The sequence below is a fragment of the Paracoccus sp. SCN 68-21 genome, from assembly GCF_001724535.1.
Taxonomy (GTDB): domain Bacteria; phylum Pseudomonadota; class Alphaproteobacteria; order Rhodobacterales; family Rhodobacteraceae; genus Paracoccus; species Paracoccus hibiscisoli.
On the sequence record NZ_MEES01000008.1, the window covers coordinates 1 to 54,081 of the forward strand.

Genomic DNA, 54,081 nt, shown 5'->3' on the forward strand with positions numbered 1-54,081 from the left:
GCGCGCGCTGCGCATCAGCCCATGCGCCAGCCCCGCCACGATCAGCCCGAAGAAGGCCACCGGCCCCACCAGCGCGGTCGAGACCGACACCAGCACCGCCACCAGCCCCAGCACGCCCAGCACCATGCCGCGATGGGCCAGCCCCAGGGACACCGCCGGATCGCGCCCCAGGGCCAGCACGTCCAGCCGCGCCGACAGCCGCCAAGCAGCCAGCACCGCACCCGCGGTGATCGCCGCCGCCCAGGGCAGCAGCGTGGCATCGACGCGGTTGAAGCTGGCAAAGCTGACCGATTGCACCACGGCGAATTCGTTGGGGTCCAGGATGCGGCCCAGAAACCCCGACAGCGACCGGAACAGCACCCCCAGGATCACTCCGGTCAGGATCATCCGCGGCACGTCGCGCGCGCCCCGCAGCAGCAGCGTGCCGAACAGCAGGCTGGCCAGAAGGGTCATGACCGCGATCTCGGCCAGGAATTTCGGGCCGGGCGGCAGGCCCGCCAGACCGGCGCCGCCCAAGGCGACCACCAGCCCCGTCTGCAGCAAGACATACAGCGCGTCGAACCCCATGATCGACGGTGTCAGCACGCGGTTGGACGCAACGGTCTGAAACAGGATCGTCGCGACGCCGATGGCGGTGGCCACGGTGACCAGTGCCGCCAGCTTGGTCCCGCGCAGGCCCAGGATAAAGGCGCGATTGCCGCCGCCGATGCCCTGCAGCATCCAGACCGCCGATAGCCCGGCCAGCAGCAGCGCCATCGCGCCCAGCATCAGCCCCGACCGCCTATCCATGGGCGGGCTTCGACCGCGGGGGCCGGCGATGCAGCAGCCACAGGAACAGCACCGCGCCCAGCACGCCCAGGATGGTGCCGGCGGGAACCTCATAGGGGTGGATGACCAGACGTCCGGCCAGATCGCAGGCCAGGACCAGCACCGCCCCTGCCAGCGCCACGACGGGCAGCGAGGCGCGCAGGTTGTCGCCCATGATCCGCGCGACCAGGTTCGGGACCACCAGCCCGACAAAGGGGATCATCCCCACCGTCGTCACCACCATCGCGGTCACGACCGACACCACCGCCAGCCCCAGCCGCATCACGGCGGCCGTGGACAGCCCCAGCCCCGTCGCCACCTGATCGCCCAGGCCCAGAATCGCAAAGCGGTCGGCCGAGAACCAGGCCAGCCCCGCCGCCACGCCCGCGATCCACAGCAGCTCATAGCGCCCCGAGATCACGCCCGAGAATTCGCCGCTCATCAGCCAGGTGCCGACATATTGCATCAGGTCGGTCTGCCAGCCGACAAAGGTCACGACCGATCCCAGCACCCCCGACAGGACCAGCCCCGCGATGGGGACCAGCATCACCTCGCGCACGGGCAGGCGGCGGATCACGGCCAGAAACAGCGCGGTGGTGACCATGGCCGACAGGCTGGCCGCGATCATGCGCAGCCACAGGGGGCTGGCGGGCCACAGGATGGTGATGGCCAACAGGCCAAGCGCCGCGCCCTCGGCCGTGCCGGACGTATCGGGGCCGACAAAGCGGTTGCGGACCAGCGCCTGGATCAGCACGCCCGCCACCGACAGCGCCGCCCCGGTCAGCACCACCGACAGCGTGCGCGGCAGGCGCGATTCCAGCAGGACCAGCATGGCCTGCGGATCTCTAAGGACCTGCGTCACGCGGATGTCGGCGGCGCCGACCGTCAGGCTGGCCAGCATCAGCGCGACCAGCGCGACTGCCAGGGCGGGCAGGGGGCGCATCAGTCCGCGAAGGCCTGCGTCAGCTGATCCAGCACCGCCATGGTCGAGGCATAGCCCCCGGCCGAGATATAGGCCGCCGCCGGGTCCAGCTGGATCACCTGGCCCTGGCTGAGGGCGGTCGTGCCCGCCACCAGGTCCGACCGCAGCGTCTCCATCGCGCCCTGGCCGTCCTCGCCGATGGCGGCGCCGCGATCGATGACCAGCAGCCAGTCGGGATTGGCCTGGGCGATGAATTCATGGCTGATCGCCTGCCCGTGGGTGGCGCTGTCCAGGCCGGGCACGGCCTCCTCCAGCCCGGTCGCGGCAAAGATCCAGCCAAAGCGCGAATCGCGGCCATAGGCGGACATCTTGGGGCCGTTCGTCATCACGATCAGGGCGGTGCCCTGGCCGTCGGCGGCGGCGCGCAGATCGTCCAGCCTGGCGTCCAGGGCGGCAATCAGCGTCGCGGCCTCGTCGGTCTTGTCGAACAGCGTGCCATAGGTCGCGATGCGCGCGCGGGCGTCGGCCAGCAGGTCGGTCCCAAAGGTCATGTCGATGGCCGGGGCCACCTGCGACACCGCCGCCAGCTGGGTCGAGGACCGTCCGCCCACCACCACCAGATCGGGGCCGAGGCCCGCCAGCGCCTCGAGGTCCGGCTCGAACAGGGTGCCGACGGGGGCGGCGTCAGGGGCCACGTCGCGCAGCGCAGGGACCAGGATGTTGTCGATGGTGCCCGCAGGCGTCACGCCCAGGGCGGTGATCGTGTCCAGCGCGGCCATGTCATAGACGGCGACGCGCTGGGGCGTGCCCTCCAGCGTGACGGGGCCTTGGGCGGTGTCGACGGTCACCTGCGCCAGGGCGGCCCAGGGGGCGGAACACAGGGTGGCGGCCAGCAGGCCGGACAGCGCGATGCGGCGCATGGCAGATCCTTTCACGGTTTGGTCCGCGTGGTGGCTGGGCTGTTGGCTGCACGCGGGGCGGGCTTAGCGTGGCTCCAAGGGCTGCGCAAGAATAGCAGGGTGTTTTTGTCGGAAACCTGCGCCGATTTGTTGACAGAAACACTTTGCCGTCCTAGCTGAGGGCCAGCACGAAAGGATACCCAATGCGCCTGACCGCCGATTTCCCCACCGCCCGCGCCGCGTCCCTGATGGGCACCATGGCCAAGCATTTCGGCCACAAGATCCCCGTGACCCAGGAAGGCGATCAGGCCGTGCTGCGGTTCGAGATGGGCGAGGCGCATCTGCAGGCCACGCCCGAGCGTCTGCACCTGGCGCTAGAGGCCGCCGATGACCAGGCCGCCGAACGCCTGCGCGGTGTGGTGGAAAGCCACCTGCTGCGCTTTGCCCAACGCGACGATCCGGCGCCGCTGGACTGGGCGCGCGCGGCCTGACCCTGCTGTCTGACGCGGCGGCCCTGCACGCGATTTTCACTGGATCGGACCGGCCGTTTCTGGTCGAAGGGGGCCAAAGCGGCCGGATGCCAGGCGTCCGGCCCCCGAACAGTCAGGACCGGTCATGAGCATCCATCTGTATCCCAACGATCTTCCCGACGATCTGGTGCTGGGCCAGGTCGTGGCCATCGACACCGAGACGATGGGCCTGGACCCGCGCCGCGACCGGCTGTGCCTGGTGCAGCTGTCGGATGGCGATGGCGAGGCGCATCTGGTCCAGATCGATCGCGGCCAGACCGAGGCGCCGAACCTGACCAAGCTGCTGACCGACCCCAAGGTGCTGAAGCTGTTCCATTTCGGCCGCTTTGACATCGCGGCGCTGGAGAACGCCTTTGGCGTGGTCACGTCGCCGGTCTGGTGCACCAAGATTGCCTCGCGGCTGGTGCGGACCTTCACCGACCGGCACGGGCTGAAGGTTCTGCTGAACGAACTGGTCGGCGTCGATGTCAGCAAGCAGCAGCAGACCAGCGACTGGGGTGCGACCGATCTGTCGGACGCGCAGCTGGAATATGCGGCATCCGACGTGCTGCACCTGCACAAGCTGAAGGAGGCGCTGGAGGAGCGGCTCAAGCGCGAGAACCGGCTGGGTCTGGCGCAGGCGTGCTTTGACTTTCTGCCGGCGCGGGCCCATCTGGACCTGCTGGGCTGGAGCGACGAGGGCGACATCTTTCGCCACTGAAGCACGGGCATGACGGAAAAGGGGTTGGGCGTGGCGGATTACATCGAAACGGCGCGGCGGGTGATCGGCGTCGAGATCACGGGCCTTGAGGCGCTGTCGGCGGGCCTGGGCGATGAGTTTTCGCGCGCGGTCGAGATGATCCTGGCCGTGCGCGGCCGGGTGATCGTGTCGGGCATGGGCAAGTCGGGCCATGTGGGGCGCAAGATCGCGGCGACCTTCGCCTCGACCGGGACGCCCGCGCAATTCGTGCACCCGGCCGAGGCCAGCCATGGCGATCTGGGCATGGTGACCGAGGCCGATCTGGCGCTGGTGCTGTCCAACAGCGGCGAGACGCCGGAACTGGCCGATCTGATCGCGCATACGCGGCGCTTTTCCATCCCGCTGATCGGGGTGGCGGCGCGGCCGCAATCAACGCTGATGCGGCAGGCCGACCTGGCGCTGGTGCTGCCCGCCGCCCCCGAGGCCTGCGGCAACGGCATCGTGCCCACGACCTCGACCACGATGACGCTGGCTTTGGGCGACGCGCTGGCCATCGCGCTGATGGAGCATCGCCAGTTCACGCCCGAACATTTCCGCACCTTTCATCCCGGCGGCAAGCTGGGCGCGCTGCTGGCCAAGGTGGGCGACCTGATGCATGTCGATCTGCCGCTGGTGGCGCAGGATGCGCCCATGTCCGAGGCGCTGCTGGTCATCAGCCAGAAGGGTTACGGCGTGACCGGCGTCGTCGATGACGCGGGGGCGCTGGTCGGCATCATCACCGATGGCGATTTGCGCCGCCACATGCAGGGCCTGCTGGATCTGGATGCGCGTGCCGTGATGACGCCTGCGCCCCGCACCATCGCGCCGGGCGCCCTGGCCGAGGCCGCCCTGGCGCAGATGCAGGACCGCAAGATCACCTGCCTGTTCGCGGTCGAGGACGGCATGCCGCGCGGCATCCTGCATATCCACGACTGTCTGCGCGCGGGGCTGGTCTAGGCCATGTCGCGCACCCGCATCGTCCGCTGGCTGAGGGTGCTGTTGCCGCTGCTGGCGTTGGCGATGCTGTCGACGATGTTCCTGTTCAGCCGCGAATCGGATGTCGAATCGCGCATCCCCTATGCCGAGGTCGATGCCCAGGCCGCCGCGCGCGAGAACCGCATCGTGGCCCCCGAATACAGCGGCGTGACCGGCGACGGCGCGCAGCTGACCCTGCGGGCGGCGCAGGCGGCGCCGGGTGCCGCGGGCGGCGTCGCGGGCGATCTGGCGCTGGACTGGCAGCGGCCCGACGGGCTTCGCGCCGATCTGACCGCGCCGCAGGGCGGGCTGACCGACGGCACGGTGCGACTGGAGGGCGGCGTGCGCATGACCACCAGCAGCGGCTGGCAACTGGACGCGCCGCGCATCGACGCCCAGACCGGCAGCGCCGTCATCGAGGCGCAGGAGGGGGTCGCGGCGGAGGCGCCCTTTGGGCGGATCACCGCCGGGCGGATGCGGCTGGCGCCCGGCCCGGACGGCGATGGCGCGGCGATCTTGAATTTCTCGGACGGCGTGCGTCTGATATACCAACCCTGACCCCCGAGGAGCCGATGATGATGCGCCCCCTGCTGATCGCCCTTGCGCTGTGTGCGCCCCTGCCCGCGCTGGCGCAGACCACCTTTGGGGGGATGCAGGCGGATACCTCGGCCCCGGTCGAGGTGGCGGCCGACAATCTGGACGTCAACCAGACCGATGGCAGCGCGCTGTTCACCGGCAATGTGGTGATCGGGCAGGGCGAGATGCGCCTGTCCGCCGACCGCGTGGCGGTGCAATACGCGCCGGGCGATCAGCAGCGGATCGACAGCCTGACCGCGACCGGCAACGTCACGCTGGTGTCCGGCCCCGACGCCGCCGAGGCGGCCGAGGCGGTCTATGACGTGGCGGCGGGCACCGTCCTGCTGACCGGCGACGTGCTGCTGAGCCAGGGCGGCAACGTGCTGTCGGGCGACCGCATGACCGTCGATCTGGCCACCGGCGCCGCGCAGGTGCAGGGCCGCGTGCGGTCCGTCCTGCAGCCGGGGGGCAACTGATGACGGACGGGACTGGGCTGGACGTGCGCGGCCTGCGCAAGTCCTATCGCAACCGGCCCGTGATCCGCGACGTCTCCGTCAACTTGCAGCGCGGAGAGGTCGTGGCCCTGCTGGGGCCGAACGGGTCGGGCAAGACGACATGTTTCTATTGCATTGCGGGGCTGGTCACGGCGGATGCGGGGCAGGTCCTGATCGACGGGCGCGACGTCACGCGCCTGCCGATGTTCCGCCGCGCGCGTCTGGGCATCGGCTATCTGCCGCAGGAGATGTCGATCTTTCGCGGGCTGACGGTCGAACAGAACATCATGGCCGTGCTGGAGGTCGCGCTGGACGATCCGCGCCACAGGCGGGACCGGCTGGAGGAATTGCTGGCCGATTTCTCGATCACGCATCTGCGCGGCGCCCCGGCGCTGGCGCTGTCGGGGGGCGAGCGCCGGCGGGCCGAGATCGCGCGCTGCCTGGCCTCCGACCCCGCCTTCCTGCTGCTGGACGAGCCCTTTGCCGGCGTCGATCCCATCGCCGTGGGCGAGATCCGCACCCTGGTCCACGCGCTGAAGTCGCGCGGCATCGGCGTGCTGATCACCGACCACAACGTCCGCGAAACATTGGGAATCGTCGATCGCGCCTATATCCTGCACGATGGCCATGTGCTGATGGCGGGCACGACCGAGCAGATCGTGGCCGATCCGCGCGTGCGCGAGGTCTATCTGGGCGACAGCTTCAGCCTGTTGTGAGCGCGCCGCCTGCATGATTCCCGGTCACGGCCCCGTGTGGGCCGTTGACAGTTGCCCCGCGCTGTCACCAAATCGAGATATGCGGGTGCGGAGATGCCGTCCCGCACATACCCGCCTTCGCCCTTGCCGGCCCCCCGGGCGGGCGTCGCGGCGGCGGGCAACCGGAGAGGAGTGACGATGCGCTACACCATCAGCGGAAAACACATCGATGTCGGGGATGCACTGACCACGCATGTCAAGACAGAGCTGGGCGAGACCCTGGAGAAGTATTCTCAGCGTCCGACCGATGCGTCCGTGACCTTTTCCAAGGATGCTCATCAGTTTCTGTGCGACACGGTGGTGCACCTGTCCACCGGCCTGACCGTGCAGGCGCGCGGCCACGCGAATGACAACATCTATGCCGCCTTCGAGGCCTGCCGCGAAAAGATGGACAAGCAGCTGCGCCGCTACAAGCGCCGCCTGAAGGATCACCACAAGGACCATGCCGAGCCTGTTGTCTTCGGTCAGGCCGACAGCTATGTGCTGGCCGCCGAGGATGATGACGCGGAATCGCAGGGCGGCAGCCTGGAGCCGATCATCATCGCCGAAATGGAAAGCCGCGTGCCCACCCTGTCGGTGGGCGATGCGGTGATGCATATGGAACTGTCCGGCAGCCCGCTGCTGGTGTTCCGCAACGAGAAACATGGTGGCGTGAACGTCGTTCACCGCCGCGACGACGGCAATGTGGGCTGGATCGACCCGCGCGGCAACGGCTGAGGCCCGCCGCAGGTCCGGTCCGCCGACGGGTCGTGATGCCGCCCCCGGACAGTCCTGTCCGGGGGCGGACAGCTTGGGAAAGACGAAACGCGATGCAGCTTGCTGAAATCCTCAAACCCGGCGCGGTGCGGTCTCTGGGGCAGGTCACCTCGAAAAAGCGCCTGTTCCAGGAGCTGGCCGATCTGGCGCATGCGGTCTATGGGCTGAACGCCTCGGAGGTGCTGGACGCGCTGCAGGAACGCGAAAGCCTGGGGCCGACCGGCGTGGGTCAGGGCGTGGCCCTGCCGCATGCGCGGCTGCACGGGCTGGACAAGGTCGCGGGGCTGTTCCTGCGCCTGGAGAAACCCCTGGATTTCGACGCGGTCGACCGCCAGCCGGTCGATCTGGTCTTTGCGCTGCTGGCCCCCGAAAGCAGTGGCGTCGATCACCTCAAGGCGTTGGCGCTGGTGTCGCGCACGCTGCGCGATCAGGACCTGCGCGCGAAACTGCGCGCCAATGACGACCCTGTGACGCTGCATGCGGTGCTGTCGGCGGCGCAGGGCATCAAGGCCGCCTGACGGCGCCCCCTGACCGGCATGTGAACACAGGGGTTCAAATCGGTCCGGATCGGTCCTATAGTGACCACTCCCAAAGGAGGGTCCCATGAGCCGTCATATCTCCGATCAGCCCCGCACCCGCGGCAATGCCCGCCTGACCGCATTCCTGCGCCAGGCCCGCGCCGCATTGCCCCATCCCGCCACGTTGCAGCTGCAATCGCGTCCCAAGACGCGCGATGCGGCTGTGAAACCGGCGCATTACCTGCGCATCGCACGCGGCCACCAGGCCTGAGCGGGGGGCGCGGACGCCCCCCGGCCGCGGTCAGGCGCGGACCAGCGCCTCATAGCTTTCGGCCACGTCGCGGGTGATCTGGCCGACCTGGAAATGCCAGTCGCCGATCTGGCCGACCGGGGTCACCTCGGCGGCGGTGCCGGTCAGCCAGCATTCCTGGAACGATTCCAGCTCATCGGGCAGGATGCGGCGTTCGTGGACGGTCAGGCCCTTGTCCTTCAGCATCTGGATAATGGTCTGGCGGGTGATGCCGTTCAGGAAACGGTCGGCCATCGGGGTGTGGATCTCGCCATCCTTCACGAAGAAAATGTTGGCGCCGGTGGCCTCGGCCACATAGCCCTCCCAGTCCATGAACAGCGCGTCGGAACAGCCCTTGGCCTCGGCCGCGTGCTTGGACATCGTGCAGATCATGTAGAGGCCGGCGGCCTTGGCGGCGGTGGGGATGGTTTCCGGGCTGGGGCGTTTCCACTTGGCCACGTCCAGCTTCGCGCCCTGCCATTTGGCATCGCCGTAATAGCTGCCCCATTCCCACGCGGCGACCGCCATGCAGACCGGGTTGCGCGCGGCGGAGACGCCCATGTCCAGCCCCGACCCCCGCCATGCCACGACGCGGACATAGGCGTTCTCGAAGCCGTTGGCCTTCAGCACGGCCTCCTTGGCGGCGTCGATCTCTTCGGCGGTATAGGGGATCGGCATGTCCAGCAGGCGGCCCGATTCCAGCAGCCGCAGCGAGTGTTCGTGACCCTTGAAGATCTTGCCGTCATAGCACCGCTCGCCCTCGAAGACCGAGCTGGCGTAATGCAGCGCGTGGCTCAGGACGTGCACCTTGGCGTCGCGCCAGTCGACCAGGTCGCCATTCATCCAGATCTTGCCGTCGCGGTCGTCGTAAGGCAGCATCATCACTCTCCATCCGTCGCCCGGTTTTTGCGATTCTTGCGTCTGTCAGGGCGGATTTGGCATGTTTGTTACGCAAGATGCTTGACGGCTAGCAATCACCGATTAGAAAGTCAACAACGCTGCCATATCCGGGGCAGCCAGCGGACGGGGACGACGATGCAGGAAAAAGCGCGCCTACAGGCCATGGTGGGCGAGGATCTGCTGTTCCTGACCGACGACCAGCTGCGCCGCGGGATCGAGGCGATGTTCTTTGCCTATCGCGCCTTCACCGCCGACCCGGACATGATCCTGGCCGACATGGATTACGGGCGCGCCCATCACCGGGCGCTGCATTTTATCCATCGCGATCCGGGGCTGACGGTGACCTCGCTTCTGGCGGTGCTGGGGGTGACGAAACAGTCGCTGAACCGGGTGCTGCGCACGCTGATCGACGACGGGCTGGTGGACAGCCGCATCGGAAGGCGCGACCGCCGCGAACGCCAGCTGCACCTGACGCCCAAGGGCACCGCCCTGGAGCGCCGCCTGTCCGAGGCGCAGCGGGCGCGGATGCGCGCCGCCTATCGCAATGCGGGCCCGCAGGCGGTCAGCGGCTTTCGGCAGGTGCTGGAGGCGATGATGGACCCGGACACGCGGGCGCAGTATCAGGCGTTGAAGGATCTTCCCGACGACCGCTGAGGCCCCCATGACCGCGACCGACTGCCACCTGCTGATCGTTGACGACGACGAACGCATCCGCGCGCTGCTGGGGCGGTTTTTGCGCAAGAACGGATACATGGTGACCATGGCCCGCGATGCCGCGCAGGCCCGCCGCCTGCTGGCGGGGCTGGATTTCGACCTGATCGTGATGGATGTGATGATGCCCGGAGAGGACGGGCTGTCGCTGACCCGCGATCTGCGCACCCGCATCGACACGCCGATCCTGCTGCTGACGGCCAAGGGCGAGACCGAGGACCGCATCAGCGGGCTGGAGAGCGGCGCCGACGATTACCTGCCCAAGCCCTTCGAGCCGCGCGAGCTGCTGCTGCGCATCGGGGCGATTCTGCGCCGGGTGCCGGTGGTCGAGGTGGCGCAGCCGAAATACCTGACGCTTGGCGCGCTGCGCTATGACACCGACAAGGGCGAATTGTGGAACGGCGACGCGCCGCTGCGCCTGACCGGCACGGAAACCGCACTGCTGCGCCGTCTGGCCGCCAGCCGGGGCCAGCCGGTCAGCCGGGCCGATCTGATCGACGATCTGGGCCGCGGCGGCGAGGATGAGAATGGCGAGCGTGCCATCGACGTCCAGATCACCCGCCTGCGCCGCAAGATCGAGCCCGACCCGCGCGAGCCGCGGTTTCTGCAGACGGTGCGGGGCACGGGCTATATGCTGGTGGTGGACTAGGGCGGTCCGCGGCCCTAGCGTGCGGCGATGACCGATCAGGCGACATATCAGGGATTCGCGCTGGATGCGGACACGGCGCTGGCGCTGCTGGACTGGCAGCTGGAGATGGGCTGCGACGTGCCCATGCTGGACGCGCCGGTGGACCGGTTCGACCTGCCCGCGCGCGTGGCGCCTGCCGCACCCGTGCCCGTCACCGCGCCGCCGGTTCCCGATGACGACCTGTCGGCGCGGCTGGCCCAGGCCCGCATGCTGGCCCAGGGCGCCGCGACCCTGGAGGCGCTGGCCGCAGCCCAGGAGGGGTTCGACGGGATCGAGCTGAAGAAGGGCGCGCGCAATTTCTGCTTTGCCGACGGCAACCCCAAGGCCCGCGTCCTGATCCTGGGTGAGGCGCCGGGCGACGAGGAGGATCGGCAGGGCCGCCCCTTTGTCGGCCGCGCGGGGCAGATGCTGGACCGCATGTTCGGGGCCATCGGGCTGGCCCGCGACGGGGTCGATGCGGAACGCGCCTTCTATGTTACCAACGTCCTGACCTGGCGCCCGCCCGGCAATCGCGACCCCGATCCCGATGAAATTGCCGTGAGCCTGCCGTTCCTGGAACGCCATATCGACCTGGTCTCGCCCGATCTGATCGTGCTGATGGGCAACATTGCCTGCCAGGCCGCGATCGAGAAACGCGGCATCCTGCGCCTGCGCGGCCAGTGGGTGCAGGCGTTCGGGCGTCCTGCGCTGCCGATGACGCACCCTGCCTATCTGCTGCGCAACCCGGTCGCGAAACGCGATGCCTGGGGCGACCTGTTGTCGCTGCAGGCGCGGCTGGAATCGCTGGCCGTTTAGGTTTCGTTTGCCCATCATGCGCTATCCCGGCCATCCCATAGATGGACCATCCGCATGCGTTTCCTGACCCGCAGCCTGCTGGGGCTGTTCCTGACCTTTCTGACGCTGGCTCTGCTGATGCTGGCCGGGGCGACGCTGTGGCGCGCCATGAGCCCCGCCGACGGCGCGGGCGGTCCTGTGCGCGGTGGGGGCGAACAGGTCTATGCCGCGCGGCTGGTGACCGTCGAACCGGGCCGGGTCCAGCCGCAGATGCAGGTGTTTGGTCAGGTCCGCGCGCGGCGCGAATTGCAGCTGCGCGCCGGTGCCGGGGGGCGCATCGTGCAGATGGACCCCGCCCTGCAGGAGGGCGGCACCGTCGTCGCGGGCCAGCTGCTGGCGCGCATCGACCCTGCGGCGGCGCAGGCGGCGCTGGACCGCAGCCTGGCGGAACGCGCCGACGCGCAGGGCGTGCTGGAGGATGCGCGCCGCCGCGTGGATATCGCGGGCCAGGACGTCGCGGCATCCGAACGTCAGGCCGAACTGCGCGAGGCCGCCGTGACCCGGCAGGCCCAGCTGGCGGAACGCGGTCTGGGCACCAGCCTGGACCGTGAGACGGCCGAACTTGCGGCCTCCAGCGCGGCGCAGGCCGCGATTGCCAGCCGCGCCGCCCTGGCCGATGCGCAAAGCGCCGTGACCGCCGCCGAAAACGCGCTGCGCCGCGCCGAGATCGCCGTGACGGAGGCACGCCGCGCCCTGACGGACACCGAGCTGCGCGCCGGTTTCGACGGACGCGTCACCGCCGTGACGGCGGTCGAGGGCGCGCTGGTCAGCGTCAACGAACAGCTGGCCACGATCATCGACCCCGACGCGCTGGAGGTGCAGATCCCGCTGTCTCTGGCGCAGTTCGGGCGGCTGATCGGCCCTGACGGCCGGCTGCTGCCGCAGGCTGTCGCTGTGACGCCGGACGGGCAGGGTGACGCGGTGGCGGTGCTGGACCGGGCCTCGGCCTCGGTCGCCGAAGGGTCGGCGGGGCGCGTGGTCTTTGCGCGGCTGACCCAAGGGGCGCAGGCGCTGCGGCCCGGCGATTTCGTGACCGCCCAGATTGCCGAACCCCCGCTGGAGGGCGCCGCGACCATCCCCGCCGCGGCGGTCGGATCGGACGGCGCGGTGCTGGTCGCGGGTGACGATGGGCGGCTGCGCACGGTGCCGGTGACGGTGCTGCGCCGTCAGGGCGACGCGGTGGTGATCGCGGTGCCCGCCGATCTGGCGGGCGCGCGGATCGTGGCCGAACGCGCGCCGCAACTGGGCACCGGCATCCGCGTGCGCGACGCGGGCGACCCCGCGCCCCAGGGCGGCCCGGACCAGCGCGTGCAGGGACGGGGGCCGACCCGTGGATAGGCGCCCCGGCCTGATCGGCCTGTTCGTGCGCCACGCCACCCTGGCCAACCTGCTGCTGGCGGTGATGGTGGTGGCGGGGCTGTATGCCGCGCCGCGCCTCAGGGCGCAGTTCTTTCCCGATACGGTCGTCCAGCAGATCCAGGTCGGCGTGCGATGGGACGGGGCCGGGGCCGATGATGTGGACCGGTCGGTCGTGGCGGTGCTGGAGCCCGCGCTGATGGCGGTCGAGGGGGTGTCCCTGACCACCAGCCAGTCCAGCCAGGGCTCTGCCCGCATCACCCTGGAGTTCGAGCCGGGCTGGGACATGTCCCGCGCCACGGGCGAGGTCGACGCCGCCATCGCCGGGGCGGGCAACCTGCCCGACGGCGCCGAGACCCCCGAGGTCACCCGCCGCGCCTGGCGTGATTCGGTGACCGATGTGGTGATCTCGGGGCCGGTCGGCCTGGACCAGTTGGGCCGCATCGCGGACGATCTGACGAACCGCCTGTACGCGCGCGGCGTCACGCGGCTGAACGTCACCGGCCTGTCGGCCCCCGAAACCCTGGTCGAGCTGCGCATGGCCGATCTGGTGCGCCATGACATCACGCTGGACCAGATCGCCGCGACCATCGCCGCCGCCGCGGCGCCCACGCCTGCGGGCGATGTGGCATCGGGCATATCCCGTGTGCGCACGGGGGCCGAGACGCGAACCCCCGCGCAGGTCGCGGATCTGGTCCTGACCGCGCTGCCCGACGGCACCCAGCTGACCATCGGCGACGTGGCGCAGGTCCGCGACACGGGCATCGACCGGGGCGTGGCCTATTTCGTCAACGGCAATCCGGCGGTCACGATCTCGGTCCAGCGCAGCGCCTCGGGGGATGCGATCGGCATGCAGCAGGACGTGCAGGCGGCGGTCGACGCGCTGTCGCCGACCCTGCCGCAGGGGGTCACGGCGGAACTGGTGCGGGCGCGGGCCGAACAGATCTCGGCCCGGCTGGCGCTGCTGCTGGACAATGCGCTGCTGGGGTTGGCGCTGGTGGTGGGGCTGCTGTTCCTGTTCCTGAACGCGCGCACGGCGATCTGGGTCGCGGCGGGGATTCCCGCGGCGCTGCTGGCGGCGGTGGCGCTGATGTATGCGGTGGGCATGACGATCAACATGATCTCTCTGTTCGCGCTGATCCTGACGCTGGGCATCATCGTGGACGACGCCATCGTGGTGGGCGAGCATGCCGATTACCGCGCCCGCAAGCTGGGCGAGGCGCCCAAGCTGGCCGCCGAACGCGCGGCAGAGGCGATGGCCGCGCCGGTCATCGCATCGACCCTGACCACGATCATCGCCTTCGCCGGGCTGGTGCTGATCGGCGGACAGTTCGGGTCGCTGGTCTCGGACATTCCGCTGACGGTGATCCTGGTGCTGGTGGCATCCCTGGTCGAATGTTTCCTGGTCCTGCCCAACCACATGGCCCATGCGCTGGCGCATCAGGCCAAGGACCGCTGGTATGACCGGCCCTCGATCTGGGTGAACCGCTGGCTGGACCGCTTTGTGGCGGGGGTGGTGCGGCCCGTGGCGCGGCTGGTGCTGGTCGCGCGCTATCCGGTGCTGGCGCTGGTCATGGTGGGCTTTGCCTGGTCGGCCTCGGCGCTGATCAGCGGGTCGGTGCCGTGGCGGTTCTTCGATTCGCCCGAACAGGGCAGCGTGTCGGGCAATTTCGCCATGCTGGAGGGCGCGTCCCGCGATGACACCCTGCGCGTCATGGGCCTGGTGCAGGAGGCCGTGGACCGCGTCGCGGCCGAGTATCAGGCCGAATACGGCATCAGCCCGCTGACGCATGTGATGACCCAGATCGGCGGCAATGCCGGCCGTCCCCTGCCGGGGGCCGAGACCAAGGATGCCGACCTGCTGGGCGCCGTCCAGATGGAGCTGATCGACCCCGATTTCCGCCCCTATTCCAGCTTCGAGCTGGTCGCCGCCCTGCAGGAGGCGATGCCCACCGACCCGCAGCTGGAGACGATCAGCTTTCGCGGCGGCCGGTCGGGGCCGGCAGGCGACGCGATCTCGGTGCTGATGACGGGGGCGGATTCCGCGACGCTGAAGGCTGCCGCCGAGGCGCTGAAGGCGCGGCTGGCCGAGGCGCCCGAGGTGTCCGCCTTGGAGGACACGCTGGATTACGACAAGGATGAGCTGGCGCTGCGCCTGACGCCCCAGGGCGAGGCCCTGGGCTTCACCACAGACGCCCTGGCGCGCGAATTGCGCCAGCGCCTTGGCGGCATCGAGGCCGCCACCTGGCCCGAGGGCACGCGCACCGGCGCCATCACCGTCGAGCTGGCCGAGGATGACCGCCGCGCCGATTTCCTGGACCGCATGCAGATGCGCACCGCGTCGGGGGCCTGGGTGCCCCTGGCCGATATCGTCACCGTGGGAACCGAGGCCGGGTTTTCCGTCGTGCGCCGCGAGAACGGAGAGCGGATGATCACGGTCACCGGGGACATCTCGGGCGACGACCCGGCCCGCGCGGCGGCGATCACCGCCGATCTGCAGGCCCGCCTGCTGCCTGACATCGCCGCCGAATTCGGCGTCACCTATGACGTGACCGGCCTGGCCCAGCAGGAGCGGGAGTTCCTGTCCGAGGCGCTGATCGGCTTTGCGCTGGCGCTGACCGGGATCTATATGGTGCTGGCCTGGATCTTTGCCAGCTGGACGCGGCCGCTGGTGGTGATGTCGGTCATTCCCTTCGGGCTGATCGGCGCGGTCTGGGGCCATGCGGCCTGGTCGCTGCCGATGAGCCTGTTTTCCGTCGTGGGTCTGATTGGCATGTCGGGGATCATCATCAACGATTCCATCGTGCTGATCTCGACCGTTGATGCCTATGCGCGCGACCGCGGCCTGCGCCCCGCGATCCTGGACGCGGTGGCGGACCGGTTTCGGCCCGTTCTGCTGACCACAGCCACGACGGTTCTGGGGCTGGCGCCGCTGCTGTACGAACGCTCGTCTCAGGCGCTGTTCCTGAAACCCACGGTGGTGACGCTGGCCTATGGGCTGGGGTTCGGGATGGTGCTGGTGCTGCTGGTGGTGCCTGCGGTGCTGGCCGTGGGGGCCGATCTGGCCCGCGCGCGGCAGGGATTCCGCCGCAGCCTGCGCGACGGTCCGCTGCGCGGGGTGATGCGTGGCGCGGCGGCCGCGGCGGCGGTCGCGCTGGTCGTGGTGCTGGGGCCCGCGACGGTGCTGCCCGCGATGGGGCTGACGGTGCCCGACTGGTGGCCGCTGGCGGCGACGGGGGGCGGGGCGCTGCTCAGCTATCTGGCGGTGCTGGCGGTGATTCTGGTGGCGGCGGGGGCGGGCTCAGCCCGGCGCGCAGCCCGTTGATTCGGTCGCGGGGCCGTCATCGGCCGGAATGACCGTCAGGCGCAGCGCCTGCCGGTCCAGATCAAAGGGCGCGCCGGTCGGGCCGACCATCTCGACCACCGCCTGCAGGCCCCTGGGCCCATCCGTGATATCGGCGCCCGAGACCCAGACGTCCGGGCTGTCGGTCAGCTCGATCGCGGCCAGGGTCGCGCCCTGGTCGGGCAGGGCCATGGCGACGCGCATGCCGTCCGTTAGGGGTGTGACATGGCAGGCCGGGCTGTCGTCGCGCCGTTCGGGCGCCAGGGCCAGGGCGTCCGTGATGCGTGGATCGGGGGCGTCGCCGACGGGCGGCGCCGTCAGGTCCAGGCCTGCGGGCACGCAGATGTCCTTGCACAGCCCTAGGTCGATCCGGGCGCGGATATCGACCGGCTGGCCGGGGTCGACCGGATGCGCGGTCAGCGGCAGGACCAGGTGGTCGTGATACCCCATCTCCAGCACCTCGCCCGAGCGGATGGCCTGCGGGGCGGGCCAGTGCAGCGTCACATGGTCCAGATTGCCCGACCCGGTCCAGTCCAGATGCGGCGGCAGGCCGGTATCGCCGGGGCTGCGCCAATAGGTCTTCCACCCCGGTTCCAGCTGCAGCTCCAGCGCCAGGATGCGCGCGCCTGTCGGATCGGTCCAGCCGGGCAGCAGCCGCGCGCCCTGCAGGCCCGGCGGGAGGGCGTCCGGCGGGGCGGGCACGGTCTGGGCTAGGCTGGCGATGGGCAGCATCAGTGCCCAGATCAGCGTGGGGGCAAGGGGCAGGCGGGGGGCATGAGCCATGCCCTGTCCTAGCCGCCGCCCGGCCGGTCCGGAAAGTCACAATCGCGCGCAGGGGTTGCAACATCCGGGCGCGGCACCGATCTGTCATGAAAAGGAGACATGATGACCAGCACCCCCCGCGACCCTGCCCATGATCACGCCCAACCGGTCCAGAACCTGACCGGCAAGATCCTGATCGCGATGCCCGGCATGAGCGATCCGCGATTCGAGCGGTCGGTGGTGCTGGTCTGCGCGCATTCGGACGAGGGGGCGATGGGACTGGTGCTGAACCGTCCCCTGCCCGAGATCGGCTTTTCCGACCTGCTGGAGCAGCTGGGCATCGAGGCGGACGAGGATGCCCGCCCGATCGAGATCCGCTTTGGCGGCCCGGTCGAGCCGGGGCGCGGCTTCGTGCTGCACAAGGTGGCCGAACACGGGCAGGACCCCGAGGGGCGGCTGCGCATCGGCCAGGCGTTGGCGATGACCACGACGCGCGACATCCTGATGGATCTGGCCCAGGGACAGGGCCCCAAGCCAGCCGTGCTGGCCCTGGGCTATGCGGGCTGGGGGCCGGGACAGCTGGAGACCGAGATGCTGGCCAATGGCTGGCTGACCGGAGAAGGGGCGGACGATCTGATCTTCGATCTGTCGCATGCGGACAAGTGGCAGAGGGCGCTGCGGGCGCAAGGGATCGATCCGTCGCTGCTGTCGGCGGCGGCGGGGCGCGCCTGACCAATTGCGTCCCGCGATGACCGGGGGGTTCCACCCCCCGGGCCCCCTGGGGCGGAGGACGCCTTGCCGGTGTTGCGTGCTTGTCGTGCTGGCGCAACGGCCCTGGGGGTCCGGGGGGCGGAGCGCCCCCGGCCACCGCGGGACGCAACTGGTCAGGACAGGTCGGGGAAGAACCGGTCCGACGGGGTGAAGATCTCGCAGCCATCCGCCGTGACGCCGATCGAATGTTCGAACTGCGCCGAGAGCGACTTGTCACGGGTGACCGCCGTCCAGTCATCGGCCAGCACCTTGGTTTCCGGGCGGCCGAGGTTGATCATCGGCTCGATCGTGAAGAACATGCCCTCCTCCAGCACCGGCCCTTTGCCCGCGCGCCCGAAATGCAGCACGTTGGGCGGCGAGTGGAACACCCGCCCGATCCCGTGGCCGCAGAAGTCGCGGACGACGGACATGCGGCGTTCTTCGGCATAGGTCTGGATCGCCGCGCCGATATCGCCGAAGGTCGCGCCGGGACGCACGGCCTCGATCCCCTTCATCAGCGCGTCATGGGTCACCTGCAGCAGCCGCTGCGCCTTGAGCGAGGGTTTGCCCGCCACGTACATCCGGCTGGTATCGCCGAACCATCCGTCCAGGATCACCGTCACGTCGATGTTCAGGATGTCGCCGTCCTTGAGGCTCTTGTCGCCCGGGATGCCGTGGCACACCACGTGGTTCACGCTGATGCAGCTGGCATGCTGGTATCCGCGATAGCCGATCGTGGCCGATGTCGCGCCCAGTTCCGTCACCCGGTTGCGGATGAAGTCGTCCAGCGCGCCGGTGGTGACGCCCGGTGCGACCATCGGCCCCACCTCGTCCAGGATCCGCGCGGCCAGGGCGCCCGCCGCCCGCATGCCTGCGAAATCCCCGGGCATGTGCAGGCGGATGCCTTCCCTCGTGATACGGCCTTCGTCCATCGCTGATCCTTTCTGTCTGCCGCCCTAGATAGAGACGCGCGCCCACTTGTTCCAGCCCCGCCCGCAGGCATAGATGAGGCGCCACACCCAAGGGAGAGCCCCATGCAGTCCGACAACCCCACAGCCGCCATCCTGGTCATCGGTGACGAGATCCTGTCGGGTCGCACGCGCGAGGGGAACGCCCACCACCTGGCCCAGGTGCTGACCGCCACCGGCATCGACCTCCAGGAGATCCGCGTCGTGGCCGATGACCCCGACCGCATCGTCGATGCGATCCGCGCGCTGGACCGGACGCTGGGGGGCGCCTACGATCTGCTGTTCACCTCGGGCGGGATCGGGCCCACGCATGACGACATCACCGCCGATGCGGTCGCCGCGGCCCATGGCACCACGGTCGAGATCAACGACCACGCCCGCGCCCTGCTGCAGGAACGCTGCGACCGCATGGGGGTCGACCTGAACGAGAACCGCCTGCGCATGGCACGCATCCCCGTGGGCGCCACGCTGATCGACAATGCCGTGTCGGCCGCGCCCGGCTTTTCCATCGGCGCGACCCATGTGATGGCGGGCGTGCCCGAGGTGTTTCGCGCCATGGTCGCTTGGCTGATCCCGCAGCTGCCCGTGGGCCGTCCGGTGCAATCCCTGACCGTTGAGGTCCGCCGCGGCGAAAGCGAGGTGGCCGAGGATCTCAAGGCCGTCGCCGCCGATTACGCCGACCTGTCGCTGGGGTCCTACCCCTTCCGCGACGACACGGGCTGGGGCACGAACCTAGTCGTGCGGGGCCTGGACGCCACCCGCGTCGATCAGGCGATGGCCGCGCTGCGCACGCGCATCGGCCTGTGAGCCGCCCCGACCCCGATCTGGCCGCCGCCTTCGAGGCGACCTGGCCCGCCGCCGAAACCGTCCGCTGCGGCGGCTTCCTGGTCGGGCGCGGCGCAGGCGCGGGCGGGCGTGTCAGCTCGGCCATCGCGGTCGGGCCGTGGACCCAGGCCGATATCGACGCCGCTTGCGCGCAGCACGCCGCTTGGGGCCAACCGCCGCTGTTTCGCGCTTGGGACGACGAGGCGGACCTGATCGCCGCCCTGAGCGCGCGGAGCTTGGCCGCCCATATCCCGACGCTGGTCATGGCCGCGCCAGTCTCTGCGCTGACCGACCGGCCGATCCCCCCGGTCACCGCCTTTGCCATCTGGCCCCCCCTAGCGATCCAGCGCCAGATCTGGGCCGCCGGCAACATCACCCCCGCCCGCCAGGCAGTGATGGACCGCGTGCCCCTGCCCAAGGCCGCCCTGCTGGGCCGCATCCGCGACCGCGCCGCGGGCGCGGGCTTCGTCGCGCTGCACGACCGGACCGCGATGGTCCACGCGGTCGAGGTCCTGCCCGCCTTCCGCCGCCAGGGCCTCGCCGGCTGGATGATGCGCCAGGCCGCCCTCTGGGCGCAGGATCTGGGCGCTACGCGCATCGCCCTCGCCGTCAGCCGTGCGAACACCACGGCCCAGACCACCTATGCCAGCCTCGGCTTCACCACCGCCGGCAGCTACGCCTATTACGGCCCCGCCGCCTGACCCATCGGACCGACCGCGCCCGGACCGCAGGTCCGGGCGCCACCGACGGCCGCGACCCCGGCCCGTCAGGGCCGGTCAGGTGCGGCCGTCCGCCCCCTTGCTCACAGCTCGGTCCGCAGCTCCCACAGGTCGGGGAACAGCACCACGTCCAGCATCCGCCGCAGATAGTTCACCCCCGACGTGCCCCCCGATCCGCGCTTGAAGCCGATGATCCGCTCTACCGTCGTCACATGGTTGAACCGCCAGCGGCGAAAGTAATCCTCGAAATCGACCAGCTTCTCGGCCAGCTCATACAGCTCCCAATACCGCGCCGGATCGCGATAGACCTCGGCCCAGGCCGCGCGCGCCGCCGCGTCCGGCGCATGGGGCGCGTCCAGCGCCGGGCGCGGGGCCACGTCGAACCCCGCCACCCGCAGCCGCCCCAGAACCTCATCATACAGCGACGGCCGACCGGCCTCCTCCCGAAGGGCATCCGCCAGGTCGGGGCGATGCGCATGGGGCGCGATCATCGCCATGTTGCGGTTGCCCGCGACGAATTCGATCATCCGGTACTGATGCGACTGGAACCCGCTGCTTTCGGCCAAAGCGGGGCGAAAGGTCGAATATTCCGACGGCGTCATGGTGCGCAGCACGTCCCAGGCCGAATTCAGCTGCTCCATGATCCGCGCCACGCGGGTCAGCATCTTGAAGGCGGGCCGCAGGTCGCCCGCGGCGATCCGGTCCCGCGCCGCCCCCATCTCCAGCAGGGCCAGCTTCATCCACAATTCAGACGTCTGGTGCTGGATGATGAACAGCATCTCGTCATGCGCATCCGACAGGGGGGCTTGGGCCGTCAGCAGCCGGTCCAGCCCTAGGTAATCGCCATAGGACATGCGCCCGTCGAACGACATGCGGGCGCCTTCTTGTGCAGGGTCGATGGTCATTGCTTCAGTCTGAACCTCTGGATCTTGCCGGTCTGGGTCTTGGGCAGGGCCTCGCAGAACACCACCCGGCGGGGATATTTGAAGGGCGCGATCGCATCCTTCACATGCCGCTGCAACCGCTCCGCGGTCGCGGTGTCGGGCGCCACACCGGGGGCCAGCACGACATGCGCCTCAACGATCTGGCCGCGTTCCGGGTCCGGCGCGCCGATCACCGCGCATTCCAGCACGTCCGCGTGCGCCAGCAGCGCGGCCTCCACATCCGGCCCGGCGATGTTATAGCCCGACGACACGATGATGTCGTCGCAGCGCGCCGCGAAATGGAATCGCCCGTCCTCGTCCTGCCAGAAGGTGTCGCCGGTCAGGTTCCAGCCGTCCTGCACATACTCCGCCTGCCGCGCATCGTTCAGATAGCGGCAGCCCGTGGGCCCGATCACCGCCAGCCGCCCCATCTCTCCGCGCGGCACCTCATGGCCCGCGTCGTCGACGATCCGTGCGCGGTATCCGGTCACGGGCCGCCCGGTACAGCCCGGATGGCTGTCATCCAGCCGGTTTGTCAAAAAGATGTGCAGCATCTCGGTCGCGCCGATCCCGTCCAGCATAGGCTTGCCCGTGCGGTCGTGCCAGTCCTGCCAGATGGGCGCGGGCAGGGTTTCCCCCGCGCTGATCGCCACGCGCAGGCTGGACAGGTCCGCGCCCTGATCCATTGCGCGCAGCATCACCCGATAGGCCGTGGGTGCGGTCACGCAGACCGTGGCACGGTGGCGTTCGATGATCTCGATCAGGTTCGGGGGCGACGCATTCTCCAGCAGCACCGCGCTGGCCCCAAAGCGCAGCGGGAACACCGCCAGCCCGCCCAGCCCGAAGGTGAAGGCCAGCGGCGGCGATCCCACGAAGACATCGTCGGGCGTCACCCCCAGCACCTCGCGCGCATAGCCGTCGGCGATAATCAGCAGGTCGCGGTGGAAATGCATCGTGGCCTTGGGCTCTCCGGTGGACCCCGAGGTCATCCCCAACAACGCCACATCGTCCCGCCCGGTCCGCACGGCGTCGAACCGCACCGGTTTCGTCAGCGCCGCCCGGTCCAGATCGGCGTCGTGATTGGCCGTCCCGTCAAACCCCACGATCGGCACCGCCCCCGCCGCCTGCATCTCGTCCATCAGGCGGGTGTCGCACAGCGCCAGGTCGACCTGCGCCTTGTCGATGATCTGGCGCAGCTCCTTGGCGCGCAGCATGGGCATGGTGTTAACGACCACCGCCCCGGCTTTGGTCGCGGCCAGCCAGCAGGCGACCATCGCGGGGTTGTTCGCCGACCGGATCAGCACCCGGTTGCCGGGCCGCAGCCCGTAATCGGCGACCAGCGCATGGGCCAGCCGGTTGGTCCAGTCCGACAGTTCCTTATAGGTCCGCGCCCGCCCGTTGCCGACCAGGGCGACCCGGTCGCCGAACCCGCGATCGACCATGCGGTCCGTCAGTTCCGCCCCCACGTTCAGCCAGTCGGGATAGTCGAAACCGGCCAGCTCGATCCGCGGCCAGGCGTCCTCTGGGGGCAGGTTGTCGCGCGTAAAGCTGTCCTCGTGCCCGCTTGGTCCCAGCATGACCGTCCCCCTAATCCGGCACCACGGCCGTGGCCTCGATTTCCACCTTGGCGCGGTCCTCGACCAGCGCCACGACCTGCACCAGCGCCATGGCGGGGTAGTGCCGCCCGATCACGTCGCGATAGGCCGCCCCCACCTCGCGCAGCGCGCCAAGGTATTCGTGCTTGTCCGTGACATACCAGGTCAGCCGCACCAGGTGCTGGGGCCCTGCACCGCCCTCGGCCAGGACCGCCACGATGTTCTCCAGCACCTGCCGGACCTGCCCCGCGAAATCGTCGGTCTGAAAGACCTGATCCGCGTCCCAGCCCACCAGCCCGCCTGTAAAGATCATCCGCCCCCGCGCCATGATCCCGTTGGAATAGCCCGAGGCGCGCTTCCACGTCGCCGGATGCAGGGGTTCATGCATGATGCGCCTCCAGAATGGTGCGGATGTCTTCGGGCCATGGGGACGGTGTGAAATCGCGCGCCATCCAGACCACGGTGGCGCGCGCCTCGACCCGATCCTCGGCGCGGATCAGAAAGCGCGCGCTGGTCCGGCCCAGATGCTCGACCGCCAAAGTCCAGTCCAGCCGGTCGCCAAGCCGCGCGGGCTTGCGGAACGCCATCTCCAGCGCGACGGTGGGCATCCCCTGACCCGCCGCCATCATCGGGCCAAACCCATGCCCCACGACCTCCAGGAAGAAGTTCTCCACCATGTGGTTCACCATCTCCGCATAGCGGGGGTAAAAAACGATCCCCGCCGGGTCGCAATGGCAGAATTCGATGGGAATGGTGCGGGTATAGGTCATTTGCCCTCCAGGATGCTGCGGGCGATGACGACGCGCTGCACGTCGCTGGCCCCCTCATAGATGCGCAGGGCGCGGATCTCGCGGTACAGGCTCTCGACCGCCATGCCGGTCCGCACGCCGTCGCCGCCATGCAGCTGCAGGGCCTGGTCGATGACCTCCTGCGCGATCTCGGTGGCGTACAGCTTGGCCATCGCCGCCTCGCGCGTGATGCGGGGCGCGCCCCGGTCTTTGGCCCAGGCTGCGCGATAGACCAGCAGGGCGGCGGCATCGACCTTGACCGCCATGTCGGCCAGATGGCCCTGAACCATCTGCAGCTCGGCCATGGGCGCGCCAAAGATCTGGCGGGACCTCGCCCGCGCCAGGGCCTCGTCCAGCGCCCGACGCGCAAATCCCAAGGCCGCGGCGCCGACCGTGGGCCGGAAATGGTCCAGCACCGTCATGGCGATGCGGAACCCCTGACCCGGCTGGCCGATCAGCGCGTCACCGGGCAGCCGAACCCCGGTCAGCCGCAGATGTGCCAGCGGATGCGGCGCCATCACCGCGATCCGCTCCACGACCTCCAACCCCGGCGTCTCGGCAGGCAGCAGAAAGGCCGACAGCCCCCGCGCACCCGCAGCCTCCCCGGTCCGCGCGACAATGACATAGATATCCGCGATCCCACCGTTCGAGATATAGGTCTTTTCCCCGTCCAGCACCCACCCGTCACCGTCGCGCCGCGCGGTGGTCGCCAGCCGCGCGACGTCGGACCCCGACCCCGGCTCGGTCAGCGCAAAGCCCGAAATCGCCCGCCCCGCCCGCGTCCGCTCCAGCCAGTCCCGCTGCGCCCCGCTGCCGAACAGCGTCACGGCGCCCATGCCCAGCCCCTGCACGGCGAAGGCGAAATCCGCCAGCCCGTCATGGCGCGCCAGCGTCTCCCTGATCACGCACAGCGCGCGCACGTCCAGCGCCTCGCCCCCCGAATGCGCCAGCCAGCCCGCGTCGCCAAGCGCCCGCACCAGCCCCCGGCAGGCCCCGTCCACATCCGCGTGATCCACCGGCAGCGCGCCCGTGGCCCAATCCTCCAGCCCCTGGGCCAGCACCCGATGCCGATCCTCGAAGAACGGCCAATCCAGAAAGCTGCGATCCATCTTCTTCTTCACCCAAATATCCCGGGGTCCGGGGCAGAGCCCCGGTTCCCTCAGTTGCCCTCGAAGACCGGCACCTCTTTGGCGACGAACGCCCGATAGGCCCGTTCGAAATCGCGCGTGCTCATGCAGATGGCCTGGGCCTGCGCCTCGGCCTCGATCGCCTGGTCCAGGCCCATGGTCCATTCCTGCAACAGCTGCGTCTTGGTGATGCCATGCGCCCAGGTGGGCCCCGCCGCGATCGCGCGCGCCAGATCCATTGCCGCCGCAAACACGTCATCATGCAGGCTGTTCCAGAACCCCCACCGCTCGCCCTCCTCGGCGCGTAGCACGCGGCCGGTGTACAGGAGTTCCGCCGCCCGGCCCTGACCCACGATGCGGGGCAGCATCGCGCAGGCGCCCATGTCGCAGCCCGCCAAGCCCACCTTGGTGAACAGGAACGCGGCCTTGGCCGACGGCGCCGCCAGCCGCAGGTCGCTGGCCATCGCCATGATCGCGCCCGCACCGACACACACCCCCTCGACCGCGGCGATCACCGGCTTGCCGCAATGGATCATCGCGCGGACCAGCTCACCCGTCATGCGGGTGAACGCTAGCAACTGGGGCATCTCCATGCCGACGAGCGGGCCGATGATCTCGTGCACATCGCCGCCCGAACAGAAATTCCCGCCATTCGAGGCCAGCACCACCACGTCCACATTCGACGCATGGGCCAGCATGCGAAAACAGGCGCCCAGTTCGGCATAGCTGTCGAAGGTCAGGGGGTTCTTGCGCTCGGGGCGGTTCAGGCGGATCACCGCGATGCGGTCCGTGACTTCCCACAGGAAATGCTCGGGCGCCAGCGCGGCCATGGTGACGGGTTTCATGCGTGCCTCCCGGCGCGGGACAGGATGTCGCGCAGCGCGTCCAGATCGGTTTCGGACAGCTGGCCAAAGATCGCGTCGACCTCGGCCTCGTGGCCCAGGGCCATGGTCTCGAACGCGGCCAGCCCCTCGGGTGTCAGGCGCACGCGGATGCGGCGGCGGTCGCCGTCCTCGGCCTCGCGCCTTACCATGCCGTCCGCCTCCAGCCGGTCCACGACCGCCGTGGCATTGCCGTTCGACACCAGCAGCAGGCGTGACAGCTCGGACATCGTGACCCCGTCCCGCCTGCGCCACAACGCCGCCATGACGTCGAACCGGGGCAGGGTGGTGCCATGCGCGCGGCGAAGATAGTCGCGCAGGCGGTTTTCGGCCCCCCGCGTCACGCCCAGCAGGCGGATCCAGGCCTTCAGCCGGCGCTTGGACAGATCGCTCATGCGCTCTCGCCCCCGTCCAGGACGATGGCTTGGCCGTTCACGCTGGCCGCCGAGGGGGATGCCAGCCACAGCGCGGTGCCCGTGACCTCGGACGGCGCGATCAGCCGCCCCTGCGGGTTCTTGCCCGCCACGGAGGCCACCGCCGCGTCGCGGTCGCGCCCGGTCTTTTCCATGATGTTGGCGATGCTGCGGCGGGTCATGTCGGTGTCCAGATAGCCGGGGCAGATCGCGTTGACGGTGATCTCCTTCTTTGCGACCTCCAGCGCCAGCGACCGCACCAGGCCCATCACCCCATGCTTGCTGGCCGCATAGGGCGCGGCATAGGCCGCCCCGCGCACCCCAGTGATCGAGCAGATCGCGATCATCCGCCCCCCCGGTCCCATCTGCGCCAGCGCCTGCCGAAAGGTCAGGAACACCCCGGTCAGGTTCACCGCGATGATGCGGTTCCAGTGCTCCATCGTGACCTTGCCGAAGGGCGCGGCCTCGGCGATGCCCGCATTGGCGATGACGACCTGACAGGGACCGGCGGCGTCAAAGACCGCGCGCACCTGATCCTCATCGCTGACATCGCCCGGCACGGCGCGGATCAGGCCCCCGGCCACCGCGTCCAGTTTCGCCGCGTCGCGGCCGGTGATGATGACCTCGTGGCCTTGGGCCGCTAAGGCGCGGGCCATGTCGGCGCCGGTGCCGCTGCCGCCGCCGGTGATCAGGATGCGGGTCATGCGCGGATCTCCTCGGCCTGCTTTTCGGCCAGACGGCGGGCCTGATCGCGCCCCGCGTGATAGGGCAGGGGCCAGTCCGCCCCATCGCGCAGGGCCGTTGCCGCATGCAGCGTCCAATAGGGGTCGGCCAGATGCGGCCGCCCGATGGCCACCAGATCGGCGCGCCCCGCCATCAGGATGCCATTGGCCTGATCCGCGTCGGTGATGTTGCCCACCGCCATCGTGGCCAGCCCCGCCTGGTTGCGGATGCGGTCGGAAAACGGCGTCTGGAACATCCGCCCATAGACGGGCCGGGCCAGCGGCGTCGTCTGGCCCGCCGACACGTCGATGATATCCGCCCCCGCCGCGTGAAACGCCTGCGCGATGGCCACCGATTCATCGGGCGTCACGCCGTCATCAGTCCAGTCCGTGGCCGAGATGCGCACCGACATCGGCCTGTCGTCCGGCCAGACGGCGCGCATGGCGGCGAACACCTCCAGCGGCCAGCGCAGGCGGTTCTCCAGGCTGCCGCCATAGTCATCCGTGCGCCTGTTCGACACCGGCGACAGAAAGCCCGACAGCAGATAGCCGTGTGCCGCGTGCAGTTCGATCATGTCGAAGCCCGCCGCTTCGGCCATGCGGGTCGCGGCAACGAATTGCGCGGTCACCGCTTCCATGTCGGCGCGGGTCATCTCCTGCGGCACGGCGTTGCCGTCGGACCAGGGTAGGGGGGATGCCGCCATGATCGGCCAGTTGCCGTCCTCCAGCGGCTGATCCATCCCCTCCCACCCGATGCGGGTGGAACCCTTGCGGCCCGAATGGCCGATCTGGCAGCAGATCTTGGCTGCGGTTTCCGTATGGACGAAATCGGTGATCCGCCGCCACGCTGCCTGATGCTCGGGCGCGTAGAGGCAGGGACAGCCCGGCGTGATGCGGCCCTCTGCGGACACGCAGGTCATCTCGGTGAAGACCAGACCCGCGCCGCCCTTGGCGCGTTCGCCGTAATGGACCAGGTGCCAGTCGGTCGGGCAGCCTTCGCGCGCCTTGTACTGCGCCATGGGCGAGACGACGATGCGATTCCGCAGCGCCATGCCGCGCAGGCGGAAGGGGGCAAAGATCGGCGCCCGGCCCGGCTGGCCGCCGGCCTGTTGTTGGAACCAGTCCTCGGCCTCGCGCACCCAATCGGGGTCGCGCAGGCGCAGGTTCTCATGGCCGATGCGCTGGCTGCGGGTCAGCAGGGAATAGGTGAACTGGATCGGGTCCAGGTCCAGGTAACGCTCGACCTCCTCGAACCATTCCAGGCTGTTGCGGGCCGCCGATTGCAGGCGCAGCACCTCGACCCGGCGTTCCTCCTGATAACGTTGAAAGGCGCGGGGCAGGTCGGGCTCGGAGTGCAGGTAGTCCGCCAGAGCAATGGCGCTGTCGAGCGCCAGCCGCGTCCCCGACCCGATCGAGAAATGCCCCGTCGCCGCCGCATCGCCCATCAGCACCACGTTTTCATGATACCAACGGTCGCAGATGACGCGGGGAAAGTTCATCCAGACGGCAGAGCCGCGCAGATGCGCCGCGTTCGACATCAGGTCATGCCCGCCCAGATGATCCGCAAAGACCGCGCGGCAGGTCTCGACGATCTGCTCCTTGGACATGGCCTCGAAACCCATCGCGTCCCAGGTCTCTTGCGCGCATTCCACGATGAAGGTCGCGGTGTCGGCGTCGAAGGAATAGACATGCGCCCAGAGCCAGCCCTGGGGCGTCTTTTCGAAGATGAAGGTGAAGGCGTCGTCGAATTTTTGTTTCGTGCCAAGCCAGACGAACTTGCAGCGGCGCATGTCGATGTCGGGGCGGAAGACCTCGGCATATTCGCTGCGGACGCGGCTGTTCAGCCCGTCGCAGGCCACGACCAGATCGTAGTCGCGGCGGTAGCTTTCGGCGGTGTCGAATTCGGTGCGGAACTGGAGGTCAACGCCCAGTTCGCGCGCGCGCTCCTGCAGCAGGATCAGCAGCTGCCGCCGCCCGATGCCCGCAAAACCGTGTCCCCCCGACACCTGCCGGTGCCCGTCGCGGATGACCGCGATGTCGTCCCAATAGATGAAGTGGTCGCGGATCGCCTGCGCCGAGGGCGGGTCGTTGCGTTCCAGCCGCGACAGGGCGTCGTCGGACAGCACCACGCCCCAGCCAAAGGTGTCGCCCGCGCCGTTGCGTTCCAGCACGGTCACGTCATGCGACGGATCGCGCAGCTTCATCGAGATCGCGAAATAGAGGCCCGCAGGCCCGCCGCCCAGACAGAGAATCTTCATCCCGTGCCACCTCCTGCGATGCAGGCTGGCACGGGTCCGAAATCATTTCAAGCTTGAAACTTCTGCCGCGATGGAGGCTGCGATCATCGCGGGCACTTCGGGGGCCAGACCCACCGGGTCCAGCCGCGGGCCGGTGAAGCCTGCCTGATCTAGCGCCTGAGGCAGGTCGTCGGTCACATGCTCGGCCCGCAGGGCGAACAGCGGCAGGCTGATGGCGCGGTCCAGACCACGGGCGGCGTCGGCGATGAACGGCTCCTGTTCCACGAAGCCCGCGACCACGCGGGCGAAATGCGGTGCGATGCGGGTGGCCAGCGCCATGGTGATGTCGTGGCTGGCCTGGCCGCGCTGCGAGCCGTGCGCGGACAGCAGCAGGGTCGTGTCGGACAGCGCCCAGCCCTGGGCGTCCGCCGCTTGACGCGCCTTTTCGACGACCAGCGCATCGAGGCCCGGATCGGTGCCAAAGGGGCGCATGATATGCGCGCCCGGCGCGCCGGCCTGGGTCAGGCGGCGGGGCAGTTCGATGCCGGTGAACCAGCCTTCGGCCATGAACATCGGATAGATGATGCAGTCGCTGCGGCAGGTGCGGGGCAGGGCGTCGGGGTCGGCGAGCGTCGCGCCCATGACCTCGACGCCCGGCGCGTGGGCGGCGACCTGGGCGGCCAAAGCTTCGATGGCTTGCTGTTGGGGGGCGGGGTCGCCGGGTTGGCCATGCGAGACGATGACGGCACGCGACAGGATCTGCGGTTGATCGGCGTCGTGGAAGTACTGCGCCAGGGCATCGGGCATGGGGAATTCTGCCAGGGCGCGGGCGCGGGCATCGGCCGACATCTTGCGAGCGGTCTTTTCGATGATGCGGGGGATCTTGTGGTCGGGCTGTTCGGCCATGAAATCGCCCAGATACCAGCGGATGAAGGTGAAGCAGATCACGTCCTCCAGTGCCTGGACCTGAGGATCGCGCTTGATGCCCTGTTTCGTCAGCATGCGGCGGGCATCGGCAATGTCGTCGTCGTCATAGCCCGCATCGGCCATGATGCCCGCGATGCGGTCGGCATGGCGGCGTCCCTGTTCCTGGCGCCACGCGAGATAGCCGGGGCGGTTCATCGGATAGTCGGCCCGTGGAAGCAGCCAGCGTTCGACATGCTGGCCGCGACAAGCGATGCGTAGCGCGTCCGAGGCATCCGGGAACAGGCGCTGCTGTTCCGCGGTCATGCGCTGGCCATAGAGCAGGTTCGCGGGCTGGCCGTCATCCAGGTTCGGGTCCTGGGCATTGGCGGCGTCGATGGCGGTGAAGGCGTGGTCGAGGCGGGTCATCGCGGGCTCCGGCTGGTTTTGGCGAGTGTGCGCGGGGGGCGCGTGGGTGGCAAGCGGGCAAGGGGGGCGCTGCCCCCCGTCCTGCGGACTCCCCCCGGGATATTTTTCTGAAGAAGAAGGGTCAGGGGAGGGTGAAGAGGTCGGGGATGTCGGTGTGATCGTCGAGCATGATTTTTGCCGCGAGGTCGGCGATGAGGGGGGCCATGCCGAAGCCGATCTTGAAGCCGCCATTGGCGATCAGGTGGCCCGGGCGGCCGGGCCAGGGCGCCAGGATCGGCGCGCGCGAGCGGGCGCGGGGGCGCAGGCCGGCCCAGATGTTGAGGATGGGCGCTTGTGCCAGTGTGGGGCAGAGGGCGGTGGCGCGGGTCAGGAGGGTCTGGGCCTGATCGTCGGGGCCGGGGTGGTCCCAGGTGTTTTCCGAGGTCGAGCCGATGGCCGTGGTACCGTCGGCATGGGGCACGATGTGCAGCCCGTCGGCAAAGACCTGGGGGCCGTCGGGGGCGGCGTGGGACAGGAGCAGCGACTGGCCCTTGACCCCCTGGCCGATCCTGCGGTCCAGCGCGCTGTTCAGCGCCATCAGGCCGGGTGTGCCGGTGGCCCAGAGCGTGGGGGCATGGTCGTCGGGGGCGGGGGTGTGTTCGTGGATCTGGCCGCCCCCGGCGCGGATCGCCGTGGCCAGCGCCAGCAGGGCGGCGCGGGGGTTCAGGCGGGCGGTCAGGCCATCGGTCAGCCACAGGCCGGTGGGGCTGGGCGGGATCAGCGGGCCCTGGGGGTCGCGGGTCAGGGTCATGCCCATGGCGGCGGGCCAGTGGCGGGCGGCGGCCTCGATCCGGGCGGGCAGGCGGGCGGCGGTTTCCATGTCGGGCACGGGTTGCAGCCGGCCGGTGCGGGCATAGCCGGTGGGCAGGCCGGACGCCTGTTCGGCGCTGGCCCAGAAGGCGGGCGCGGCCAGCAGGCTGTCCAGCTGCAGCTGTTTTTTGGTGTTCCAGGGGTCGGGCGCGTGGGGGGCCAGGGCGCCGACATGGCCGCCGGAGGAGCCTGCGCCGATGGTCGCGGCCTCGAACACGGTGACCTGCGCGCCGCGCCGGATCAGCGCCCAGGCCGCGGCCAGCCCGAAGACGCCGCCGCCCGCCACATGGATCACCCTTGCCAAAGCCGCGCCCTTTCCCGACAGATGCATCATGAGCGACCTAACCCATCCCCGCCCCGATGACGAGCCTGCGCTGGACTGGCGCGACGGCAGCGTTCCCGTGTCGCAGCGGTTCGACGACCCTTATTTCAGCCTGTCCGGCGGGCTGGAGGAGACGCGGCATGTCTTTCTGGCCGGCAACGATCTGCCCGCGCGCCTGACCTCGGGGTTCCACGTGGCCGAAACCGGGTTCGGCACCGGGCTGAACGCGCTGGCCTTGGCGCAGGTGGCGCAGGTGCCGGTGCGGATGACCAGTTTCGAGGCCTTTCCGATGAGCCGGGCGCAGCTGGAGCAGGCCCATGCGGCCTTCCCCGAACTGGCCGATCTGGCGGCAGCGCTGCGGGGCGGCTGGGGGCAGGGGGTGATCCGGCTGGGTCAGGTGGCGCTGACCGTGGTGCTAGGGGATGTGCGCCAGACCCTGCCTGCCTGGGGGCAGGCGGCGGATGCGTGGTTTCTGGACGGCTTCTCTCCGGCCAAGAACCCGCAGATGTGGGGGGCGGATGTGATGGCGCAGGTCGCCGCCCATACGGTGCCGGGGGGCACATTCGCGACCTATACCGCAGCGGGCCATGTGCGCGGCGCCCTGGCCGAGGCGGGTTTTGCGGTCACCCGCAGCCCCGGTTTCGGGCGCAAACGGCACATGAGCCGGGGGGTTCTGACCGGCTGATCGGGCGCGCCACTGGCAATCAGGCGGCAGAGCGCCTATCTGCCAGAACCGGACAGCCGTGGCCGCGCGCCCCTGCCCCTCAACAGACCCCACAGGAGAGACGCATGGCCGCGATCATCGACATCGACCATCTGTCGAAGCAATACGGCAGCGGCACCAAGGCCCTGGACGACGTGACCCTGACCATCGACGAGGGCGAGATCATCGCCCTTCTGGGCCCGAACGGCGCGGGCAAGACGACGCTGATCTCGATCATCTGCGGGCTGGTCACGCCCACCGGCGGCACGGTCCGCGTGGGCGGGCACGACATCCGCACCGACTGGCGCGCCGCGCGCAAGCTGATCGGCCTGGTCCCCCAGGAGATCGCGCTGGAGCCCTTCGAAAAGGTGATCAACTGCGTCCGCTTTACCCGCGGATTGTACGGCATGCCCCCAAATGAGGCCTATATCGAACGCATCCTGCGCGCCCTGGCCCTGTGGGACAAGCGCGACGCCGCCACGCGAGAGCTGTCGGGCGGCATGAAGCGCCGGGTGCTGATCGCCAAGGCGTTGTCGCATGAACCCAAGGTGCTGTTTCTGGACGAACCCACCGCCGGCGTCGATGTCGCGCTGCGCCGCGAGATGTGGGAGGTCGTGGGCGATCTGCGCCGCGAGGGCGTGACCATCATCCTGACCACGCATTATCTGGAGGAGGCCGAGGAGATGGCCGACCGTATCGGCGTCATCGCCAAGGGCCGCCTGCTGCTGGTCAAGCCCACGGCCGAGCTGATGGGCGATTTCGGCAAGAAGACCCTGTCGATCGACCTGGACCAGCCGCTGGCGGCGATCCCCGACGATCTGGCCGGGCGCGGCCTGACCCTGGCGGCGGACGGGCGGCGTCTGTCGTTTGAATACGACACGCGGGCCGAACGCACCGGCATCGCGCGGCTGCTGGGCGATCTGGCGGCGCGCGGCATCACGGTGCGCGACGTGTCCACCCGGCAATCCAGCCTGGAGGACGTGTTCCTCTCCCTTGTTTCGGAGGACGCGGCATGACCGGTCTGAACTGGCCCGGCATCCGGGCGATCTTTCACCACGAGATGATGCGCTTTTTCCGCACCATCTGGCAGTCGCTGGCATCGCCGGTGCTGTCGACGGTGCTGTATTTCGTGGTCTTCGGCGCGGCCATCGGCGGGCGCATCCAGTCGGTCGAGGGGGTCGAATACGCGGCCTTCATCGTGCCCGGCCTGATGATGCTGACCGTGCTGCAGCAGGCCGTCAGCAATGCCAGCTTTGGCATCTATTTCCCGAAATTCAGCGGCACGATCTATGAATACCTGGTGTCCCCCGTCGGCTGGATCGAGGTCACGATGGGCTTCGTCGGCGCCGCCGCCGCCAAGGCGATCCTGATCGCGCTGGTGATCCTGCTGACCAGTTTTGCCTTTGTGGGGGTGCATATCCTGCACCCGTTCTGGATGGTCGGGTTCCTGGTGCTGTCCTCGGTCGCGTTCAGCCTGCTGGGCTTCATCATCGGGCTGTGGGCAAAATCGTTCGAACAGCTGCAGATCGTGCCGATGATGGTCATCATGCCGCTGGTGTTTCTGGGCGGGGCCTTCTACTCGGCCAGCATGCTGCCGCCCTTCTGGGAGGGGGTCGCGAAACTGAACCCCGTCCTCTACCTGATCTCGGGGTTCCGCTGGTCGTTCTTCGGGCTGGCCGACGTGCCGGTGGGCGTGTCGCTGGTCGCGGTGGGCATCATGGTGATCGTCTGCCTGGCCATCATCCGGCGCATCTTTGCGACCGGCTGGCGGCTGCGCGACTAGGGGCGGATGCTGTCGCAGATGCGCGCCTGCGGGTCCAGACGGACGTAGTCGCGGGCGCTGATCACCTGCATCTCCATCGACCGGTTCCAGCCGCCGAACCACCGGTCGCGGATGCCGCCGCGATAATAGTTGCCCATGATCTGATCGACATAGGGCGGGATGATCTGGGTGTTGGGGATGCGCGGGGCATGGAACCCGATCCGCGCATGCGGCCCCAGACAGGCGTTCGGCATGGTCGTCAGGATCGTGCAGGCCGACCGGCAATAGCCGCGGATGCGCACCGTGCGGCCCGAGGATTCCAGCTCCTGCCGGGTCTGGACCATCTGCAGCACGTTGCCGCCCCGGTGGTTCCAGACGTCGATAAACTGGCCCGCGCGCTGGATGCCCTGCGGCTGCTGGGACAAGGCGGGGCTGGCGGCCGTCAGCGCGGCGATCAGGATCAGGGCAAGGCGGCGGGCTGTTCTCATGGCGACATCTGGTCCTTTTTCGGGCCCGGGGTGAAATCACGTTCCAGCGACGGACCACGCGGGCTGCTGCTGAAACGCGCTGCGGGTTGAACCGGTTGCGGGGTGGCGGCGTTGGCGATGCGAACCCTTATTGGAGACGCCCCCATGTTCCGACTGCTCAAGCTGTTTGCCATCTTCAAGATCGTCCGCCGCTTCATGGGCCGCCGCTGAGCGCGGCCTGACGGCGGAACGGTCTTTCCCCGCGCCCGCGAATCGCATATCTGCGGGCGATGCAGCAGAATCCGCCCGACATCCGCCCCGACCTTGCCCGTGCCCGCGTTCCCGATGACCGTCGCGAGGGACAGCCGACCATCGGCATGGTGTCCTTGGGCTGCCCCAAGGCGCTGGTCGACAGCGAACGCATCCTGACCCGCCTGCGGGCCGAGGGCTATGCGATCAGCGCCGACTATCACGGCGCGGATGCCGTGGTCGTCAACACCTGCGGGTTTCTGGACAGCGCCAAGGCCGAATCGCTCGACGCCATCGGAGAGGCGCTGCGCGAGAACGGCCGCGTAATCGTCACCGGGTGCTTGGGCGCCGAGCCCGACTATATCACCGGCGCGCATCCCAAGGTTCTGGCCGTCACCGGCCCGCATCAATACGAACAGGTGCTGGACGCGGTGCACCGCGCCGTCCCGCCGCAGCCCGACCCGTTCATCGACCTGCTGCCGGCCAGCGGGGTCAGCCTGACGCCGCGCCATTACAGCTATCTGAAGATCTCGGAAGGCTGCAATCACAAGTGCAAGTTCTGCATCATTCCCGACATGCGCGGCCGTCTGGTCAGCCGCCCGGCCCATGCCGTGGTGCGCGAGGCCGAAAAGCTGGTGCAGGCCGGGGTGCGCGAACTGCTGGTGATTTCGCAGGACACCAGCGCCTATGGCCTGGACCGCAAGCACGACACCGAACGCGGGCATCGCGCGCATATCACCGATCTGGCGCGTGATCTGGGCTCGCTTGGCGCCTGGGTGCGGTTGCATTACGTCTATCCCTATCCGCATGTGCGCGACCTGATCCCGCTGATGGCGGCCCATTCTGAATCCGGGGGCCTGGTGCTGCCCTATCTGGACATCCCGTTCCAGCATGCCCATCCCGACGTGCTGCGCCGCATGGCCCGCCCGGCGGCGGCGGCGAAGACCCTGGACGAGATCGCCGCATGGCGGGCGGTCTGCCCGGAGATCACCCTGCGCTCGACCTTCATCGTGGGCTATCCCGGAGAGACCGAGGCAGAGTTCCAGACCCTTCTGGACTGGCTGGACGAGGCGCAGCTGGATCGCGTGGGCGCCTTTCAGTACGAAAACGTGCGTGGCGCGCGCGCCAACGACCTGCCGGACCATGTCGACCCGGAGGTCAAGCAGGACCGCTATGACCGCTTCATGGAAAAGGCCCAGGCCATCAGCGCCGCCAAGCTGGAGGCCAAGGTCGGCACCCGGATGCAGGTGATCGTCGATGAGGTCGATGCGGATGGCGCCACCTGCCGGACCAAGGCCGATGCGCCTGAAATCGACGGTAACCTGTTCATCGATCAGGGGTTTGACGCGCTGAAGCCGGGCGATATGGTGGACGTGATCGTGGATGAGGCGGGCGAGTATGACCTTTGGGGACGCATCGATGGACCGGCTGCTGACCACGCTGGCGATCAGCCCGGCCTTTGACCCCGAAGGCCAGCCGCGCAAGCCCGGCGCGCTGTGCATCGGCGCGCAGAAGGCCGGGACCAGCTGGCTGGCGCAGATGCTGGGCCAGCACCCGCAGGTCTGGATACCGCCCTTCAAGGAGGTGCAGTATTTCAACCACCTGCACATCCCCGAACACCGCCGCTGGATCGCCTGGCACTATCGCAACAAGCCGCAGGAGATCCGCGACCGCCACAAGATGCGCAAGGTCGATCTGGTGCCCGAACTGGACGCCTATCTGACCGCCATCACCAGCGGCAAGATGTTCCACAACCAGTGGTACAAGCGCGTCTTCGCCCCCGCGCCCGAACACGCGATGCCGATGGATTTCACTCCCGAATATTCCGGCCTGCCCGACGAGGGGGTGCAGGCGGTCCATGACCTGCTGCCCAAGGCGCGCGTGATCTATCTGATCCGCCACCCGGTCGATCGGGCCATATCCCAGCTGCGCATGAACCTGCGCCGCGAAAAGCGCACGCCCGCGACGGAGGCCGACTGGCTGGCCGAGGTCGCGAACCCCATCCTGGACGAACGCGGCGATTACGCCACCTATCTGCCGCGCTGGCTGAAGCGCTATCCCGACATGCTGGTCCTGCCCTTCGGGCAGATCGCGCGGGCCCCCCACAAGGTCATGGACGCGGTCGAGGCGCATCTGGGGCTGGGCCCCTGCTTTTACGGCAACCTGAGGCAAAAGGTCTTTGCCAATCCCGACGGGCCGATGCCGCCCCCCGCGGCCGTGGCCGCACTGGAGGCCCGGCTGGCCCCGCAGATGGACGCGCTGCGCGACATCATGGGCGCCGATTTCGCCGACGAAGTGCGCTGATCTTCCATCGGACGCCCGTTTCCCTTACAAAGCGGCAAATTCACAGGAGTTTCCGATGGCGTCCTATCAGTTCGTATACCACATGGACGGCGTGTCCAAAACCTATCCCGGCGGCAAGAAGGTGTTCGAGAACATCAAGCTGAACTTTCTGCCGGGCGTCAAGATCGGCGTCGTCGGCGTCAACGGATCGGGCAAATCCAGCCTGATGCGCGTGATGGCCGGCATCGACAAGGATTTCACCGGCGAGGCCTGGGCCGCCAAGGGCGCGACCGTGGGCTATCTGCCGCAGGAGCCGCAGCTGGACGAATCCCTGGACGTGCGCGGCAACGTGATGCTGGGCGTCGCGGCCAAGCAGGCCAAGCTGGACCGCTATAACCAGCTGGCGATGAACTATTCGGATGAGACCGCCGAGGAGATGTCGGCCCTGCAGGACCAGATCGACGCCGAGAACCTGTGGGACCTGGACAGCCAGGTCGATGTCGCGATGGAGGCCCTGCGCTGCCCGCCCGACGACGCCGATGTCAGCACCCTGTCGGGCGGCGAACGCCGCCGGGTGGCGCTGTGCAAGCTGCTGCTTGAGGCGCCGGACATGCTGCTCTTGGACGAACCGACCAACCACCTGGACGCGGAAACCATCGCCTGGCTGCAAAAGCACCTGATCGAATACAAGGGCACGATCCTGACCGTGACCCACGACCGTTATTTCCTGGACGACATCACCACCTGGATCCTGGAGCTGGAGCGCGGCCGCGGCATCCCGCATGAGGGCAACTATTCGTCCTGGCTGGAGGCCAAGGCCAAGCGCGTCGCTCAGGAGGCCCGCGAGGACAAGTCCAAGCAGAAGGTCCTGGAAAAGGAACTGGAATGGATCCGCGCCGGTGCCAAGGCCCGTCAGGCCAAGCAGAAGGCCCGCGTCAACGCCTATAACGAGATGGCCAACAAGACCGAGAAAGAGCGCATCACCAGCGCCCAGATCATCATCCCGAACGGCGAACGCCTGGGCGGCAAGGTGATCGAGGTCACCGGCCTGAAAAAGGCCATGGGCGACAAGCTGCTGATCGAGAACCTGGACTTCATCATCCCCCCCGGCGGCATCGTCGGCGTGATCGGTCCGAACGGCGCGGGCAAGTCGACCCTGTTCCGCATGCTGACCGGCCAGGAGCAGCCCGACGAGGGCACGATCACCCTGGGCGACACGGTGCAGCTGTCCTATGTCGACCAGTCGCGCGACGCGCTGGGCGATGACAAGAACGTCTGGGAGGAGATCAGCGGCGGCGCCGAGCTGATCGCGCTGGGCGATGCGACGATGAACAGCCGCGCCTATTGCAGCGCTTTCAATTTCAAGGGCAGCGACCAGCAGAAGAAGGTCGGCACCCTGTCGGGCGGTGAACGCAACCGCGTCCACATGGCGAAACTGCTGAAATCGGGCGGCAACGTGCTGCTGCTGGACGAACCGACCAACGACCTGGACGTGGAGACCCTGCAGGCACTGGAGGCGGCGCTGGACGACTTTGCGGGCTGCGCGGTGATCATCAGCCACGACCGCTTTTTCCTGGACCGTCTGTGCACGCACATTCTGGCCTTCGAGGGCGATGCCCATGTCGAATGGTTCGAAGGCAACTTCGAGGCCTATGAGCAGGACAAGATCCGCCGTCTGGGCCCGGATTCGGTCAACCCCAAGCGCGTGAAATACAAGAAGTTCACGCGCTGATCGCATGATCCCGCTGCGCCCGGTGCGCAGCGGGAAATCCGATGCTGGCCTGTTCTGGTCGGGGGGGCCTTTCCTGAAAGCTTTAGGGACAGGGTGCGTTGACGCATTCGTGAATTGTCCGTAATCCGAATTTCCACCTGTGTTTCGGATTATGGCAATGAAAATTAGGTCTTTTTTTACGACTTCCGTTCTGGCGGCGCTGGTGGCCGGTGCGTCATTGGCGCAGGATGCGGCGTTGCCCGACGCGGCGCCAACCCTACGCACGACGCTCTATGTCGCATCGGGATCGGCGCGGGCCGACGGTCCGTTCGAGAATGACGACACGCCCTTTGCGATCGGCATCATGGCCCAGGCACCCGACAGCCGACTGATCTTCGGCGCGGATCTGGGGCGCGAGGGAACGTTCCTCGATTCGACCTGGCGACAGAGCGAGGCCATCAAGCAGGGCACCTCGGTGAACCTGCTTGTCGGGGGGAACCTGCTGGATGCAGGCCCGTGGAAGGCAGATGCCGCTGCGCTGCTGGGGGTTCGGACGGCCTCCGCGGATTGCGCGGATTCCTATCTGGGCTATCAATGCTATGCCGATACCCCGCCCAGCACCGAATACGAGGCGAACTTCGGCGCGCTGGTGACGGTGAGCTATTCGCGCATGGCCCTGGGCATCCGCGCGACCGGCGAAAGCACCCAGATCGTCGCGGGCCTGCGGTTCTGACAGTGCGGCGCCCATGAAAAAAGCGGCCCCTGGGGGGCCGCTTTCGGTCGGTGGTTCGGCAGGGATCAGAAGCGGAACGAGGCGCGCAGCTGGATCATGTCGGTGTCCAGGTCGGCGCCGGACACGTCCAGCACGTCGTCAAAGTCCTGGCGGGTGTATTCCGCGCCGACCACGAAACGCTCGGTCACCTTGAAGTCGGCGCCCAGGCCATAGGTCACGGCCGTCTCGGACAGATCGCCGCCGTCGATATGCGCGGCGCCCAGGCTGACATAGGGCATGAAGCGGCCCAGGTCGTAGCCGGCGCGGCCGCGCAGGCGGACCAGGTCGGCATTGTCGCTGTTGTCCAGGTTGATGCGGTTATAGTCCAGCTCTCCGCCCAGGACGAACTGGCCGAAGTCGCGGTTGTAACCGGCATGCAGACCATAGGCGTCGAAGTCGTCCGACACGGACTCGCCGCCGAAGGACAGCTCGGCATCGCCCTGGCCGTACTGCAGACCGGCATAGAAGCCCGTCCAGTCCGACACCGGGGTGACGACCGGCGCCACGACCGGGGCGGGCGCGCTCTCGACCACGGGGGCGACATAGCCTCCGGCATGGGCGGCACCCGACACGAGAACGGCGGCGACGGCGGCGGGAATGAATTTCATCTTGGATCTCCAGATCAGCGGTTGTCCGTCTGATCTAGGGCAGGGGCCCGGCGGGTGAAACCGACTGAACCTGTCTGTCTGATCCGTCGTGTCGCAGGGGCAACCACGGCGCCGTGAGCGGATGTGAGCATGCCGCCACGGTCATTCGCGCAGGGCCCGCCCGGGCAGGCGCGGGGCGATGCGGCCCCGATCACGGCATGCGCCGAACGCAGGCATCGCCCGCCCGGCGGTGCGAAAAATCCGTGCACCGGGGGTTGCCGGGGTGCCGCGCATGCGGCCCGGTCCGCGGCGTCCGTGGCGCGATTACAAGGGCTTGGCCGTTGCGCTCAGGACATGACCTGCCGGGCCCCGCCGCAGCGGGTGCGGGTCGCGGGCGTCACCGTCGCGGGCGGCGCGACGCTGTCCGGGGCGGCGATGACGGGCGGCGCGGCGGGGGTCTGCTGTGCCAGGGCGGGCAGCGGCGACAGCGCCAGGGCAAGGGCGGCGATCAGGCGGGGCATGGGATCTCCTTTCCGATGGACCCAAACAGGGTGCGCCCGAATCGCCCGGGGACCAAACGGAAACTGCGCCTCAGCGGGTCTTGCCGGAAAAACCGGGCGGCCTGCGGGCGATCCAGGCCCAGAAGGGGGCAAGGTCGGGATGGGCGCGCAGCGCCTCGACGGTGTTGACGCTGCGAGCCAGCTCGGTCTCGCGCAGGGTCTTGTGGATCGTCTTGTGGCAGATGTGGTGCAGAAGGACCGTGGGCCCGCCCTTGCCGCCGCGCAGCTTGGGGATCAGGTGATGGCGGCTTTGCGGGACATCCGCCGGAATGGGCCGCAGGCACAGGGGGCAGACGGGGTCCGGCCCCTCGACGTCCTCGCGCAGGGGGGCTGACGCCATCGTGACCAGAGGGTCGTGGTATCGCGGTTTACGCATATGTCGGCCTCGCGTTACGCCATGGGGCATCTGACCCCAGCCCCGCCGAAAGGACAAGCCATGCCGACCCGCCGCACCCTCCTGGCCTCGGCCGCAGCCTTCGCAGCCCTGCCGGCCCTGGCGCAGCAGCGCGACAACCCCATGCCCGAGGACATGCGCCGCGCGCTGGAGCGCGAGCCGACCGCCCCGGTCCTGGGCAACCCCCAGGGCAACATCACGCTGACCGAATTCTTTGATTACAACTGTCCGCATTGCAAGACGATGCTGCCGCTGATGTCAGAGCTTGTCCGGTCGGACCCGCAGCTGCGCGTCGTCTATCGCGAATGGCCGGTCTTTGGTCCGGGTTCGGAATTCGCCGCCCGCGCGTCGCTGGCCACGCTGCCCATGGGGCAATACTGGCGGTTCCACGCGGGACTGCTGTCCATGCGCAGCCGCGCCGAGCCCGCGACCGTCATGCGGGTCGCCCGCGACCTGGGCCTGGACGAGGCCGATCTGCGCCGCCGCATGGACGCCCCCGAGATCGAGCGCCACATCACCATGAGCCACCTGCTGGCCGATCACATGGGGCTGATGGGCACGCCGACCTTCATCTGCGGGGACGAGGCGACCTTTGGCGCGATGACGCTGGAGGAGCTGCGCGCGCTGGTCGCGCGGGGCCGTCAGACGATGGGCGTCTGAGGGTCGTCCTCGCGCAGGCCCCAGGCCGCGTCCTGCATCTCGCGCAGGCGGGAGGCGGTGCGTTCGAACTCAAAGCTGCCCTCGCCTTCGTTATACAGCTGTTCGGGCTGGTCGGCGCCGCTGGCGATCAGCCGCACCCGCGCCTCATAAAGCGCGTCGATCAACGTCACGAACCGCTTGGCCTCGTTGTAGTTCGAGGCCGACAGGCGCGGCACCCCGTCGATCAGCAGCACATCGACCGCCCGCGCCACCGCCAGGTAATCGGCCGGGCCCAGGGGCTTGCCGCACAGATCCCAGAACCCCGACCGCGCCACGCGCCCGACATGGGCGGGCAGGGTGACCGCACGCCCCTGCACCTGCAGCGTCAGGGGCGTGGGCGTGGCGCCCCCGGTCAATTCGTCCCAGGCCGCGTCCAGCGCCGCGCGGGCCTGGGCATCGGCGGGCGCGAACCAGACCGGGCCGCCCTGACGGTTCTGACGATAGTCGGTCTGGCTGTCCAGGCAGGTCACCTCCATCCGCTCGCGGATCAGCGCGATGAAGGGCAGGAACAGCTGCCGGTTCAGGCCATGCTTGTACAGATCCTCAGGCACGCGGTTCGAGGTCGTGACAACCGTCACCCCCTGGTCGAACAGCACCTGGAACAGCCGCCCCACGATCATCGCATCGGCGATGTCGGTGATCTGCATCTCGTCAAAGCACAAAAGGCGGGTCTGCGCGGCCACGGCCTCGGCCACGGGGCGGACGGTGTCCTGTTCGCCCCGGCCCCGGGCGGCGTGCAGACCGGCCTGAATTTCCTGCATGAATTCGTGGAAATGCACACGCCTGCAGGGGATGTCGCCCGCCGCATCGGCCATCAGGTCCATCAGCATGGATTTCCCGCGTCCCACGCCGCCCCACAGATACAGGCCCTTGACCACCGGCGCGGGGTCCGGGCTGCCTACGCCCAGAAACGCCCGCCAGGCCGATTTGCGCGGCGCGGGGGCCGCGGCCATCTGGTCCAGCACGCGGTCCATCTGCGGCAGGATCGCTTGCTGCGCGGGGTCCGCCCGCAGCGCGCCCGACGCGACGCGCTGGTGATAGAGATCGGTGACCCGGCCCATGGCATGCCTCTTTTCGCGTGACCGCCGCACCCCTGCCACAGCGCCCCCCGCCGCCGCAAGGGGGCTGCGCCCTTGACCGGCCCCGCGCGCCCGTGCCACCCCGGACCCGTCCCCCAGCACCTTGAGGTTGCGATGTCCGACCCCTCCGTCCTTTATGTCATGGCCGCCGAGCCGGAATACGGCCCCGCGCTTCGCGCCCGCATCACGCCGCTGATCACCGGCATCGGCCCGATCGAGGCCGCCGTCCAGCTGACCGCCGCGCTGGCCGCGATGGCCGAGCGCCCCCGCCTGATCGTGTCGCTGGGATCGGCCGGGTCGGCGCGGCTGGCCCAGACCCAGGTCTATCAGGTGGGCGCCGTCGCCTGGCGCGACATGGATGCCAGCGCGCTGGGGTTCGCGCGCGGCTGCACGCCGCTGCTGGATCTGCCGCGGGTGGTCCCGCTGCCGCACCGCATTCCCGGCCTGCCGGTGGCCAGCCTGTCGACCGGCGCCAACATCGTCAGCGGCCCCGCCTATACCGCGATCGAGGAGGACATGGTCGACATGGAGACTTTCGCCCATCTGCGCGCGGCGCAGCATTTCGGCATTCCCCTGATCGGCCTGCGCGGCATTTCCGATGGCGCCGAAGATCTGCGCGGCCTGTCCGACTGGACGCAATACCTGGAGGTGATCGACGGCCGGCTGGCCCAGGCCGTGGACCTTCTGCGGGACGCGCTGGCCGGGGGCGCGCTGAGGCTGTGACAGGGCGCGCGCTTGTCCTTGGGGCGGCGGACCCCTAAACCGGGGCGGCAACACAAAGTGGCAGGACCCATGGCACGCGGCGCAAGCAATCTGGAAGACCGGCCCACCAGCCGACGGGTGGGGGCGCTGAGCGCGCTGTGGCCCTTTGTGCGGCCCTATCGCTTGCAGATGCTGCTGGCGCTGGTGGCGCTGGTGGTGACTTCGGGGATCAGCCTGATCCTGCCGCTGGCCGCGCGCCGCGTGGTCGACAATTTCGACGACGGCGCGGGGCTCTTGGACCAGTATTTCGGCGCCGCGCTGCTGATCGTGGCGGCGCTGGCCCTGGGCACGGCGGCGCGGTATTTCTTTGTCACGCGGCTGGGCGAGCGGGTCGTGGCCGATATCCGCAAGGCCGTCTATGCCCGCGTCATCACCCTGTCGCCCGCCTTCTTCGAACGGGTGATGACCGGAGAGATCCTGTCGCGCATCACCACCGACACCACGCTGATCCAATCGGTGGTGGGGTCGTCGCTGTCCATTGCGCTGCGCAACATGCTGATCCTGGCGGGGGGGCTGGCGATGCTGGCCTGGACCTCGGTCAAGCTGATGGGGCTGGTGCTGCTGATCGTGCCCGCCATCCTGATCCCGATCATCGTGCTGGGCCGCCGCCTGCGCAGCCTGTCGCGCGCCAACCAGGACTGGATCGCGGCGTCATCCGGCACCGCATCCGAGACGCTGCTGGCCGCCCAGACCATCCAGGCTTATACCGCCGAGGCGCGCAGCATGGCGCGGTTCGACGACGTGACCGAACAATCCTATCGCGTCGCCCGCACCCGCATTGGCACCCGGGCGGTGATGACCGCCATCGTGATCTTCCTGATCTTCGGCGGGGTGATCGGGGTTCTGTGGGTGGGCGCGCGCGACGTGCAGAACGGGGTGATGACGGCGGGGCAGCTGGTCCAGTTCGTGATCTACGCCATCCTGGTCGCCAGCGCCGCCGGCGCCCTCTCTGAGATCTGGGGAGAGCTGCAGCGTGCGGCAGGCGCCACCGAACGCCTGGCCGAGCTGCTGTCGGCCCAGGACACGTTGACCGACCCTCCGATGCCCGTGCCCCTGCCGGCGCCGCTGCGCGGTCAGATCGGGTTTCACGGGGTGGGGTTCAATTTCCCGTCGCGCCCCGATGTCCCGGCCCTGCACGGCTTCGACCTGACCATCCGGCCGGGCGAGACCGTGGCGCTGGTCGGCCCGTCAGGCGCGGGCAAGACCACCGTGATCCAGCTGATCCAGCGGTTCTGGGACCCGCAATCGGGGCAGGTCACGCTGGACGGGATCGATCTGCGCGATCTGGCGCGGGTCGATCTGCGCAGCCGCATCGCCCTGGTGCCGCAGGACCCGGTGATCTTTGCCGCATCGGCGGCCGAGAACATCCGCCTGGGGCGGCCCGACGCCTCTGACGCGCAGGTGCAGGCGGCGGCGCGGGCGGCCCATGCGCATGACTTCATCGCGGCGCTGCCGCAGGGCTATGACACGGCCCTGGGCGAACGCGGCGTGATGCTGTCGGGCGGTCAGCGCCAGCGCGTGGCCATTGCCCGCGCGATCCTGCGCGACGCGCCGATCCTGTTGCTAGACGAGGCGACCAGCGCGCTGGACGCGGAATCGGAATCGCTGGTCCAGGCCGCCGTCAGCCGCCTGGCCGAGGGGCGCACCACCGTCGTCGTGGCGCACCGGCTGGCGACGGTGAAAAAGGCCGACCGCATCATCGTGCTGGATCAGGGTCGCATCGTCGCCACCGGCAGCCACGATCAACTGGTCGCACAGGGCGGGCTTTATGCGCGGCTGGCGCGGATGCAGTTCACCGACGGTCCAGGCCAGATCGCCGCCAGCGCCTAACGCGGCGCCGCCAGCACCAGCGCCCAATAGGGCTGTCCGTTCGTGCCAACTGCCTGACCGATGCCGATATGCCGGACCCGGCGGTGCAGCAGGTTGGCGCGATGCCCCTGCGAGCTGGCCCATGCGGCCAGCGCGCTGCTGGCATCGGCCTGGCCCGCGGCGATGTTCTCGGCCGCCAGGGCCGTCGGATAGCCCGCCGCGCGGGTCCGCGCGGACAGGCCGCCGCCGCCCTCATGGCTCAGCCGGCCGCGGCGGGCCATGTCGCAGGCCTGCCGCGCCGCCGCCTGCGTCAGGGCCGGATCGGCCCCCACCGCCGCCAGCCCGGCCTGCGCCCGCATCCGGGTGATCGCCACGGCCATCGCCTGGCTGTCCGCGACCGAGGGCTCAGAGCAGCGCGGCGCCCCCCAGGCCATGGGGGCGGTCAGCATCATCGCGGCAAGCGCCGCGAGGCAGGAACGTGTCGGGGTCATGGCAGGCCCTTTTCTGAACGGTTTTGTGCAGGCTAATACCCGGGCCGGGTCTGTGGCAACCCCCTGCGCTCAGCGCGGGGCGGCATAGACCGCCGCCCAATAGACGGTCCGCCCATCCTCGGCCAGAGCCTGTCCCACCCCGAAATCGCGCACCTGCGGCAGCAGGATGTTGTCCAGATGACCCGGCGATGCCGTCCATTCCGACAGCACCCGGTTCAACGAGAACGGACCCGCCGCGATGTTCTCGGCCGCGATGCTGGGCTGATAGCCGGTCTGCTTCAGCCGCATGGAGGGACCGGTGGTGGTCGAACCCAGATGTGTCATGCGCCCGCGCAGCGCCATGTCGCAGGCATGCTGCGCCGCCACGCGCGCCAGCTGCGGATCGGCCTGGACGGGGGGCAGGCCCGCGCGCGCCCGGGCGCGGTTGGTGGCCTGCGCGCCGGCCGCGTTATGGGCGGCGGCGGTCGCCACGCAGGTGGCCTGACCGGGCGGGCCGACCTGAACGGCATAGGGGTCCTTGGCCGTGGGCGCCACCGGTTGGGGCGCGCAGCCCGCCACGACCGCTGCGGCCAGCGCCAGGCAGCCTGCTGATCGAACAATAAGACGCATCCGGACCCCTTATCCTGCGAAAATCGCGTGTCAGGTCTTATACCCGGCAGCGGTTAACAAGCGGTTTCGACCGACCGCGTCCTCGGGTCGCGCTTTCGGCGGAACCGCGCCGGGGCGGCGGTTGTTCGGCAGTCAGGACATCACAAGGACGATCACATCATGGCCATCTGGGATTTCGTGAAGGATGCGGGCAAGTCGGTTTTCGGCAAGGCCGAGGCCGCGACCCCCGCCACCGCTGCGGCGCCTGCCCCCGCGCAGGACGACACGCAGCGCAAGGTCGCGGCCCTCAAGGCCGAGCTGCGCGCGCTGAACCTGGACGGGGATGACGTGCATCTGCGCCTGCGCGGCGACACGGTGATCGTGGAATCCAAGGGCGCGGACCGCGAGGTTCTGGAAAAGCTGATCCTTGCCCTGGGCAATATCGAGGGCATCGCCAAGGTCGAGGCCGACCTGCCCGCGGGCGCCCCGGAACCGGTGTTCCACACGGTCAAGAAGGGCCAGACCCTGTCCGCCATCGCCAAGGAGCATCTGGGCGACGCGAACAAGTATGCCGCCATCTTCGAGGCCAACCGCCCCATGCTGAGCGACCCCGACAAGATCTATCCCGGTCAGGTGCTGCGCATCCCATCCTGACCCGTGACGCCGCGTCCCGCCTTTGGGTGACGCGGCGTTTTCACGCAGGCGTGCCGGGTCGGGACTTGCCCCCTTTGCCCATATCGGACCATCCTGTCCGGCAGGGAGGGGCTGCATCTGCGGCCCGGCAAGCAGGGGGACCAGATGGGCAAGTTCGGCAGCTATGAGGATCGCGATCGGGTCGAAGGCGAATGCGGCTATGACGCGCGCGACCTGCCGTTGACGATCTATGATTTCGTGGCGCGCACGGCGCAACGCTTTCCGCAGCGGCCCGCGATCTCGTTCCAGCTGCTGTCGGGGGCCAAGGATCCGTCCGTCACGCTGACCTGGTCCGAACTGCTGGAGCGGGTGACCGAAACCGCGAACCTGTTCCGCAGCCTGGGCGTGGGTCCGACCGACACGGTCGCCTATCTGCTGCCCAACAGCATCGAGACGCCGGTCGTCCTGCTGGCGGGCGCAACCGCGGGCATCGTGAACCCGATCAACCCGCTGCTGGACGCGACCCAGATCGCCGGCATCCTGCGCGAGACGAATGCCAAGGTGCTGGTGACGCTGAAGGCCTTTCCCAAGACCGACGTGGCCCAGAAGGCCGCCGAGGCCGTGGCCCAGGCCCCGGGCGTCACCCATGTGATCGAGATCGACCTGAACCGCCATCTGCGCGGCATCAAGCGTTACATCGTGCCGCTGATCCGGCCCAAGGTGAAGGTGACCTACAAGGCCAAGGTCCTGAACTTCGAGGCCGCGACCAGCGCCCGGAAGCACACCGCCCTGGATTTCGACGACCCCAAGCAGGATCGCGTCGCCGCCTATTTCCACACCGGCGGCACCACCGGCACGCCCAAGGTCGCGCAGCACAAATACAGCGGCATGATCTATAACGGCTGGCTGGGCGGCACGCTGCTGTTCGATGAGACCGACGTGCTGATGTGCCCGCTGCCGATGTTCCACGTCTTTGCGGCCTATCCGGTGCTGATGTCCTGCATCGCGTCGGGCGCGCATGTGGTGATGCCCACGCCCGCCGGATACCGGGGCGACGGGGTGTTTGACAATTTCTGGAAGCTGATCGAACGCTGGCAGGCGACCTTCCTGATCACCGTGCCGACCGCCATCGCCGCGCTGATGCAGCGCCCGGTGAATGCCGATGTCAGCAGTCTCAAGACCGCCATTTCCGGTTCCGCGCCGCTGCCGATCGAGCTGTACAACCGCTTCAAGGCGGCGACCGGGGTCGAGATCGCCGAAGGGTACGGGCTGACCGAGGCGACCTGCCTGGTCAGCTGCAACCCGGTGAACGGTCTGAAGAAGGTCGGATCGGTCGGCATTCCGCTGCCCTATACGCATGTGCGCATCCTGAATCACGGTGATGCGGGGCGGGTGCATGAATGCCCGGTCGACGTCGTCGGAGAGATCTGCGTGGCGAACCCCGGCGTCTTCCCCGGCTCGACCTATACCGAGGCCGACAAGAACCATAAGCTGTTTGCCGATGACCGCTATCTGCGCACGGGCGATCTGGGGCGGATCGACGCCGACGGCTATCTTTGGATCACGGGCCGCGCCAAGGATCTGATCATCCGCGGCGGCCACAACATCGACCCCGCCGAGATCGAGGAGGGGCTGCTGTCCCACCCGGCGGTGTCCTTTGTCGGCGCGATCGGCCAGCCCGACGCCTTTGCCGGCGAGCTGCCCTGCGCTTATGTCGAGCTGGTGGCGGGCGCGGATGTGTCGGTCAAGGAACTGGCCGAGCATGCCAAGAGCCACATCCACGAACGCGCGGCCATCCCCAAGCATATCGAGATCCTGGCCGAGCTGCCCAAGACCGCCGTGGGCAAGATCTTCAAGCCCGACCTGCGCAAGCTGGCGATCACCCGCGTTTATGACGAGGCGCTGGAGGGGACCGGCGCCCGCGTCGCCGATGTGCGCGAGGACAAGAAGCGCGGCCTGGTCGCCCATCTGTCCCGCGAGGGGCGCGTGGACGAGGATCAGGTCCGCACCCGTCTGGGTCAGTTCACCACGCCCTGGGACTGGGCATAGCGCGGGCGGGGCGTCTCAGGCGCCCCGGTCCTGTTCGTCCTTGGCCCAGAGATAGCCGATGAAGGCCCCCTTGATCAGCCGCAGCAGGATCAGGGTCAGGGCCGTCATCACGAAACCGGTGATGGCCAGCAGCATCAGCGGTTCGGGGCGCCAGATGCCCCAGACCAGCCCCAACAGCGGGATCAGCACCAGCAGCATGATGGTCATGGTGAAGAACGCCGGCCCGTCCGCCGCCGGATAGCGGCCAAGGGGCGCGTCGCAATGCGCGCAGACCGGGTTCAGCGTCAGATAGCCCTGCATCAGCTGGCCCTCTCCGCAGGCGGGGCAGCGGTTGGCCAGACCGCGCATGATGGCGTCGCGGCTGTCTCGGGGTTGGGTCATCGGGCCTCGCATGGGTTGGGCAGGGGGAACGGTCGAACCCCCGCCAGGGTTGCACCGGGTCAGCCGTTGTCCCGCAGGACGCGACCGGCCAGATACAGCGATCCGCAGATCAGGATGCGCGCGCCCGGTTCGGACGCGGCGATGGTGGCGACCGCCTGAGCGGCATCCGCGGCGATGCGCGTGGCGATGCCCACCGATTGCGCCGCCTGCGCGGTGTCGGTGGCGGGCAGGGTGTTCGGCTCTCCGGGGATGTCGATGGCGGTCAGGCTGGCGGCATGGGCGGCCAGCGGGCGCAGATAGCCGGCGATGTCCTTGGTGTTCAGCATGCCGCAGACCAGATGCGTGGGTCGCGCGGGCAGGGTGTCCAGCGTCGCGGCCAAAGCCAGCCCGCCCGCCGGATTGTGGCCGCCGTCCAGCCACACCTCCGCTCCCTGGGCCAGATCGACCAGCGGGCCATGGCGCAGGCGCTGCATCCGGGCGGGCCATTCGGCGCGGGTGACGGCGGCATGGGCCTGGGCGTCGGTCGCGCCAAGCGCGCGCAGCGTGGCTAGCGCGGTGCCGGCGTTCTGGATCTGATGCGGCCCGGTCAGATTGGGGCGCGGCAGGTCCCACAGGCCGTGATCGTCCTGAAAGATCATCCCGTCGCGTTCCGCCTGGACCATCCAGTGCTGGCCATGCGCGATGATGGGCGCCGACAGGCCCATGGCGCGCGCCTCGATCACCTGCAGGGCGTCGTCCTGCTGGGGGCCGATGATGACGGGCACGCGGGGCTTGATGATGCCGGCCTTTTCGGCGGCGATCAGGGGCAGGGTTTCGCCCAGATACTGGGTGTGGTCGATCGAGACGGGGGTGATGACCGTCAGGCGCGGCGCGTCGATGACGTTCGTGGCGTCCAGCCTGCCGCCCAGGCCGACCTCCAGCAGGGTGTAATCGGCGGGGGTGCGCGCAAAGGCCAGGAAGGCGGCGGCGGTCGTGATCTCGAAGAAGGTGATGGGCTGGCCGTCATTGGCGGCCTCGACCCGGGCCAGCAGGTCGGCCAGGGCGTCGTCGGCGATCAGGCTGCCGGCAAGGCGGATGCGTTCGCGGAACTGCGCCAGATGCGGCGAGGTATAGGCATGGACGCGCGCGCCCCCGGCCTCCAGCCCCGCGCGGATCATGGCCTGAGTGCTGCCTTTGCCGTTGGTGCCGGCGATGTGGATCACCGGCGGGATGGCGCGTTCGGGATGACCCAAGGCCGCCAGCAGGCGATGCATGCGGTCCAGCGACAGGTCGATGACCTTGGGGTGCAGCGCCATGAGACGGGCCAGGATCGTGTCGGATGTGGTCATGTCACGCCATCTCCGGGGGCCAGCCCCCGGACCCCCGGGATATTTGGATGAAGAAGAAGCCTATTCCGCCGGGGCCGGGATGGTCTCGGGGGAGGGCAGGTCGGCGCGGGTGGGGGCGGGCAGGCCGCCCAGCATCCGCAGGATCGAGATCAGCTCGTCGCGCAGGCGGCCGCGATGGGTCACCCGGTCCAGCATGCCGTGTTCCAGCAGGTATTCGGCGCGCTGGAAGCCTTCGGGCAGCTTTTCGCGGATGGTCTGTTCGATGACGCGCGGGCCCGCGAAGCAGATCAGCGCATTGGGTTCGGCGATCTGGATGTCGCCCAGCATCGCATAGCTGGCGGTGACGCCGCCCGTGGTCGGGTGGGTCAGCACGACGATATAGGGAACGCCCGCCTCCTTGAGCATCTGGACCGCGACCGTGGTGCGGGGCATCTGCATCAGGGACAGGATCCCCTCCTGCATGCGGGCGCCACCGGCGGCCGAGAACAGGACCAGCGGCTTTTTCACCTTCACCGCGCGTTCGGCGGCGGCGATGATGGCATTGCCCACATACATGCCCATGGACCCGCCCATGAAGCTGAAGTCCTGGCCCACGGCGATGACCGGGGTGCGGCCGATCTCTCCCTCGGCGACCAGCATGGCCTCTTTCTCGCCGGTGGATTTCTGGGCGGCTTTCATGCGGTCGGGGTATTTCTTCTGGTCGCGGAACTGCAGCGGATCGGTGATCGGCTCGGGGACCTTGACCTCGACGAAGGCGCCGCCGTCGAACAGCGCGCCAAAGCGGTCGCGCGGGGTGATCGCCATGTGGTGGTCGCAGTTCGTGCAGACGTTCAGGTTGTCCGACAGCTCGCGATGGAACAGCATCGTCCCGCATTCGGGGCATTTGGTCCACAGGTTCTCGGGGACTTCGCGCCGCGAGAAGAGGGAGTTGATGCGCGGGCGGACGTAGTTCGTGATCCAGTTCATCGCGAATGGCCTTGGCTGTTTCAGGCCTCCAGATAGGCCGCGACGCGGGGAATTGCAATTGCCGGGGGCGCGGCGGATGATGCGCGCCATGTGGGCGACGCTGTTCTTTCTGACGCATACGACCGTGTCGCTGGTGATCATCGCCCGCGTGCTGCTGCGTCCGCGGGTCGAGCCGTCGGTCCGGCTGGTCTGGATCATGGTGATCGAGGCCGTGCCGCTGGTGGGCATCGCCGCCTATCTGCTGTTCGGCGAGATCCGCATGAACCAGGCGGAGGTGCAGCGCATGGCCGACGTGCGTGACCGCCTGACCGGGCTGAAGACCGAGGTGCCCGCCGTCCGCACCCATCCCGACGACCCGGCGGGCCCGGTTATTGCGGCCAATGCGGCCGTGGGCGGCATGCAGGCGGTGGACGGCAACCGCCTGGACCTGCTGGAGGAGGGCGACGGCGCCATCGACCGGCTGGTCGAGGCCATCGACGCGGCCCGCGATCACGTCCACGTGCTGTTCTACATCTGGCTGGCCGATGCCAGCGGCACCAAGATCGCCGATGCCCTGTGCCGGGCCGAGGCGCGCGGCGTGCAATGCCGGGTGATCGTCGACGCACTGGGCTCGCGCGGGCTGGTGCGGTCGCCGCTGTGGGACCGGATGGCGCAGGCGGGCGTGGAATGCGTGACGGCCTTTCCCTGGGGCCTGCCCTTCATCAGCATCCTGTTCCAGCGGCTGGACCTGCGCAATCACCGCAAGATCCTGGTGATCGACAATGCCGTGGCCTTTACCGGCAGCCGCAACTGCGCGGACATGGCCTTTGCGGTCAAGGCGCGCTTTGGCCCCTGGGTCGACATCCTGGTCCGCATCGAAGGGCCCGCCGTGCGCCAGCTGCAGGCGGTCTTTCTGGGCGACTGGATGAGCTATACCGGGCGCGATCTGGGGCCGATGCTGCAACCGGTCGATCCGGTGGCCGATCCGGGCATGGCCACGCAGGTGGTGGCCACAGGCCCGGACCTGCGCGCGGGCAGCGTGTCGGACTGTCTGTCGGCGATGCTGCATGCGGCGCGCGACCGGGTGGTCATCACCACGCCCTATTACGTGCCAGACGCGGCGCTGGATGCGGCGATCCAGGCGGCGGCGCGGCGCGGCGTGCAGGTCACGATGATCCTGCCCGCCAGGAATGACAGCCTGATCGTGGCCGCGACCAGCCAGGGGTTCTATTACGGGCTGCTGGCCGCGGGGGTGCGGCTGATGCTGTTCCAGGACGGGCTGCTGCATTCCAAGATCCTGACCGTGGACGGGCGCATGGCCATGATCGGCAGCGCGAACCTGGACCGCCGCAGCTTTGAGCTGAACTATGAGGTGAACATGGCGGTGTTCGACCCCGATTTCGTGCGGGTGCTGGATGACCGCCAGGCCAGCTATGCCGACCGCGCCCGGCCCGTCACCCTGGAGGAGGTCCGCGCCTGGAGCGCGTGGCGGCGGCTGCGCAACAATCTGCTGGCGCTGGCCTCTCCGTTGCTGTGATGATGGGGGCCAGCATACCGGAGAGGCCCCATGATCGAACGCACCCCGCTGGACACCGACGACACTACCCGCGCGCTGGAGGGGCTGGCGGGCTGGTCCCTGACGCAGGAGGGGCGCGCCATCACCCGCCGCTTTGACTTCAAGGGCTTTGCCCGCGCGGTCGAGATGGCGAACCTGGCCGCCTGGCTGGGCAACCGCCATGACCATCACCCCGACATCGCCTTTGGCTGGGGCTATTGCGCGGTGACGTTTACCACCCATGACGCGGGCGGGCTGACCCGGGCCGATATCGACTGTGCGGCGCGGCTGAACGCGCTGGTCGCGTAACCAGTTGCGCGGCGACAGGGTTGTTCCGTGCGGCGTCCCGGTTTATCCCCGGACCGGTGTTGTAACAGGTTTGGCCGTATGACGAATCGTCGCTTTTCCACGACGACCTTCGGGATGAGTCCGCGTCACGGCAGGCCTGCCCCGGTCCGGGTCGAGGGGCGCATCCATGTCCCGGCTTGAGCAGGGGTGGCTGTCGCGCCGCCTTCGCGCCCGCGTCACACGACAGTGGCAGCGCCTGATGGCCACGACGCTGCGCGGTACCGGCCCCGTCCGCCAGGACCTGCGGGACGAGGCGCGCGCCCTGCACCAGGTCCTGTCGCGGCTGTTGCAGGCCGCCGATGCCCGCGCGATGGGTGGCCGCGATTCCCTGTCGCGGATCGAGCTGCCCGCCGGCACCGACTGGCGCTGGCGTCCGCAGGTGCTGCGCGCGCGCCATCCCGACCCGGCGCTGATCGCACCCCCCGACGGCAAGTGGCTGTCCGAGGAGATCGCGCTGTTCCACGACTGCCCCGAGCGCGCGCTGATCCTGCGCCAGCTGCGCAACCGCCGCGCCACCGACCTGTCGGAATACGGGCTGGCGCTGGAGGTCATGGGCTTTGCCGGCAGCTTCCTGTCATTCTCGCTGACGCTGCCGCCCGATGCGCTGGCCGATCTGGGCGGGCATCACATCGTCCGGTTGGA

Annotated in this window: 59 protein-coding genes and 1 pseudogene (1 of these 60 only partly in view); 32 read left to right on the top strand and 28 right to left on the bottom strand. The window is 69.0% G+C overall.

Translation table 11 applies throughout. The features are described from left to right. The 3 genes from ABS73_RS04375 to ABS73_RS04385 all read right to left on the bottom strand — a co-directional run. The coding region (locus ABS73_RS04375; RefSeq protein ID WP_286693410.1) for an iron chelate uptake ABC transporter family permease subunit at positions 1-789 on the bottom strand (789 nt) is incomplete at its 3' end. Beyond that, the gene (locus tag ABS73_RS04380; protein ID WP_277021239.1) at positions 782-1,750 is read right to left on the bottom strand and encodes an ABC transporter permease; all 969 of its coding nucleotides are present in this window, start codon (positions 1,748-1,750) and stop codon (positions 782-784) included. The genes ABS73_RS04380 and ABS73_RS04375, both read right to left, overlap by 8 nt. Next, positions 1,750-2,649 carry a siderophore ABC transporter substrate-binding protein gene (locus ABS73_RS04385; protein WP_277021242.1) on the bottom strand — a complete coding sequence of 300 codons (900 nt, stop codon included), beginning with the start codon at positions 2,647-2,649 and terminating at the stop codon, positions 1,750-1,752. Before ABS73_RS04385 ends, ABS73_RS04380 begins: the two co-directional genes overlap by 1 nt. A 182-nt stretch (positions 2,650-2,831) precedes the next feature. Here ABS73_RS04385 and ABS73_RS04390 point away from each other — a divergent pair, with 182 nt between their 5' ends. The 9 genes from ABS73_RS04390 (at position 2,832) to ABS73_RS04430 (ending at position 8,221) form a co-directional block, all read left to right on the top strand. After that, positions 2,832-3,119, top strand: a complete 288-nt coding sequence (locus ABS73_RS04390; RefSeq protein WP_277021244.1) for a DUF2218 domain-containing protein — start codon at positions 2,832-2,834, stop codon at positions 3,117-3,119. A gap of 124 nt (positions 3,120-3,243) precedes the next feature. Next, on the top strand, positions 3,244-3,858 hold the full coding sequence (locus ABS73_RS04395; protein WP_277021247.1) for a ribonuclease D: 615 nt from the start codon (positions 3,244-3,246) through the stop codon (positions 3,856-3,858). Between the two features lie 9 nt (positions 3,859-3,867). Further along, positions 3,868-4,833, top strand: coding sequence for a KpsF/GutQ family sugar-phosphate isomerase (locus ABS73_RS04400; RefSeq protein WP_277021249.1), 966 nt, complete (start codon positions 3,868-3,870; stop codon positions 4,831-4,833). A gap of 3 nt (positions 4,834-4,836) precedes the next feature. Next, the gene (locus tag ABS73_RS04405; protein WP_277021250.1) at positions 4,837-5,409 is read left to right on the top strand and encodes a hypothetical protein; all 573 of its coding nucleotides are present in this window, start codon (positions 4,837-4,839) and stop codon (positions 5,407-5,409) included. 17 nt (positions 5,410-5,426) lie between these two features. Beyond that, complete coding sequence (lptA, locus tag ABS73_RS04410; protein WP_277021252.1) at positions 5,427-5,903, top strand: lipopolysaccharide transport periplasmic protein LptA; 477 nt, start codon at positions 5,427-5,429, stop codon at positions 5,901-5,903. Then, a complete protein-coding gene (lptB, locus tag ABS73_RS04415) occupies positions 5,903-6,637 on the top strand; it encodes an LPS export ABC transporter ATP-binding protein (protein WP_277021254.1) in 735 nt (244 codons plus the stop codon). The genes lptA and lptB overlap by 1 nt, the downstream gene beginning before the upstream one ends. Positions 6,638-6,814: 177 nt before the next feature. Further along, positions 6,815-7,393, top strand: a complete 579-nt coding sequence (hpf, locus tag ABS73_RS04420; protein ID WP_277021256.1) for a ribosome hibernation-promoting factor, HPF/YfiA family — start codon at positions 6,815-6,817, stop codon at positions 7,391-7,393. A 92-nt stretch (positions 7,394-7,485) separates the two neighbouring features. Next, on the top strand, positions 7,486-7,950 hold the full coding sequence (locus tag ABS73_RS04425; RefSeq protein ID WP_277021258.1) for a PTS sugar transporter subunit IIA: 465 nt from the start codon (positions 7,486-7,488) through the stop codon (positions 7,948-7,950). A gap of 85 nt (positions 7,951-8,035) precedes the next feature. Then, a complete protein-coding gene (locus ABS73_RS04430; RefSeq protein ID WP_277021260.1) occupies positions 8,036-8,221 on the top strand; it encodes a hypothetical protein in 186 nt (61 codons plus the stop codon). Between the two features lie 30 nt (positions 8,222-8,251). Here ABS73_RS04430 and ABS73_RS04435 read toward each other — a convergent pair whose 3' ends face one another. Next, positions 8,252-9,118 carry a branched-chain amino acid aminotransferase gene (locus tag ABS73_RS04435; RefSeq protein ID WP_409597765.1) on the bottom strand — a complete coding sequence of 289 codons (867 nt, stop codon included), beginning with the start codon at positions 9,116-9,118 and terminating at the stop codon, positions 8,252-8,254. A gap of 156 nt (positions 9,119-9,274) precedes the next feature. Between ABS73_RS04435 and ABS73_RS04440 the strand changes: the two genes are divergently transcribed. The 5 genes from ABS73_RS04440 to ABS73_RS04460 are packed head-to-tail and all read left to right on the top strand — an operon-like array spanning position 9,275 to position 16,053. Next, positions 9,275-9,793: a MarR family winged helix-turn-helix transcriptional regulator gene (locus ABS73_RS04440; protein WP_169306298.1), complete on the top strand. Its 519-nt coding sequence runs from the start codon at positions 9,275-9,277 to the stop codon at positions 9,791-9,793. Between the two features lie 7 nt (positions 9,794-9,800). Continuing rightward, positions 9,801-10,499 (top strand): response regulator, encoded by a 699-nt coding sequence (locus ABS73_RS04445; RefSeq protein ID WP_277021268.1) that lies wholly within the window; start codon positions 9,801-9,803, stop codon positions 10,497-10,499. 27 nt (positions 10,500-10,526) lie between these two features. Next, entirely contained in the window at positions 10,527-11,333 is an 807-nt protein-coding gene (locus tag ABS73_RS04450) for a uracil-DNA glycosylase (RefSeq protein ID WP_277021271.1), read from the top strand. A 54-nt stretch (positions 11,334-11,387) separates the two neighbouring features. Then, positions 11,388-12,710, top strand: a complete 1,323-nt coding sequence (locus tag ABS73_RS04455) for an efflux RND transporter periplasmic adaptor subunit (RefSeq protein ID WP_277021273.1) — start codon at positions 11,388-11,390, stop codon at positions 12,708-12,710. Next, positions 12,703-16,053: an efflux RND transporter permease subunit gene (locus ABS73_RS04460; RefSeq protein ID WP_277021276.1), complete on the top strand. Its 3,351-nt coding sequence runs from the start codon at positions 12,703-12,705 to the stop codon at positions 16,051-16,053. The genes ABS73_RS04455 and ABS73_RS04460 overlap by 8 nt, the downstream gene beginning before the upstream one ends. Here the strand turns inward: ABS73_RS04460 and ABS73_RS04465 are convergent. Then, positions 16,030-16,854: a protein-disulfide reductase DsbD domain-containing protein gene (locus ABS73_RS04465; RefSeq protein ID WP_277021279.1), complete on the bottom strand. Its 825-nt coding sequence runs from the start codon at positions 16,852-16,854 to the stop codon at positions 16,030-16,032. The two genes, ABS73_RS04460 and ABS73_RS04465, sit on opposite strands and share 24 nt — an antisense overlap. A gap of 102 nt (positions 16,855-16,956) precedes the next feature. Here ABS73_RS04465 and ABS73_RS04470 point away from each other — a divergent pair, with 102 nt between their 5' ends. Beyond that, positions 16,957-17,565, top strand: coding sequence for a YqgE/AlgH family protein (locus ABS73_RS04470; RefSeq protein ID WP_277021282.1), 609 nt, complete (start codon positions 16,957-16,959; stop codon positions 17,563-17,565). A 152-nt stretch (positions 17,566-17,717) separates the two neighbouring features. On the opposite strand, the gene map is transcribed toward ABS73_RS04470, so the two are convergent. Then, the gene (gene map / locus ABS73_RS04475; protein WP_277021284.1) at positions 17,718-18,515 is read right to left on the bottom strand and encodes a type I methionyl aminopeptidase; all 798 of its coding nucleotides are present in this window, start codon (positions 18,513-18,515) and stop codon (positions 17,718-17,720) included. A gap of 102 nt (positions 18,516-18,617) precedes the next feature. Between map and ABS73_RS04480 the strand changes: the two genes are divergently transcribed. Both ABS73_RS04480 and ABS73_RS04485 read left to right on the top strand, forming a co-directional pair. Continuing rightward, entirely contained in the window at positions 18,618-19,358 is a 741-nt protein-coding gene (locus ABS73_RS04480) for a competence/damage-inducible protein A (protein WP_277021286.1), read from the top strand. Then, entirely contained in the window at positions 19,355-20,077 is a 723-nt protein-coding gene (locus tag ABS73_RS04485) for a GNAT family N-acetyltransferase (RefSeq protein ID WP_277021288.1), read from the top strand. Before ABS73_RS04480 ends, ABS73_RS04485 begins: the two co-directional genes overlap by 4 nt. Positions 20,078-20,178: 101 nt before the next feature. Here ABS73_RS04485 and ABS73_RS04490 read toward each other — a convergent pair whose 3' ends face one another. The 12 genes and pseudogenes from ABS73_RS04490 to ABS73_RS04545 form a co-directional block, all read right to left on the bottom strand. Beyond that, positions 20,179-21,000: a tryptophan 2,3-dioxygenase gene (locus tag ABS73_RS04490; protein ID WP_277021289.1), complete on the bottom strand. Its 822-nt coding sequence runs from the start codon at positions 20,998-21,000 to the stop codon at positions 20,179-20,181. Next, positions 20,997-22,595, bottom strand: a complete 1,599-nt coding sequence (locus tag ABS73_RS04495) for an AMP-binding protein (protein ID WP_277021292.1) — start codon at positions 22,593-22,595, stop codon at positions 20,997-20,999. The genes ABS73_RS04490 and ABS73_RS04495 overlap by 4 nt, the downstream gene beginning before the upstream one ends. A gap of 10 nt (positions 22,596-22,605) precedes the next feature. Continuing rightward, positions 22,606-23,001 carry a RidA family protein gene (locus ABS73_RS04500; protein ID WP_277021295.1) on the bottom strand — a complete coding sequence of 132 codons (396 nt, stop codon included), beginning with the start codon at positions 22,999-23,001 and terminating at the stop codon, positions 22,606-22,608. After that, the gene (locus ABS73_RS04505) at positions 22,994-23,383 is read right to left on the bottom strand and encodes an acyl-CoA thioesterase (protein ID WP_277021298.1); all 390 of its coding nucleotides are present in this window, start codon (positions 23,381-23,383) and stop codon (positions 22,994-22,996) included. Before ABS73_RS04505 ends, ABS73_RS04500 begins: the two co-directional genes overlap by 8 nt. Then, a complete protein-coding gene (locus ABS73_RS04510; protein WP_277021412.1) occupies positions 23,380-24,510 on the bottom strand; it encodes an acyl-CoA dehydrogenase family protein in 1,131 nt (376 codons plus the stop codon). The genes ABS73_RS04505 and ABS73_RS04510 overlap by 4 nt, the downstream gene beginning before the upstream one ends. 50 nt (positions 24,511-24,560) lie before the next feature. After that, the gene (locus ABS73_RS04515) at positions 24,561-25,373 is read right to left on the bottom strand and encodes an enoyl-CoA hydratase family protein (RefSeq protein ID WP_277021301.1); all 813 of its coding nucleotides are present in this window, start codon (positions 25,371-25,373) and stop codon (positions 24,561-24,563) included. Next, positions 25,370-25,804 carry a MarR family winged helix-turn-helix transcriptional regulator gene (locus ABS73_RS04520; protein ID WP_277021303.1) on the bottom strand — a complete coding sequence of 145 codons (435 nt, stop codon included), beginning with the start codon at positions 25,802-25,804 and terminating at the stop codon, positions 25,370-25,372. Before ABS73_RS04520 ends, ABS73_RS04515 begins: the two co-directional genes overlap by 4 nt. After that, complete coding sequence (locus tag ABS73_RS04525; RefSeq protein ID WP_277021305.1) at positions 25,801-26,526, bottom strand: SDR family NAD(P)-dependent oxidoreductase; 726 nt, start codon at positions 26,524-26,526, stop codon at positions 25,801-25,803. Before ABS73_RS04525 ends, ABS73_RS04520 begins: the two co-directional genes overlap by 4 nt. Continuing rightward, positions 26,523-28,802, bottom strand: coding sequence for a bifunctional salicylyl-CoA 5-hydroxylase/oxidoreductase (locus ABS73_RS04530; RefSeq protein WP_277021308.1), 2,280 nt, complete (start codon positions 28,800-28,802; stop codon positions 26,523-26,525). The genes ABS73_RS04525 and ABS73_RS04530 overlap by 4 nt, the downstream gene beginning before the upstream one ends. Before the next feature lie 42 nt (positions 28,803-28,844). Then, positions 28,845-29,588 carry a CbiX/SirB N-terminal domain-containing protein gene (locus tag ABS73_RS16725; protein ID WP_338118596.1) on the bottom strand — a complete coding sequence of 248 codons (744 nt, stop codon included), beginning with the start codon at positions 29,586-29,588 and terminating at the stop codon, positions 28,845-28,847. Next, positions 29,562-30,113 (bottom strand): annotated as a pseudogene (locus ABS73_RS04540) (DUF4202 domain-containing protein); the annotation flags it as partial. The pseudogene ABS73_RS04540 and the gene ABS73_RS16725, both read right to left, overlap by 27 nt. Before the next feature lie 121 nt (positions 30,114-30,234). After that, entirely contained in the window at positions 30,235-31,266 is a 1,032-nt protein-coding gene (locus tag ABS73_RS04545) for an NAD(P)/FAD-dependent oxidoreductase (protein WP_277021311.1), read from the bottom strand. A gap of 28 nt (positions 31,267-31,294) precedes the next feature. Here ABS73_RS04545 and mnmC2 point away from each other — a divergent pair, with 28 nt between their 5' ends. The 3 genes from mnmC2 to ABS73_RS04560 all read left to right on the top strand — a co-directional run bounded on the left by mnmC2 (position 31,295) and on the right by ABS73_RS04560 (position 33,770). After that, complete coding sequence (gene mnmC2, locus ABS73_RS04550) at positions 31,295-31,969, top strand: tRNA (5-methylaminomethyl-2-thiouridine)(34)-methyltransferase MnmC2 (protein WP_277021313.1); 675 nt, start codon at positions 31,295-31,297, stop codon at positions 31,967-31,969. A 104-nt stretch (positions 31,970-32,073) separates the two neighbouring features. Beyond that, positions 32,074-33,003 carry an ABC transporter ATP-binding protein gene (locus ABS73_RS04555; RefSeq protein ID WP_277021315.1) on the top strand — a complete coding sequence of 310 codons (930 nt, stop codon included), beginning with the start codon at positions 32,074-32,076 and terminating at the stop codon, positions 33,001-33,003. Beyond that, positions 33,000-33,770, top strand: a complete 771-nt coding sequence (locus ABS73_RS04560) for an ABC transporter permease (RefSeq protein WP_409780800.1) — start codon at positions 33,000-33,002, stop codon at positions 33,768-33,770. Before ABS73_RS04555 ends, ABS73_RS04560 begins: the two co-directional genes overlap by 4 nt. Here ABS73_RS04560 and ABS73_RS04565 read toward each other — a convergent pair. Continuing rightward, complete coding sequence (locus tag ABS73_RS04565; protein WP_277021317.1) at positions 33,767-34,237, bottom strand: hypothetical protein; 471 nt, start codon at positions 34,235-34,237, stop codon at positions 33,767-33,769. The two genes, ABS73_RS04560 and ABS73_RS04565, sit on opposite strands and share 4 nt — an antisense overlap. 269 nt (positions 34,238-34,506) lie before the next feature. Between ABS73_RS04565 and rimO the strand changes: the two genes are divergently transcribed. The 4 genes from rimO to ABS73_RS04585 all read left to right on the top strand — a co-directional run bounded on the left by rimO (position 34,507) and on the right by ABS73_RS04585 (position 39,192). Next, positions 34,507-35,928, top strand: a complete 1,422-nt coding sequence (rimO, locus tag ABS73_RS04570) for a 30S ribosomal protein S12 methylthiotransferase RimO (protein WP_277021319.1) — start codon at positions 34,507-34,509, stop codon at positions 35,926-35,928. Further along, positions 35,885-36,769: a sulfotransferase family protein gene (locus tag ABS73_RS04575; protein ID WP_277021322.1), complete on the top strand. Its 885-nt coding sequence runs from the start codon at positions 35,885-35,887 to the stop codon at positions 36,767-36,769. Before rimO ends, ABS73_RS04575 begins: the two co-directional genes overlap by 44 nt. Positions 36,770-36,824: 55 nt before the next feature. Continuing rightward, complete coding sequence (ettA, locus tag ABS73_RS04580) at positions 36,825-38,480, top strand: energy-dependent translational throttle protein EttA (RefSeq protein ID WP_277021324.1); 1,656 nt, start codon at positions 36,825-36,827, stop codon at positions 38,478-38,480. Positions 38,481-38,637: 157 nt separating this feature from the next. Continuing rightward, positions 38,638-39,192: a hypothetical protein gene (locus ABS73_RS04585; protein WP_277021326.1), complete on the top strand. Its 555-nt coding sequence runs from the start codon at positions 38,638-38,640 to the stop codon at positions 39,190-39,192. 65 nt (positions 39,193-39,257) lie between these two features. Here ABS73_RS04585 and ABS73_RS04590 read toward each other — a convergent pair whose 3' ends face one another. The 3 genes from ABS73_RS04590 to ABS73_RS04600 all read right to left on the bottom strand — a co-directional run bounded on the left by ABS73_RS04590 (position 39,258) and on the right by ABS73_RS04600 (position 40,718). Next, positions 39,258-39,839, bottom strand: a complete 582-nt coding sequence (locus tag ABS73_RS04590) for an outer membrane protein (protein WP_277021328.1) — start codon at positions 39,837-39,839, stop codon at positions 39,258-39,260. Positions 39,840-40,165: 326 nt separating this feature from the next. After that, a complete protein-coding gene (locus ABS73_RS04595) occupies positions 40,166-40,339 on the bottom strand; it encodes a hypothetical protein (protein ID WP_277021329.1) in 174 nt (57 codons plus the stop codon). Positions 40,340-40,409: 70 nt separating this feature from the next. Beyond that, a complete protein-coding gene (locus tag ABS73_RS04600) occupies positions 40,410-40,718 on the bottom strand; it encodes an HNH endonuclease family protein (protein ID WP_277021331.1) in 309 nt (102 codons plus the stop codon). A gap of 96 nt (positions 40,719-40,814) precedes the next feature. Here ABS73_RS04600 and ABS73_RS04605 point away from each other — a divergent pair, with 96 nt between their 5' ends. Beyond that, positions 40,815-41,432 (top strand): DsbA family protein, encoded by a 618-nt coding sequence (locus ABS73_RS04605; RefSeq protein WP_277021333.1) that lies wholly within the window; start codon positions 40,815-40,817, stop codon positions 41,430-41,432. On the opposite strand, the gene zapE is transcribed toward ABS73_RS04605, so the two are convergent. Next, positions 41,414-42,532, bottom strand: a complete 1,119-nt coding sequence (gene zapE / locus ABS73_RS04610) for a cell division protein ZapE (protein ID WP_277021335.1) — start codon at positions 42,530-42,532, stop codon at positions 41,414-41,416. The genes ABS73_RS04605 and zapE overlap by 19 nt on opposite strands. A gap of 132 nt (positions 42,533-42,664) precedes the next feature. Here zapE and ABS73_RS04615 point away from each other — a divergent pair, with 132 nt between their 5' ends. Next, on the top strand, positions 42,665-43,273 hold the full coding sequence (locus tag ABS73_RS04615; RefSeq protein ID WP_277021338.1) for a 5'-methylthioadenosine/S-adenosylhomocysteine nucleosidase: 609 nt from the start codon (positions 42,665-42,667) through the stop codon (positions 43,271-43,273). Between the two features lie 69 nt (positions 43,274-43,342). After that, positions 43,343-45,142: an ABC transporter transmembrane domain-containing protein gene (locus ABS73_RS04620; protein ID WP_277021341.1), complete on the top strand. Its 1,800-nt coding sequence runs from the start codon at positions 43,343-43,345 to the stop codon at positions 45,140-45,142. On the opposite strand, the gene ABS73_RS04625 is transcribed toward ABS73_RS04620, so the two are convergent. Further along, positions 45,139-45,612 carry a CAP domain-containing protein gene (locus tag ABS73_RS04625; protein ID WP_277021342.1) on the bottom strand — a complete coding sequence of 158 codons (474 nt, stop codon included), beginning with the start codon at positions 45,610-45,612 and terminating at the stop codon, positions 45,139-45,141. The genes ABS73_RS04620 and ABS73_RS04625 overlap by 4 nt on opposite strands. A 69-nt stretch (positions 45,613-45,681) precedes the next feature. Next, positions 45,682-46,221: a CAP domain-containing protein gene (locus ABS73_RS04630; protein ID WP_277021345.1), complete on the bottom strand. Its 540-nt coding sequence runs from the start codon at positions 46,219-46,221 to the stop codon at positions 45,682-45,684. A 159-nt stretch (positions 46,222-46,380) separates the two neighbouring features. Here ABS73_RS04630 and lysM point away from each other — a divergent pair, with 159 nt between their 5' ends. Next, the gene (lysM, locus tag ABS73_RS04635; RefSeq protein WP_277021348.1) at positions 46,381-46,854 is read left to right on the top strand and encodes a peptidoglycan-binding protein LysM; all 474 of its coding nucleotides are present in this window, start codon (positions 46,381-46,383) and stop codon (positions 46,852-46,854) included. 144 nt (positions 46,855-46,998) lie between these two features. Next, positions 46,999-48,882 carry an acyl-CoA synthetase gene (locus ABS73_RS04640; protein ID WP_277021351.1) on the top strand — a complete coding sequence of 628 codons (1,884 nt, stop codon included), beginning with the start codon at positions 46,999-47,001 and terminating at the stop codon, positions 48,880-48,882. A gap of 15 nt (positions 48,883-48,897) precedes the next feature. Here ABS73_RS04640 and ABS73_RS04645 read toward each other — a convergent pair whose 3' ends face one another. The 3 genes from ABS73_RS04645 to accD are packed head-to-tail and all read right to left on the bottom strand — an operon-like array spanning position 48,898 to position 51,557. Beyond that, entirely contained in the window at positions 48,898-49,263 is a 366-nt protein-coding gene (locus tag ABS73_RS04645; protein ID WP_277021354.1) for a DUF983 domain-containing protein, read from the bottom strand. 59 nt (positions 49,264-49,322) lie between these two features. After that, entirely contained in the window at positions 49,323-50,591 is a 1,269-nt protein-coding gene (locus tag ABS73_RS04650; RefSeq protein WP_277021356.1) for a bifunctional folylpolyglutamate synthase/dihydrofolate synthase, read from the bottom strand. Positions 50,592-50,651: 60 nt separating this feature from the next. Beyond that, positions 50,652-51,557 (bottom strand): acetyl-CoA carboxylase, carboxyltransferase subunit beta, encoded by a 906-nt coding sequence (accD, locus tag ABS73_RS04655; protein ID WP_136857149.1) that lies wholly within the window; start codon positions 51,555-51,557, stop codon positions 50,652-50,654. 79 nt (positions 51,558-51,636) lie between these two features. Here accD and cls point away from each other — a divergent pair, with 79 nt between their 5' ends. The 3 genes from cls to ABS73_RS04670 form a co-directional block, all read left to right on the top strand. Then, the gene (cls, locus tag ABS73_RS04660; protein WP_277021359.1) at positions 51,637-53,073 is read left to right on the top strand and encodes a cardiolipin synthase; all 1,437 of its coding nucleotides are present in this window, start codon (positions 51,637-51,639) and stop codon (positions 53,071-53,073) included. 30 nt (positions 53,074-53,103) lie between these two features. Beyond that, positions 53,104-53,400, top strand: coding sequence for a 4a-hydroxytetrahydrobiopterin dehydratase (locus ABS73_RS04665; protein ID WP_277021361.1), 297 nt, complete (start codon positions 53,104-53,106; stop codon positions 53,398-53,400). A gap of 166 nt (positions 53,401-53,566) precedes the next feature. After that, on the top strand, positions 53,567-54,081 hold the 5' portion of the coding sequence (locus ABS73_RS04670) for a DUF6478 family protein (RefSeq protein ID WP_277021364.1). 271 nt of this gene lie beyond the right edge of the window; only the first 515 of its 786 coding nucleotides appear in the window; the start codon lies at positions 53,567-53,569; its stop codon lies beyond the right edge, outside the window.

Bases quoted from the DNA above. Each gene is read 5' to 3' on its own strand.
- ABS73_RS04380 (WP_277021239.1), bottom strand. From the start codon at position 1,750: ATGCGCCCCCTGCCCGCCCTGGCAGTCGCGCTGGTCGCGCTGATGCTG.
- ABS73_RS04385 (WP_277021242.1), bottom strand. From the start codon at position 2,649: ATGCGCCGCATCGCGCTGTCCGGCCTGCTGGCCGCCACCCTGTGTTCC.
- ABS73_RS04390 (WP_277021244.1), top strand. From the start codon at position 2,832: ATGCGCCTGACCGCCGATTTCCCCACCGCCCGCGCCGCGTCCCTGATG.
- ABS73_RS04395 (WP_277021247.1), top strand. From the start codon at position 3,244: ATGAGCATCCATCTGTATCCCAACGATCTTCCCGACGATCTGGTGCTG.
- ABS73_RS04400 (WP_277021249.1), top strand. From the start codon at position 3,868: ATGACGGAAAAGGGGTTGGGCGTGGCGGATTACATCGAAACGGCGCGG.
- ABS73_RS04405 (WP_277021250.1), top strand. From the start codon at position 4,837: ATGTCGCGCACCCGCATCGTCCGCTGGCTGAGGGTGCTGTTGCCGCTG.
- lptA (WP_277021252.1), top strand. From the start codon at position 5,427: ATGATGCGCCCCCTGCTGATCGCCCTTGCGCTGTGTGCGCCCCTGCCC.
- lptB (WP_277021254.1), top strand. From the start codon at position 5,903: ATGACGGACGGGACTGGGCTGGACGTGCGCGGCCTGCGCAAGTCCTAT.
- hpf (WP_277021256.1), top strand. From the start codon at position 6,815: ATGCGCTACACCATCAGCGGAAAACACATCGATGTCGGGGATGCACTG.
- ABS73_RS04425 (WP_277021258.1), top strand. From the start codon at position 7,486: ATGCAGCTTGCTGAAATCCTCAAACCCGGCGCGGTGCGGTCTCTGGGG.
- ABS73_RS04430 (WP_277021260.1), top strand. From the start codon at position 8,036: ATGAGCCGTCATATCTCCGATCAGCCCCGCACCCGCGGCAATGCCCGC.
- ABS73_RS04435 (WP_409597765.1), bottom strand. From the start codon at position 9,118: ATGCTGCCTTACGACGACCGCGACGGCAAGATCTGGATGAATGGCGAC.
- ABS73_RS04440 (WP_169306298.1), top strand. From the start codon at position 9,275: ATGCAGGAAAAAGCGCGCCTACAGGCCATGGTGGGCGAGGATCTGCTG.
- ABS73_RS04445 (WP_277021268.1), top strand. From the start codon at position 9,801: ATGACCGCGACCGACTGCCACCTGCTGATCGTTGACGACGACGAACGC.
- ABS73_RS04450 (WP_277021271.1), top strand. From the start codon at position 10,527: ATGACCGATCAGGCGACATATCAGGGATTCGCGCTGGATGCGGACACG.
- ABS73_RS04455 (WP_277021273.1), top strand. From the start codon at position 11,388: ATGCGTTTCCTGACCCGCAGCCTGCTGGGGCTGTTCCTGACCTTTCTG.
- ABS73_RS04465 (WP_277021279.1), bottom strand. From the start codon at position 16,854: ATGGCTCATGCCCCCCGCCTGCCCCTTGCCCCCACGCTGATCTGGGCA.
- ABS73_RS04470 (WP_277021282.1), top strand. From the start codon at position 16,957: ATGACCAGCACCCCCCGCGACCCTGCCCATGATCACGCCCAACCGGTC.
- map (WP_277021284.1), bottom strand. From the start codon at position 18,515: ATGGACGAAGGCCGTATCACGAGGGAAGGCATCCGCCTGCACATGCCC.
- ABS73_RS04480 (WP_277021286.1), top strand. From the start codon at position 18,618: ATGCAGTCCGACAACCCCACAGCCGCCATCCTGGTCATCGGTGACGAG.
- ABS73_RS04490 (WP_277021289.1), bottom strand. From the start codon at position 21,000: ATGACCATCGACCCTGCACAAGAAGGCGCCCGCATGTCGTTCGACGGG.
- ABS73_RS04495 (WP_277021292.1), bottom strand. From the start codon at position 22,595: ATGCTGGGACCAAGCGGGCACGAGGACAGCTTTACGCGCGACAACCTG.
- ABS73_RS04500 (WP_277021295.1), bottom strand. From the start codon at position 23,001: ATGCATGAACCCCTGCATCCGGCGACGTGGAAGCGCGCCTCGGGCTAT.
- ABS73_RS04505 (WP_277021298.1), bottom strand. From the start codon at position 23,383: ATGACCTATACCCGCACCATTCCCATCGAATTCTGCCATTGCGACCCG.
- ABS73_RS04510 (WP_277021412.1), bottom strand. From the start codon at position 24,510: ATGGATCGCAGCTTTCTGGATTGGCCGTTCTTCGAGGATCGGCATCGG.
- ABS73_RS04515 (WP_277021301.1), bottom strand. From the start codon at position 25,373: ATGAAACCCGTCACCATGGCCGCGCTGGCGCCCGAGCATTTCCTGTGG.
- ABS73_RS04520 (WP_277021303.1), bottom strand. From the start codon at position 25,804: ATGAGCGATCTGTCCAAGCGCCGGCTGAAGGCCTGGATCCGCCTGCTG.
- ABS73_RS04525 (WP_277021305.1), bottom strand. From the start codon at position 26,526: ATGACCCGCATCCTGATCACCGGCGGCGGCAGCGGCACCGGCGCCGAC.
- ABS73_RS04530 (WP_277021308.1), bottom strand. From the start codon at position 28,802: ATGAAGATTCTCTGTCTGGGCGGCGGGCCTGCGGGCCTCTATTTCGCG.
- ABS73_RS16725 (WP_338118596.1), bottom strand. From the start codon at position 29,588: ATGCCCGATGCCCTGGCGCAGTACTTCCACGACGCCGATCAACCGCAG.
- mnmC2 (WP_277021313.1), top strand. From the start codon at position 31,295: ATGAGCGACCTAACCCATCCCCGCCCCGATGACGAGCCTGCGCTGGAC.
- ABS73_RS04555 (WP_277021315.1), top strand. From the start codon at position 32,074: ATGGCCGCGATCATCGACATCGACCATCTGTCGAAGCAATACGGCAGC.
- ABS73_RS04560 (WP_409780800.1), top strand. From the start codon at position 33,000: ATGACCGGTCTGAACTGGCCCGGCATCCGGGCGATCTTTCACCACGAG.
- ABS73_RS04565 (WP_277021317.1), bottom strand. From the start codon at position 34,237: ATGAGAACAGCCCGCCGCCTTGCCCTGATCCTGATCGCCGCGCTGACG.
- rimO (WP_277021319.1), top strand. From the start codon at position 34,507: ATGCAGCAGAATCCGCCCGACATCCGCCCCGACCTTGCCCGTGCCCGC.
- ABS73_RS04575 (WP_277021322.1), top strand. From the start codon at position 35,885: ATGGACCGGCTGCTGACCACGCTGGCGATCAGCCCGGCCTTTGACCCC.
- ettA (WP_277021324.1), top strand. From the start codon at position 36,825: ATGGCGTCCTATCAGTTCGTATACCACATGGACGGCGTGTCCAAAACC.
- ABS73_RS04585 (WP_277021326.1), top strand. From the start codon at position 38,638: ATGAAAATTAGGTCTTTTTTTACGACTTCCGTTCTGGCGGCGCTGGTG.
- ABS73_RS04590 (WP_277021328.1), bottom strand. From the start codon at position 39,839: ATGAAATTCATTCCCGCCGCCGTCGCCGCCGTTCTCGTGTCGGGTGCC.
- ABS73_RS04595 (WP_277021329.1), bottom strand. From the start codon at position 40,339: ATGCCCCGCCTGATCGCCGCCCTTGCCCTGGCGCTGTCGCCGCTGCCC.
- ABS73_RS04600 (WP_277021331.1), bottom strand. From the start codon at position 40,718: ATGGCGTCAGCCCCCCTGCGCGAGGACGTCGAGGGGCCGGACCCCGTC.
- ABS73_RS04605 (WP_277021333.1), top strand. From the start codon at position 40,815: ATGCCGACCCGCCGCACCCTCCTGGCCTCGGCCGCAGCCTTCGCAGCC.
- zapE (WP_277021335.1), bottom strand. From the start codon at position 42,532: ATGGGCCGGGTCACCGATCTCTATCACCAGCGCGTCGCGTCGGGCGCG.
- ABS73_RS04615 (WP_277021338.1), top strand. From the start codon at position 42,665: ATGTCCGACCCCTCCGTCCTTTATGTCATGGCCGCCGAGCCGGAATAC.
- ABS73_RS04620 (WP_277021341.1), top strand. From the start codon at position 43,343: ATGGCACGCGGCGCAAGCAATCTGGAAGACCGGCCCACCAGCCGACGG.
- ABS73_RS04625 (WP_277021342.1), bottom strand. From the start codon at position 45,612: ATGACCCCGACACGTTCCTGCCTCGCGGCGCTTGCCGCGATGATGCTG.
- ABS73_RS04630 (WP_277021345.1), bottom strand. From the start codon at position 46,221: ATGCGTCTTATTGTTCGATCAGCAGGCTGCCTGGCGCTGGCCGCAGCG.
- lysM (WP_277021348.1), top strand. From the start codon at position 46,381: ATGGCCATCTGGGATTTCGTGAAGGATGCGGGCAAGTCGGTTTTCGGC.
- ABS73_RS04640 (WP_277021351.1), top strand. From the start codon at position 46,999: ATGGGCAAGTTCGGCAGCTATGAGGATCGCGATCGGGTCGAAGGCGAA.
- ABS73_RS04645 (WP_277021354.1), bottom strand. From the start codon at position 49,263: ATGACCCAACCCCGAGACAGCCGCGACGCCATCATGCGCGGTCTGGCC.
- ABS73_RS04650 (WP_277021356.1), bottom strand. From the start codon at position 50,591: ATGACCACATCCGACACGATCCTGGCCCGTCTCATGGCGCTGCACCCC.
- accD (WP_136857149.1), bottom strand. From the start codon at position 51,557: ATGAACTGGATCACGAACTACGTCCGCCCGCGCATCAACTCCCTCTTC.
- cls (WP_277021359.1), top strand. From the start codon at position 51,637: ATGCGCGCCATGTGGGCGACGCTGTTCTTTCTGACGCATACGACCGTG.
- ABS73_RS04665 (WP_277021361.1), top strand. From the start codon at position 53,104: ATGATCGAACGCACCCCGCTGGACACCGACGACACTACCCGCGCGCTG.